General features: G+C 59.5%; 42 protein-coding genes and 5 pseudogenes (1 of these 47 running past the window's edge). 36 read left to right on the top strand and 11 right to left on the bottom strand.

Annotated features, from left to right (window positions below):
• Nucleotides 1-400, top strand: partial view of a phosphomannomutase gene (locus H926_RS0108085; protein WP_022675846.1) — the 3' portion only. The gene continues 1,091 nt to the left of window position 1, outside the view; 400 of the gene's 1,491 nt are visible here — the last part of the coding sequence; the start codon falls outside the window, past its left edge; the stop codon is at nucleotides 398-400.
• Nucleotides 401-618: 218 nt separating this feature from the next.
• A complete protein-coding gene (locus tag H926_RS0108080; protein ID WP_022675845.1) occupies nucleotides 619-1,785 on the top strand; it encodes a nucleotide sugar dehydrogenase in 1,167 nt (388 codons plus the stop codon).
• A 222-nt stretch (nucleotides 1,786-2,007) separates the two neighbouring features.
• Here H926_RS0108080 and H926_RS32330 read toward each other — a convergent pair whose 3' ends face one another.
• Nucleotides 2,008-2,217 carry a hypothetical protein gene (locus H926_RS32330; protein ID WP_148291672.1) on the bottom strand — a complete coding sequence of 70 codons (210 nt, stop codon included), beginning with the start codon at nucleotides 2,215-2,217 and terminating at the stop codon, nucleotides 2,008-2,010.
• A gap of 414 nt (nucleotides 2,218-2,631) precedes the next feature.
• Here H926_RS32330 and H926_RS35480 point away from each other — a divergent pair.
• Together H926_RS35480 and H926_RS35470 are read left to right on the top strand one after the other, a co-directional pair.
• Nucleotides 2,632-2,978 (top strand): annotated as a pseudogene (locus H926_RS35480) (ATP-binding protein).
• 40 nt (nucleotides 2,979-3,018) lie between these two features.
• Nucleotides 3,019-3,096 carry an ATP-binding protein gene (locus tag H926_RS35470; protein WP_305809471.1) on the top strand — a complete coding sequence of 26 codons (78 nt, stop codon included), beginning with the start codon at nucleotides 3,019-3,021 and terminating at the stop codon, nucleotides 3,094-3,096.
• 364 nt (nucleotides 3,097-3,460) lie between these two features.
• On the opposite strand, the gene H926_RS32325 is transcribed toward H926_RS35470, so the two are convergent.
• The gene (locus tag H926_RS32325; RefSeq protein WP_148291671.1) at nucleotides 3,461-4,021 is read right to left on the bottom strand and encodes a hypothetical protein; all 561 of its coding nucleotides are present in this window, start codon (nucleotides 4,019-4,021) and stop codon (nucleotides 3,461-3,463) included.
• A 418-nt stretch (nucleotides 4,022-4,439) separates the two neighbouring features.
• Here H926_RS32325 and H926_RS0108060 point away from each other — a divergent pair, with 418 nt between their 5' ends.
• From H926_RS0108060 to istB, 7 genes and pseudogenes are all read left to right on the top strand, one after another.
• Nucleotides 4,440-4,736 (top strand): DUF6444 domain-containing protein, encoded by a 297-nt coding sequence (locus H926_RS0108060; RefSeq protein ID WP_022675841.1) that lies wholly within the window; start codon nucleotides 4,440-4,442, stop codon nucleotides 4,734-4,736.
• A 207-nt stretch (nucleotides 4,737-4,943) separates the two neighbouring features.
• Nucleotides 4,944-5,195, top strand: coding sequence for a hypothetical protein (locus H926_RS32320; RefSeq protein WP_148291670.1), 252 nt, complete (start codon nucleotides 4,944-4,946; stop codon nucleotides 5,193-5,195).
• A gap of 819 nt (nucleotides 5,196-6,014) precedes the next feature.
• The gene (locus H926_RS0108050) at nucleotides 6,015-6,230 is read left to right on the top strand and encodes a hypothetical protein (protein WP_022675840.1); all 216 of its coding nucleotides are present in this window, start codon (nucleotides 6,015-6,017) and stop codon (nucleotides 6,228-6,230) included.
• Between the two features lie 174 nt (nucleotides 6,231-6,404).
• The gene (locus H926_RS32315) at nucleotides 6,405-6,827 is read left to right on the top strand and encodes a MarR family winged helix-turn-helix transcriptional regulator (RefSeq protein WP_148291669.1); all 423 of its coding nucleotides are present in this window, start codon (nucleotides 6,405-6,407) and stop codon (nucleotides 6,825-6,827) included.
• A gap of 308 nt (nucleotides 6,828-7,135) precedes the next feature.
• Nucleotides 7,136-7,350 (top strand): annotated as a pseudogene (locus tag H926_RS31625) (IS5/IS1182 family transposase); the annotation flags it as partial.
• Between the two features lie 111 nt (nucleotides 7,351-7,461).
• A complete protein-coding gene (gene istA, locus H926_RS0108040; RefSeq protein ID WP_028657747.1) occupies nucleotides 7,462-8,991 on the top strand; it encodes an IS21 family transposase in 1,530 nt (509 codons plus the stop codon).
• Complete coding sequence (gene istB / locus H926_RS0108035; protein ID WP_028657746.1) at nucleotides 8,978-9,706, top strand: IS21-like element helper ATPase IstB; 729 nt, start codon at nucleotides 8,978-8,980, stop codon at nucleotides 9,704-9,706. Before istA ends, istB begins: the two co-directional genes overlap by 14 nt.
• Nucleotides 9,707-9,909: 203 nt before the next feature.
• On the opposite strand, the pseudogene H926_RS0108030 reads toward istB, so the two are convergent.
• The 3 genes and pseudogenes from H926_RS0108030 to H926_RS26300 all read right to left on the bottom strand — a co-directional run.
• Nucleotides 9,910-10,818: pseudogene (locus H926_RS0108030) on the bottom strand (IS3 family transposase); the annotation flags it as partial.
• Complete coding sequence (locus H926_RS0108025; RefSeq protein ID WP_022675838.1) at nucleotides 10,819-12,186, bottom strand: IS110 family transposase; 1,368 nt, start codon at nucleotides 12,184-12,186, stop codon at nucleotides 10,819-10,821.
• A gap of 219 nt (nucleotides 12,187-12,405) precedes the next feature.
• Nucleotides 12,406-12,645 (bottom strand): annotated as a pseudogene (locus tag H926_RS26300) (transposase); the annotation flags it as partial.
• Nucleotides 12,646-12,697: 52 nt separating this feature from the next.
• On the opposite strand from H926_RS26300, the pseudogene H926_RS34550 reads away from it, so the two are divergent.
• Nucleotides 12,698-12,853: pseudogene (locus H926_RS34550) on the top strand (IS110 family transposase); the annotation flags it as partial.
• Between the two features lie 253 nt (nucleotides 12,854-13,106).
• On the opposite strand, the gene H926_RS26290 reads toward H926_RS34550, so the two are convergent.
• Entirely contained in the window at nucleotides 13,107-14,126 is a 1,020-nt protein-coding gene (locus H926_RS26290) for a M48 family metallopeptidase (protein WP_022675835.1), read from the bottom strand.
• Nucleotides 14,127-14,184: 58 nt separating this feature from the next.
• On the opposite strand from H926_RS26290, the gene H926_RS0108005 reads away from it, so the two are divergent.
• From H926_RS0108005 to H926_RS26285, 3 genes are all read left to right on the top strand, one after another.
• On the top strand, nucleotides 14,185-16,824 hold the full coding sequence (locus H926_RS0108005; protein ID WP_022675834.1) for an O-antigen ligase family protein: 2,640 nt from the start codon (nucleotides 14,185-14,187) through the stop codon (nucleotides 16,822-16,824).
• A 180-nt stretch (nucleotides 16,825-17,004) separates the two neighbouring features.
• A complete protein-coding gene (locus H926_RS0108000) occupies nucleotides 17,005-17,661 on the top strand; it encodes a polysaccharide biosynthesis/export family protein (RefSeq protein ID WP_022675833.1) in 657 nt (218 codons plus the stop codon).
• A 23-nt stretch (nucleotides 17,662-17,684) separates the two neighbouring features.
• Nucleotides 17,685-19,862, top strand: coding sequence for a GumC family protein (locus tag H926_RS26285; RefSeq protein ID WP_022675832.1), 2,178 nt, complete (start codon nucleotides 17,685-17,687; stop codon nucleotides 19,860-19,862).
• 231 nt (nucleotides 19,863-20,093) lie between these two features.
• Here H926_RS26285 and H926_RS30760 read toward each other — a convergent pair whose 3' ends face one another.
• Nucleotides 20,094-21,170 carry a cell wall hydrolase gene (locus tag H926_RS30760; protein WP_022675831.1) on the bottom strand — a complete coding sequence of 359 codons (1,077 nt, stop codon included), beginning with the start codon at nucleotides 21,168-21,170 and terminating at the stop codon, nucleotides 20,094-20,096.
• Between the two features lie 117 nt (nucleotides 21,171-21,287).
• Here H926_RS30760 and H926_RS32305 point away from each other — a divergent pair, with 117 nt between their 5' ends.
• From H926_RS32305 to H926_RS0107980, 3 genes are all read left to right on the top strand, one after another.
• Complete coding sequence (locus tag H926_RS32305; RefSeq protein WP_148291668.1) at nucleotides 21,288-21,761, top strand: Rap1a/Tai family immunity protein; 474 nt, start codon at nucleotides 21,288-21,290, stop codon at nucleotides 21,759-21,761.
• 586 nt (nucleotides 21,762-22,347) lie between these two features.
• Nucleotides 22,348-23,439: an acyltransferase gene (locus tag H926_RS0107985; protein WP_022675829.1), complete on the top strand. Its 1,092-nt coding sequence runs from the start codon at nucleotides 22,348-22,350 to the stop codon at nucleotides 23,437-23,439.
• Nucleotides 23,440-23,558: 119 nt separating this feature from the next.
• Nucleotides 23,559-24,800, top strand: coding sequence for an acyltransferase (locus tag H926_RS0107980; protein WP_148291667.1), 1,242 nt, complete (start codon nucleotides 23,559-23,561; stop codon nucleotides 24,798-24,800).
• Nucleotides 24,801-25,055: 255 nt separating this feature from the next.
• Here H926_RS0107980 and H926_RS26275 read toward each other — a convergent pair whose 3' ends face one another.
• The gene (locus H926_RS26275) at nucleotides 25,056-25,310 is read right to left on the bottom strand and encodes a hypothetical protein (protein ID WP_022675827.1); all 255 of its coding nucleotides are present in this window, start codon (nucleotides 25,308-25,310) and stop codon (nucleotides 25,056-25,058) included.
• 638 nt (nucleotides 25,311-25,948) lie between these two features.
• Between H926_RS26275 and H926_RS31615 the strand changes: the two genes are divergently transcribed.
• The 3 genes from H926_RS31615 to H926_RS30755 all read left to right on the top strand — a co-directional run bounded on the left by H926_RS31615 (nucleotide 25,949) and on the right by H926_RS30755 (nucleotide 28,991).
• The gene (locus tag H926_RS31615; protein ID WP_082209064.1) at nucleotides 25,949-26,305 is read left to right on the top strand and encodes a GFA family protein; all 357 of its coding nucleotides are present in this window, start codon (nucleotides 25,949-25,951) and stop codon (nucleotides 26,303-26,305) included.
• A 518-nt stretch (nucleotides 26,306-26,823) separates the two neighbouring features.
• Nucleotides 26,824-26,997: a hypothetical protein gene (locus tag H926_RS34240; RefSeq protein ID WP_202804683.1), complete on the top strand. Its 174-nt coding sequence runs from the start codon at nucleotides 26,824-26,826 to the stop codon at nucleotides 26,995-26,997.
• A 956-nt stretch (nucleotides 26,998-27,953) separates the two neighbouring features.
• Nucleotides 27,954-28,991 carry a Fic family protein gene (locus tag H926_RS30755; protein WP_237740992.1) on the top strand — a complete coding sequence of 346 codons (1,038 nt, stop codon included), beginning with the start codon at nucleotides 27,954-27,956 and terminating at the stop codon, nucleotides 28,989-28,991.
• A gap of 649 nt (nucleotides 28,992-29,640) precedes the next feature.
• On the opposite strand, the gene H926_RS26265 is transcribed toward H926_RS30755, so the two are convergent.
• Nucleotides 29,641-30,417: a metallophosphoesterase family protein gene (locus H926_RS26265; RefSeq protein WP_022675822.1), complete on the bottom strand. Its 777-nt coding sequence runs from the start codon at nucleotides 30,415-30,417 to the stop codon at nucleotides 29,641-29,643.
• Nucleotides 30,418-30,688: 271 nt separating this feature from the next.
• Here H926_RS26265 and H926_RS31610 point away from each other — a divergent pair, with 271 nt between their 5' ends.
• From H926_RS31610 to H926_RS0107925, 4 genes are all read left to right on the top strand, one after another.
• Nucleotides 30,689-31,192 carry a glycosyltransferase gene (locus tag H926_RS31610; protein ID WP_022675821.1) on the top strand — a complete coding sequence of 168 codons (504 nt, stop codon included), beginning with the start codon at nucleotides 30,689-30,691 and terminating at the stop codon, nucleotides 31,190-31,192.
• The gene (locus H926_RS26260) at nucleotides 31,135-31,731 is read left to right on the top strand and encodes a glycosyltransferase (protein WP_371256226.1); all 597 of its coding nucleotides are present in this window, start codon (nucleotides 31,135-31,137) and stop codon (nucleotides 31,729-31,731) included. Before H926_RS31610 ends, H926_RS26260 begins: the two co-directional genes overlap by 58 nt.
• Nucleotides 31,732-31,754: 23 nt before the next feature.
• A complete protein-coding gene (locus H926_RS0107935) occupies nucleotides 31,755-33,332 on the top strand; it encodes a hypothetical protein (protein WP_022675819.1) in 1,578 nt (525 codons plus the stop codon).
• 360 nt (nucleotides 33,333-33,692) lie between these two features.
• Nucleotides 33,693-37,043, top strand: a complete 3,351-nt coding sequence (locus H926_RS0107925; RefSeq protein ID WP_022675817.1) for a DEAD/DEAH box helicase — start codon at nucleotides 33,693-33,695, stop codon at nucleotides 37,041-37,043.
• A gap of 840 nt (nucleotides 37,044-37,883) precedes the next feature.
• On the opposite strand, the gene H926_RS0107920 is transcribed toward H926_RS0107925, so the two are convergent.
• Entirely contained in the window at nucleotides 37,884-39,359 is a 1,476-nt protein-coding gene (locus H926_RS0107920; RefSeq protein WP_022675816.1) for an oligosaccharide flippase family protein, read from the bottom strand.
• A 287-nt stretch (nucleotides 39,360-39,646) separates the two neighbouring features.
• Between H926_RS0107920 and H926_RS0107915 the strand changes: the two genes are divergently transcribed.
• Nucleotides 39,647-40,957 carry an O-antigen ligase gene (locus H926_RS0107915; protein WP_022675815.1) on the top strand — a complete coding sequence of 437 codons (1,311 nt, stop codon included), beginning with the start codon at nucleotides 39,647-39,649 and terminating at the stop codon, nucleotides 40,955-40,957.
• Here H926_RS0107915 and H926_RS26255 read toward each other — a convergent pair.
• Nucleotides 40,954-42,900 carry an acyltransferase family protein gene (locus H926_RS26255; protein ID WP_158441955.1) on the bottom strand — a complete coding sequence of 649 codons (1,947 nt, stop codon included), beginning with the start codon at nucleotides 42,898-42,900 and terminating at the stop codon, nucleotides 40,954-40,956. The genes H926_RS0107915 and H926_RS26255 overlap by 4 nt on opposite strands.
• A gap of 125 nt (nucleotides 42,901-43,025) precedes the next feature.
• On the opposite strand from H926_RS26255, the gene H926_RS26250 reads away from it, so the two are divergent.
• From H926_RS26250 to H926_RS26245, 10 genes are all read left to right on the top strand, one after another.
• Nucleotides 43,026-44,255, top strand: a complete 1,230-nt coding sequence (locus H926_RS26250) for a glycosyltransferase family 4 protein (RefSeq protein WP_022675812.1) — start codon at nucleotides 43,026-43,028, stop codon at nucleotides 44,253-44,255.
• Nucleotides 44,252-45,262 (top strand): glycosyltransferase, encoded by a 1,011-nt coding sequence (locus H926_RS0107895; RefSeq protein ID WP_022675811.1) that lies wholly within the window; start codon nucleotides 44,252-44,254, stop codon nucleotides 45,260-45,262. Before H926_RS26250 ends, H926_RS0107895 begins: the two co-directional genes overlap by 4 nt.
• Entirely contained in the window at nucleotides 45,259-46,458 is a 1,200-nt protein-coding gene (locus tag H926_RS0107890) for a glycosyltransferase family 4 protein (protein ID WP_022675810.1), read from the top strand. The genes H926_RS0107895 and H926_RS0107890 overlap by 4 nt, the downstream gene beginning before the upstream one ends.
• Before the next feature lie 35 nt (nucleotides 46,459-46,493).
• Nucleotides 46,494-47,591 (top strand): glycosyltransferase, encoded by a 1,098-nt coding sequence (locus tag H926_RS0107885; protein WP_028657739.1) that lies wholly within the window; start codon nucleotides 46,494-46,496, stop codon nucleotides 47,589-47,591.
• Between the two features lie 142 nt (nucleotides 47,592-47,733).
• Nucleotides 47,734-49,092, top strand: a complete 1,359-nt coding sequence (locus H926_RS0107880) for an O-antigen ligase (protein WP_022675808.1) — start codon at nucleotides 47,734-47,736, stop codon at nucleotides 49,090-49,092.
• Nucleotides 49,093-49,268: 176 nt separating this feature from the next.
• Complete coding sequence (locus tag H926_RS0107875) at nucleotides 49,269-50,102, top strand: WecB/TagA/CpsF family glycosyltransferase (RefSeq protein WP_022675807.1); 834 nt, start codon at nucleotides 49,269-49,271, stop codon at nucleotides 50,100-50,102.
• A gap of 66 nt (nucleotides 50,103-50,168) precedes the next feature.
• Nucleotides 50,169-52,595: a sialidase family protein gene (locus H926_RS0107870; RefSeq protein ID WP_022675806.1), complete on the top strand. Its 2,427-nt coding sequence runs from the start codon at nucleotides 50,169-50,171 to the stop codon at nucleotides 52,593-52,595.
• Between the two features lie 547 nt (nucleotides 52,596-53,142).
• Nucleotides 53,143-53,682, top strand: coding sequence for a polysaccharide biosynthesis/export family protein (locus tag H926_RS0107865; protein ID WP_237740991.1), 540 nt, complete (start codon nucleotides 53,143-53,145; stop codon nucleotides 53,680-53,682).
• A 224-nt stretch (nucleotides 53,683-53,906) separates the two neighbouring features.
• The gene (locus tag H926_RS31605) at nucleotides 53,907-55,112 is read left to right on the top strand and encodes an outer membrane beta-barrel protein (protein ID WP_158441954.1); all 1,206 of its coding nucleotides are present in this window, start codon (nucleotides 53,907-53,909) and stop codon (nucleotides 55,110-55,112) included.
• 70 nt (nucleotides 55,113-55,182) lie between these two features.
• Complete coding sequence (locus H926_RS26245) at nucleotides 55,183-57,312, top strand: polysaccharide biosynthesis tyrosine autokinase (RefSeq protein ID WP_158441953.1); 2,130 nt, start codon at nucleotides 55,183-55,185, stop codon at nucleotides 57,310-57,312.
• The last annotated feature ends 359 nt before the right edge of the window (nucleotides 57,313-57,671 follow it).

Here is a 57,671-nt window from a genome sequence, read left to right as displayed (position 1 = left end):
CCTACCAATGGTCGCGGTTCTAGCTGCTGCACATGCCAAGGGATTGTCGCTTTCAGCGCTCCAGGCCCAACTGCCCCAACGCTATACCCATAGTGACCGCCTGCAGGGCTATCCGACCGAGCAGAGTCATGCGCTGATCGCGCGCCTCGAAGCTGGTAAAGACGAAGCAGTACTGACGCGGCTAACCGAGCTTCTTGGGAAACTCGCTGGCAAGGCTGTAACTTTCGATAAGACAGACGGCCTGCGGGTGACGTTTGCCGACGGCGATATCATCCACCTGCGCCCGAGCGGTAATGCGCCAGAATTGCGCGTCTATACCGAGAGTGCGACTGCCAGCCGAGCGGCCAGCCTTAATGCTCAGACGCTGGAATTGGTGCGGAATTTGCCTGCGAGTGCATGATGCCCGTGCACGGTATTGGGCAAGTGCAGGGTGCTGCCTTGACGGTGTTGCTCCACTGCGGAATGTCCGGGGAGGCTTCGAGAAATAGCCGGCTATTTTCGAGGAGCGGCATCAACTCCGCGTATCAGGAGGGTGCGGCAGGTGGACCAAGTCGCCAGAATGTATCATCCGGTGATGCAAACCCTTGAAGCTGAATTCCTTTTGGAGAGTATTCTCGCATGAAGATCGCCGTTTTCGGGCTTGGCTATGTCGGGCTGGCTAATGCCGTGCTGCTGGCGCAGCATAACGAAGTGATTGCTGTAGATCTTTCGGCCGATCGAGTGGCCAAGGTGAATGCGCGGCAATCGCCGATCGTGGATGCTGAACTCGAGGATTTCTTCGCCACCCGACCGCTCACGCTTAGCGCAACGCTCGATTCCGTCGCTGCGCTGGAAGGCGCTGAATATGTGGTCGTTGCCACGCCGACCAACTACGACGTTGAAACCAACAAGTTTGACACCTCATCGGTGGAAACGGTCATCCGGCTGGTGAAGGAGCATAACCCGACTGCCACTGTGGTGATCAAGTCCACCATCCCGGTGGGCTTCGTAGCCGACGTGCGCCAGCGCCTGGCTACCGACCAGGTGATCTTCAGTCCAGAGTTCCTACGGGAAGGCCGGGCGCTCTATGACAATCTCCACCCTTCGCGCATCATCGTGGGTGAGGAATCTGAGCGCGCGCGTGTCTTTGCCGAATTGCTGCGCGAAGGCGCCGTGAACAAGGATGTCGAAGTCCTGTTCACTGGGCTCGCCGAGGCAGAGGCGATCAAGCTGTTTGCCAATACCTATCTGGCCATGCGTGTGGCGTTCTTCAACGAACTTGACAGCTACGCCATCGCTGGCGGCATGGACACGCGCCAGATCATTCGCGGCGTTGGCTTGGATCCTCGCATCGGCGCACACTACAACAATCCAAGTTTCGGCTACGGCGGCTACTGCTTGCCGAAGGACACCAAGCAGTTGCTGGCCAATTATTTCGACGTGCCGCAGAACTTGATCCGTGCCATCGTCGATGCCAATCGGACTCGCAAAGATTTTCTAGCAGACCAGATCATCCAGCGTTGTCCCAGCAAGGTTGGCGTGTTTCGCCTGGTGATGAAAGCCGGGTCAGACAACTTCCGCCAATCCTCGATTCAAGGAATCATGAAGCGGATCAAAGCGAAAGGCATCGAAGTGGTTATTTACGAGCCTGCTTTGGACGAAGAACGATTCTTCGGATCGCGCGTGGTGCGCGATCTTGATTCCTTCAAGCGTGAATGCGACGTAATCATTGCCAACCGCGCATCAGATGAACTGGCCGATGCTTACGAAAAAGTATTCACCAGAGATCTTTTCGGATCAGATTGATCTGTTTATAATAAGTTATGGCGAAGTAGCGAATATGCAAATTTAACGGCAAATATGATAGAAATAATGTATATTAAATAATAAAATCACGTAATCTAAATTTTATATTTTTTGAGAATAATAAAACTATATTTTATATTTACTTGAGTATTTTTTAGGAGCTGGTCTGGATAACTCTGATTTTGCCTTTGAATATAGCACCTCGTCCACTTCGTCGCAGGATCAGGCCATCGAGAAGGCGACCGTGGCGGCATTCGCTGCGGCATTGAGACCCCGCCAGCGAGCTTGTTGGCGTAGCCCGGTGATCCGCGGATTGGCGTTCGCATTGTCCATCGCGCGCACGATCGTGTGGGCCTCAATATCGGTGAAGTGCGCGTCATCTTTACGATCGTCGCGTCGATCAGCATGGTGTGCGCTGACCAGCCTTCGCAATCAATGTGAGGATGCGGATGATTGTCCGTGGGTCGGGATCAGCGCCATCCTTGTGATCGCGTTTCTGATCGCGCCGCTTTTAGATTCGCCATTAACTGCCTAGCCGGATGGAGCTGAAACGTGTCGACGCGTTCAGCCGCTGCCATGGTCACGCCCGATCCTGTGGCCATCTATCCCATCGACCGCGCCCAGACCGGGAATGCGGGGACGGTGCGGAGGTTGAGCCGCTACTTCGCCTTTGCGAGGTGGCGGAGAACTTCGATAGCAAACGCAGGTAAAAATGAGGGTGGGAACCGCAAGCTAGTAAAATCGCGGAAAAACGCCAGTTTCCCTGCCATCCAGCCTCAATGAGTGCGGCTAGCATTCGTTCTAACCCACAGGACGTTGCTATGCCTTGGCGCATGAGGTGTATGTATGTATGTATATGTATCTCCGGATTGCCGGTCCGATGCGAAGCATCAACCGCGCGAAAGTTCTCCATTTTCTCGGGCCGCCGGTATAGGCAAATCCCATCTGGCCACCGCCATCGAAGTGGCAGCAGTCAAAGCTGGGCGCAGCGTTTATCGCTGTTCGCTGGCCGGATTGATCGAAGCGCTTACCAAAGCGGAGCGCGAAGGTCGTCTGGTCGAAAAATCCGCTTCTACACCCGCGCGTCGCTGCTGATCGTCGACGAAATCGGCTACCTGCCCATTACCCCAGGCGGGGCTAACCTCTTCTTCCGGCTCGTAAACACCCGCTATGAAAAGGGCGCACTGATCTGAACCTCCAACCGCGGCTTCGCCGAGTGGCGCGAAGTCTTCGGTGACCGTCTTGGCCACCGCGCTACTGGACCGATTGCTTCACCATGCCGTCTTCGTTCAGATCGAAGGCGCAAGTTAACGATTGCGGCAACATGCTGATCTGATCCCCGAGCATACACGCGTCCAAGCCAATCTCACCTCACCGCCCGCCCCGAGGCGCCGAGGCAGGCCGCCTAAAAATGGAGCTGTCGATCATCTCAATGGCGGATTACCAAATCCGCGCTGGGGATTTTTGCACCAGCACTTCTGAGGAATATCGATCAGCATTTACACTAGGCTCAGGGATCTGTAATTTCTGGGCGAAGGTGGGTTGTGCGTAGATGTTTCTAGATGACAATGGCGACCGTCAGCGAACTATGTGTGCGAATATTAAAGTATTGTCACTTTTACGGTGATAATTCGAATTTTGTGTAATTATATTGAAAGCTTAATGTAGTTATGGATTAAATTATGGCTCTGAAATTCAAGCCGACGACTGTCCCTTGTACGGCAATGGAAATGATCTCCATAGAAAGCGTATATTTTAGGCGATCGTCACGTTTAATTCCATGTTTATATGCTGAGTAGTGTATCAATCCTGCGAGAGATTTAATTGCAATAATTTTACCTACTGAAGGATGATTTCCGAAAAGAGGGTTTTTTTCTTGGCATCCAGACTTTTGCATGCATCCAATAGTTTGTATTGCGTCAAGAAAATTAAGTGTTTGATATATTATTTCTAAAGATCTTAAATTTTTACGCATATTTTTGTAATTCTGTTCTTTTTTTTGATCAATATATGGTTCATCCACTTTGCTATCTTCGGGAAGATCAAAGGATCGCGGCACGAGAGATGCATCTGATGCATCTTTTTTGCCTTCAACAAGATCGAATTTTATGTTAGAAACATTATCTATATTATGAGAATATGCAAATTGTTGGCAAAATCCGCTAGGTGCATTGAAAATTACGATATTCAAAATAATGAATATGCATGAAATTCGAACGTTATTTTTCATACCCATGACGATTTCCAGGATTTATAGAAATAAAATAGAATCAGGAATTCGTTACGTTACACGCAGGCATGGGAATGGAAATTTTAGTTGAATCTATATTGGACGATAATATGTTCGAATTTGGATGTGACATTCGCCTAAAAATTTTTGTCGTTTGAAATCAATTTTATAAGATTCATTCGGATTTTATGTTGATCATGATTGGATGAATCATGAACGATTTTGGGCATTGTTGAAAATTTGCCCCGACTGAAGGTCACGAGTGGCAGCTGCTGGAGTTGTGTCCCTGCCGCGGCGCAACGTCCGAAACGGCTGGCGACAGGAAAGTCTCGTTTCATTGGTCTTTCGGGAAGGCTCGAGTAACTGCTCAGGTGGTTGGCAAAAAGGGCTTGCGCGGCCTGGCAGGCGATGATTCAAACTACCCATGGCACCGCCCTCGCTTCATGTCCTGACCGAAGCCGAGAAGAACGATCTGCTGCTTGCGCAGTACGAGATGATTGAGCGGATGGCCGGGCGGATTTCGGAACTCGAGGCGCTGGTGGGCAAGCCGCACAAGACCTCGAAGAATTCGCACATCCCGCCCTCGAAGGATGATTTCGGCAAGGGTAGAGGCAGAAGTGGCAAGACCAAGAGGGGTCAGCGCCCATTTCGCGAAGGCAGTCAGGGGCGAGGTGCGCCTTACCAAACCCGTGTTAACCGTCATCTCGCGCAATGTCGCTAGGCCAGACCTCCTTGGAATATTCCATTCCAATGCATCCATTCTGGCGAAAAATAAGCATGTTTCCCATTCGGGGAGATTAATCGCTATCAGATTTTCGGTAATAAATTTTCAGAAACTGTATCAAAATCAGACATTTCGTAGATTACGTACAATTCCTTATCGGTGATATCCAAAATGAATGTTTAAAGGGAGACGTAGGAGGCGCTCATGAAGATTTCAGCAAAGTTGGCCCTGGCCGCAGTGATGTTAGTTATCTGCTCCCCTGTCACGGCAGATGCGCAGCAGATTTCCTCGTATGATTCCGCCACGAAGAAAATCGAAAAGCCTGTGAAAAATTCAGAAAAAGATATATATAAAGAATTGGTGGCACCTGAAAAATCGCGTAATAAATCGTCCAATGTTGGCTCAAAGAAAAGTCTTTTTGGCCTAGTTTCACTGATATTCGTAAGTATAATATAATTTTATAATTTGATTTTATTTATTGAATTTCAACGTTCGGCGTTGATCGCATGGATGTGATCGGGAGTTTGAGCGATCAAGGGGCCTTGTGGAGTGATAAACCTTTATGGTCCGCCCGAACAACAAGCAAAAGCTGGTAGCCGCTGCCCGATGGTTTGTGCGGCCATGTGATCGTGGGCAATCGGCGAGCTGGCCGCTGCGCTGGTTTTTGCCGAGTTGCGCGGCCGTGTTTGGAAAGTCTTGTTTGAGCTTAACTTTGCCGCAGACCTGTCCAGGAAGGCGGGACCACCTCAGTAAGGTAGAAGCTGTTTGCCAGCGGTGAAGCGTCAGAGCTGATCCGAGGGCGGTGTCCCGCGAGGGAACGCAGGGACGAACGATCTGCGAAGGTTACCGGATGGGCCAATAAGCCCGCTTCGAGTCAATGCAACGTTCGCCTCTGTGAGACCCGATACAGCACGACCAGGCTCCGGTCCGGCCAGTGCGGACAGATCCATGAAACCCTCAAGGGATCGCACCGCCTAGCTCTGCAATTACAGATCTACAGCCTAAAATATTGAAGTGTAACAATATTTTAAAATTTCCAAAGACTCGACCAAATTGGCGATAAAAGTTAAGACATGGTAAATAGCGCGGTGGGAGTTGTGGCCCTCCATTTCCGGCGAAGCTCATAATTGTAACCAAATCGTCACTAATCTGATTGGCTGCATCAGCGATCATCGCATCATACGGATAAGTGAGGGCTAAGCTGAGTGGATTAACGCGATCAAAGGTTGGTCGCTGTGGCCATTTGCCTGACTTGCGAAGCAATGGGGATCGAAGGTGAAATCCGACGAAAATCTGATCAAGGTCTGCGGCGAAATCGACGACACATTGCGAGGCCTTGTGGCCCTTGCCGATCGCTTCCATCTGACTTTGGTGGCCGCGAATTTGGAACTTGCGCGTGACGCTGTCACTCAACAGGTGGCAGAAATTGCTTCGTTAACCTTCCCCGAGCGGGCGAACGCGAATGCCCTCACGAGTACCAAAAAAAATTAAAAGCTTAATCAGCTATTTGGAACTTATCTTCAGGTTTCAGCCAAAAGGGCAATAGACTCTTGCTTGCAGAAAATTAACGTAACATTCACTTGACATTCAAGCCTGGGGATTGGGCTTGAATGGTCGAGGCGAGCATGGTGGGCGTGACCCATCAAGTTAGATAGCGGGGGGGGTATGGGACTGCTGTCGGAAAACGCAGGATTGTCCGCGACGAGAAATCCACCTTGTGCGGCGAACGCAAATGACAACGCCGTCAAGCAATGGATGGAGTTCAAAGACTGCAAAGAGATTGCCAAGGCTTTTTATCGCTTTAGGCGTCGAAGAGATGATATATTCCCTAAAGGAATATTTGCGGATCCAGCTTGGGATATCCTTTTGGATCTGTATATATCCGAAGTTGAGGGAAAAAAGATTAGTATTACTAGCGCATGTGCAGCTGCTTGTGTTCCAGCAACAACTGCTCTGCGATGGCTGAGCGTTCTTGAGGAGCGCGGTTTAATCGTCCGGATCGATGATCCTAATGATAATCGGCGATCATTTGTAAGAATAACCGGCGATGCAGTATACAAGATAACAAATTTAATTTCTAAATTTTGATTTCACCGATTTTGCCACCCCAATACATTTGGGGTGGCAAAATTATTTGTATATATTATGAATGCGGGTTGGCGAGTTTGACTGGAATTCGGTGGTGATGTGAATCGGCGCAAACGGTGTCTGCTTCACATCCTCTGCGAATTTGACCTTTCCGCGCTTTGGGTCGTAAAAGCTAATGGAAAGCTAACGGGGCCCAGTACGGAACTCAGGTCGATGGCCTCGTAAGCATGGGCAGTAGCCTGCAGCTACCCGGTTTGCTGGTTGAAAGCCGGACTGCGGCCGACAGGGTTGTCGAACCTGGGCCGTTTGGCGGCTGCGGGCGCGAGGCGGCGTTGACCATGCTGGAGCGTCTGGACGGTTGCCACCGCATCACGCTGGGCGCTGAAGCGAAGTTCAGCGAAGCTACAAAGCCTACGACACCGCCGATTTCGTCGCCAATCTGCGCGCGTTGAACGTGACGCCCCATGTCGCACAAAACACCGCCAACCGGCGCTCGGCCATCGACGGCCGCACCACCCGGCATGTGGATCGGCGTGCAAAAAGGGCCCGGATAGCGGGGTGATCGGCGTCCAAAAGGGAACCACCATTCCGATGGTTTAGGCAGCGATCTGGTTTTCCAGGTGGCGAGATCGGGATGTTGGTTGTGGAGACAGTTGTGCGGATCAGGCGCGAGCATGCGGGCGGCAAGGGGATCCGTGAGATTGCGCGGGATTTGCGGCTGTCGCGCAAGGTTGTGCGCAAGGCGATCAATGCGCCTGAAGGAGCGTTTGACTATCACCGCACGGTTCAGCCTCGGCCGCGGCTCGGCCCGTTTCAGGAACGGCTCGATATACTGCTGAGCGAGAACGAGGCGCGGCATCGGCGCGACCGCCTTCGGATGACGCGGATCCACGATTTGCTGCGTCGGGAAGGTTTTGAGGGCTCGTATGATGCGGTGCGCCGCTACGCACGGCATTGGGCGGATGCCCGCCGCAAAGATCCTGGCGGTGATATGTCTGCCTTCATTCCGCTGCTGTTCAAGCCCGGCGAGGCGTACCAGTTCGACTGGAGCCACGAGGACGTGGAGATCGCCGGCAAGCCGATGCGTGTGAAGGTGGCGCATATGCGGCTGTGCGCGTCGCGGGCGGTCTATGTCCGGGCCTATCCGCGCGAGACGCAAGAGATGGTGTTCGACGCGCATGCCCGTGCATTTGCGTTCTTTGGCGGGGTGCCGCTGCGGGGCATCTACGACAACATGAAGACCGCGGTGACGACGGTGTTCGTCGGCAAGGAGCGGGTGTTCAACCGCCGGTTTCTGATCATGGCCGATCATTACATGGTCGAGCCCACGGCTTGTTCGCCAGCGGCCGGGTGGGAGAAAGGTCAGGTCGAGAACCAGGTCCAGACGATCCGTGGTCGCTTTTTCCAGCCCCGGCTGAAGTTTGCCAGCGTTGAGGAACTGAACGGGTGGCTCGAGGCCGAGTGCCTGCGCTGGGCGGCGATGCACCCACACCCCGAGCAAAAGGACATGACCGTTGCGCAGGTGCTGGAGGCTGAGCGGCCCGCGCTGCAGCCGATGCTGGCGCCGTTCGACGGCTTCCACGAGACCACCCATGCGGTTACCGGCACCTGCCTGATCAGCTTTGACCGCAACCGCTATTCGGTCATGGCCAAGGCGGCGCGGTGCGCGGTCCAAGTGCGCGCCTATGCTGACCGAATCGTCGTGCGGATGGGGGACGAGGTTGTCGCCGAACACACGCGCCACTTCGGGCGCGACCGCACGATTTACGACCCCTGGCACTATCTGCCGGTGCTGGTGCACAAGCCGGGCGCACTGCGTAATGGCGCGCCATTCCAGGACTGGGTTCTGCCGCCTGCGCTGGCGCGATTGCGACGCAAGCTGGGCAGCAGCGACGAAGCCGATCGCCGGTTTGTGCGGGTTCTGGCCGCCATATCCACCGATGGACTGGACGCGGTAGAGGCCGCGATCAACGAAGCATTCGATACCGGCGCTGCCAGCGACGAAGTGATCCTCAACATCCTGGCGCGCCGCCGCGAACCACCACCGGATCAGCCGCTGAGTGTCGTGGTCGATCTCAAGCTCAAGCATCCGCCCCGCGCCGATTGCGCGATCTATGACACGTTGAAGGGTGAAGCGGTGCGAGGCCACAATGCAGCGGCATGAGATGATCGATGCGATGCGGGCTCTGGGTCTCAAGGGCATGGCGGGGGCCTTCGACGAGGCGGTGACCACCGGCATCCAACGCCAGCGCACCACGCCAGAGATCCTCACCGATCTGTTGCGCGCCGAAGCCGCGCATCGTCATGCCGCCTCGATCCGCTACCGCATGAGCGCCGCCAAGCTGCCGGTGATCAAGGACCTCGATGCCTTCGTGTTCGACGGCACACCGATCAACGAGGACCTGGTCCGCGCGTTGCACGCCGGATCATTCCTGCCCGGCAGGCGCAACATCGTGCTGGTCGGCGGCACCGGAACCGGCAAGACGCACCTCGCCATCGCCATTGCCGCCAACGTGGTTCGCGCCGGCGCGCGTGGCCGCTACTTCAACACCGTCGATCTGGTCACCCGGCTCGAGGATGAAGCGCGCATCGGCAAGGCCGGCGCTCTCGCTGCCCAGTTGAGCCGCATCGAACTCGTCGTACTCGATGAACTGGGTTACCTGCCGTTCGCCCGTTCCGGCGGCCAGCTCTTGTTCCACCTGATGAGCAAGCTTTACGAAACGACCTCGGTGATCATCACCACCAACCTGGCATTCGGCGAGTGGCCCACGGTGTTCGGTGACCCCAAAATGACCACCGCGCTGCTCGACCGCACCACACATCATTGCGATATCATCGAGACCGGCAACGACAGCTGGCGCTTCAAACACCGCAACTGACCCGGCCCCAAACCCCGACAAAAATTTGCTTCGCGCTGGCGCTGCCTCCGGTCGGGCTACGCCCTCCCTACGCCAGCGCCAGCGCGAAATCCGCGCCCCATATCAACGCCACGCCATCGCGACAGGTGGTACCCTTTTGCACGCCGATAGTGGGTCCCGTTTGGACGCCGATTGACACCTTACCCTGAGTAGCCCCTAGTTTTCTAGACGCCTTCCGCTTTCAAAATCTGCTGTCGTTCGAACTCGACGGGGGACAGCATTCCATTCCTGACCTGCTTGCGCACCGGGTTGTAGAACATCTCAAGGTAATCGAACACGTCCTGCCGGGCTTCTTCGCGGGTTTTGTAGGTCCGGCGCCGGATGCGCTCGCGCTTGAGCGAGGAGAAGAAGCTCTCCGCCACGGCGTTGTCGTGACAGTTGCCACGTCGGCTCATCGAGTGCTCAAGATTGTGAGCGCGGATGAAGGCAGCCCAGTCCATGCTGGTGAACTGCGAGCCCTGGTCCGAGTGGATCAGCACCCGGTGCTTCGGCTTACGCCGCCACACCGCCATGTGCAGCGCCTGCAGCACGACATCGGTGGTCTGTCGGCTCTGCATCGACCAGCCCACCACGCGGCGGGAATAGAGGTCGATCACGACAGCCAGATAGGCGAATCCTTCCAGGGTGCGGATATAAGTGATGTCTGTCACCCAGGCCCGGTCTGGCGAAGCCACGTCGAACTGGCGATCCAGCGTGTTGTCGACCGCCAGGGACGGCTTGCCACCATAGCTGCCGGGTCTACGCTTGTAGCCGATCTGTGCCTTGATGCCCGCCAGTCTGGTCAACCGGGCAACGCGGTTCGGGCAGCAGGTCTCGCCATGATCCAGCAGGTCATCGTGCAGCTTGCGATAGCCATAGACCTTGCCGCTGTCGTTCCAGGCTCGCCGGATCAGCTCCGTCTGCCGGGCATCTTCCCGAGCCCGCTGGCTCAGCGGGCTCTTCTGCCAGGCATAGAAGCCGCTGGGCTGCACAGCGAGGCACCGGCACATTGCCCGCACACAGAAACGATCGCGATGCTCGGCAATGAAGGCGTATCTCACTTTGCATCTCGAGCGAAATACGCGGTGGCTTTCCTAAGAAACAGCCATCTCGGGCTCTTCGGGTAATTCCTGCAGCACGAAGCCGAATGCCTTGGCGCGCCGTTGCAGATTGCCGATCACGCGGCTGCGATAGCGCTCTTCGTATTGTGTCGCACCGGGGTCATGGTACGCCATGCCGTGCCGCACCGCGTTGTAAAACAATACGGCGAGTTTGCGTGCAGTGGCGGTTACGGCCTTAGCTTTTCCTGCCCTTGCAGACAGCCGACGGTAAAATGCGCCCAGCGCCGTATCGGTCCGGCCAATCGTAGTTGCGGCAAGGCGCAGAAGCGCAGCAGCGCGGCTCGATGATCGACGCGTCTTCGATGACAGCAGCTTGCCGCCCGATATCTTATTACCCGGTGCCAGGCACAGCCATGATGTGAAGTGCTTCGAGCTTGGCCATGCCGAAAGGTCGGTGCCGCATTCCCCAACCAGCTTGAGGGCCAACGATGGGCCGATGCCGTGGATCTGGGTCAGGTCCACACCCAGCACACGATAGAGCGCCGAGCGAACTTCAAAGTCCGGCGCATTCACTTGTCCGGTCTTGGTCCGAGCCTTGGGAAGGCGCGCTGTGTCGTGTCCATTGCCGTCTTCGAGATCTCGGAGCGCGATCTCCAGCTTGCGGTCACATTCCACGATCTTGCTCTGGTAAAAGTCAAACAGCGCAAGCGATTGGCATAGCGCGAAGATATGCTCTTCACGCCAGTTCCCGGTCAATGCGGAGCAGATTGTCTCTACGGTCGCATGGCAACGAACGTTCCGCATCTCGGCAAGCGTGACGGGGTTCCGCTCGCCGTCCGCGATGGCTCTGATGATCCGCATACCGGTGGCACCGGTTATGTCGGAGACAACGTGGTGCAATTGCACGTTCATCTCCATCAGGGCCTTTTGCATGTGCTGGATATGCGAGGCCGAATATTCGATCAGTCGCTCGCGCTGCCGCATATAGGCGCGCAAGGTGGCGACCTCGGCCTTCGGACGGAAACTGCCGCGCAACAGGCCATAGCTGTGCAGGCGCTGAAGCCAGGCCGCATCATTCACATCGGTTTTGCGACCCGGGACATTCTTGGCGTATCGCGCATTGACGAGGATGACCTGGAAGCCGTGCTCCTCAAGCACCTCGAAAGCCGGGATCCAATAGACGCCGGTCGATTCCATCGCCACGCTGGTCACGCCACATGTTTTGAACCAGCAAGCCATAACGTGCAGATCGCCGGTGAATGTGCCGAATGCGCGCACAGGCCGATCGTCAGCATCGGGATTGACCGCTGCCATGTGCATAGTCGAGCCGATATCGATGGCCGCCGCACCGGGCACAACCATCGGCAGATCACCGGCCTTCGCGGATTTTGATCTACTCATTCCACAGCTCCTCCAAAATGGGAGGGTATGGGCGATGCAAACCGTCATTTTCCTAACCGGGGTCGCCGGAATCCGGCGCCACCACTCTCAAGTGCGCAACTGCCCACGGGCCACGTTTTTTAACGGGGTATCATGCCACCAATAAGCGATCGGCCGCGACCCTCCGTCCGCCAAATACCACGACCCGTTTCTATCGCGCACAGGCGGGCCAAACCCACGACCGTTTTTTAGTATGTCGCGCTCCTCGGTCACCCGGGCCAGCTCGCGCTTCAACTGGCGGATCTCGGCATCCTTGCTGGCGTCGCCCGACACTTGCCGGCCCAGCTGTCGCTTCCACGCATACAACGAGTGCTGACTGACACCGAGCCGCTGCGAGACTTCGGCTACCGGATATCCGCGCTCGGTGATCTGGGCCACCGCATCACGCTTGAACTCATCACTGAAATTGGGCTTTCCCATCATCGCCTCCTGTCCTCAAAATTAGGATCGAAGGCGTCCAGAAATCTAGGGGCTACTCACCCGAAGCCGGGAGACCTTTGCCCTGAAGACATGGGCCATGAAGATCGCCAAGCGTCGCGGCCTGAAAAAGGCCCGCGTCGCGCTCGCACGCCGCCTCGCGGTCATCATGCATGCCATGCTGCGCGATGGTACTTTGTTCCAAGCATGAGGTAAGGTAGAAGCTGTTTGCCAGCGGTGAAGCGTCAGAGCTGATCCGAGGGCGGTGTCCCGCGAGGGAACGCAGGGACGAACGATCTGCGAAGGTTACCGGATGGGCCAATAAGCCCGCTTCGAGTCAATGCAACGTTCGCCTCTGTGAGACCCGATACAGCACGACCAGGCTCCGGTCCGGCCAGTGCGGACAGATCCATGAAACCCTCAAGGGATCGCACCGCCTAGCTCTGCAATTACAGATCTACAGCCTAGTCCGTGCAAATTGTGGACTTTGGCAAGCTTGAGGGTTGCTGAGCGAGGTGGGCCGCCTCCTGAGTCAACGCCGTGATGCGAGCATTATTGGAGGGATGGGTAAGGCCCCAGCGCAGGGATCCGCTCTTGGTGAGGGCATTAAACAGCATGGCGCCCCCCGAAAGGCTATAGCCTGCTGCCTGAGAGAAACGCAGGCCAAGGAGATCTGCCTGGCTCTCTTCCTGGCGAACGTGGCCGGCGCCGATGCCGAAAGCGGCGAGCGGGCGTCCCGCCTCTTTGGCATGACCAAGCGCAACATGAGCGAGTTCGTGTGCCATCGCGAAGGCGAGCGCATCATCTCCAACGAGATCTGTCAGCCCGGCTGTTACCGCGAGATAGCGTCCGTCAGTCCACGCGTCTGGCTTTCGGCCAGGCAGCAATGCGAACGACACATCGCAGCCGGGTTGCTGGGCAAGGATCACGTCACGCTCCTGTCCGGCATGAACGATCCTGAGGTGGGCAGGCCCGTGCGACAGGGTTTTGGATAGCGTTGCAGTGAAGGCTTCAACCCTTGCATAGGTTGCCCCGGCGCTTTCCAGATCGGTCCGCCATTCCGTAAGGGGCGCCCCGTCCAGTCCGATGATCTCGTCCCCTGCGGTTAGTCCTGCCGCCTCGGCCGGGCTGCCGGCGACGACGCCAAGTATGCCAAAGCCGTTTCCGAGACCGGTGAGCGTCCGGCGCGTTTTTTCGCTGTAGGCAGCGCGATCATGCAGCAACAGCCCGGACAACATCGCGTGTGAGGGACAATCGGCCTTATTTGCAACAGCCAGCTGATAGCCGATGGTGGCAACGCGCAAAGCTGGCGAGCCGGCTGGCTTTGCGGTGATGCAAGGCGGTGGCTCTGGCATTGCGGCAGGCTCCAGCAGTCCCGCGCCTGCGGCCAACGCTTGGCTCGCGGCGCATGCCAGCACACAGCCTACGGCGACCAGCAGCGTGTCAGGCTTCAGCAGGCGCCCGGCAATATCAGCGATGATCATCGGCGTTATGCTTCACGCAGTTGTCCCTTCAGAAGGACTTGGCTAGTCCATTGGTGACATGGCGGACTTCATACAAAAAATCGAGCAAGGCAAGGCCACTGCGTATAGCGCTGTCCGCCCCGGTGGCACGAAAGCGATTGGCGAACGATTGTCGCTGACGTTCTTTTGCGCGGCCTTGCTGTTAGGCGGAGCGGGAACCGCCTATCCCCTGATCTGGTGGGGCATTCTGCTCATGGCGATTGCCGTTATCGGGCTCAATCTTGCGCGCCACCCCGGCGCGCGACTTCCAGGCGTGGCGAAAGGGGGATTAGCGCTCGTGGCCGCATATTGGCTGCTCCTGGCAGGGCAGGTCGCGCCGCTTCCGCACGATTTGTGGGCTAGCCTACCTGGCCACCACCTCGCCGCCGAGGTGGCCACCACTGCTGGCGTAGATCCATGGCGCTCGTGGAGCCTGGCGCCAGGGCGTAGTCTGCAAAACCTTCTCGACGTGCTGGCTCCGCTTGCAGCCCTTCTGCTGCTCGCGACTGCCAGTACGCGCCACCGGATCGTGGTGTTGAGGCTGCTCGTGGCGGTCGCGCTGTGCAACGCATTGCTTGGTATTGCCCAATTCGGTGCAGGTGCCGATGCTGCCCCGATTATCTTTCAGACGACCCATCGCGGCGTAGCGGTCGGGCTGTTCGTCAACCGCAACCATACTGCCGTCTTCCTGATGGTTGGCATGCTTTTGTCGGTGTTGCCCGGTGTCGTGCGGCTGGCAGGACATAACGAGGGAGGCGCGGTCCAAGCGGTGCGCGCGGTGATCGTGAGTGTATTGGCACTCAGTGTACTGGCGACGCTGTCGCGGTCGGGGGTGTTTCTGCTGCCCGTCGCCCTCGTAGCGGCTGCTCTGCTCGCCCGCCCGCGCCGACTGCGTCTGCATTGGATGATAATTGCCGGGCTGGGCTGCGTGATCGCTATGGCGCTGATCGTGCAGACCGCGCCTGTGCAGGAGCTGACGGCGCGTTACGCGTCGGCGGCAGATGACGCCCGGTTCGATTACTGGCGTAATACCTGGTTGGCGGTGCGCGATTCGTTTCCGCTGGGGACCGGGTTTGGATCGTTCCAAAAGGTCTATCAAACCTTCGAACCGCTTAATCAGCTGTCGCCGGCGACGGTGAACAAGGCGCACAACGATTTTCTCCAATTGCTCTTGGAGGGCGGAGTCGCCGGCCTGGCCCTACTGGCCATGGCGGTGGGCTTGATCGGTTTCCAAGTGGTCCTGGCGCGCCGCCGCGCCGGCGATCGTTTTGAGCGGCGCCTGCCGGTCGCCGTGGCCGTCAGTCTTGGCATCATTGCCGGTGCGAGCAGCGTTGATTATCCGCTCTACGGCGCGGCGATGAGTACTACTGCCGGCGCGCTGATCGGTTTGCTCGCTCCTTCCCCAAGCAGAAAGCGGCGCAGCGACATCACACCACGGGAGAGATGGGCTCGCATCGCAGGCGGTGGAGCGCTGATCTGCCTAACCATTTGGGCCACTATGGTCTGCTGGTCGCAACATTTGTTGCTGACCGGCAACGCCTCCTTGGCGGCTCGTCTTCAGCCGCTCAACGCAGCGGCCTGGTCAACGCTTGCCAATGAGCGCGAAAATGCCGGTGATGCCGATGGCAGTCTGAGGGCCGCCAGACACGCTTTGGCGCTTGACCTTCTCGATGCTTCGGCCCTGCGTGCGGTGGGTATGGCGCGCCTCCAGCAGGGCGATCAGGCTGGCGGCGCAGCTGTGCTGATGTTGGGGGCGCAGCTTGGCTGGCGGGACGCTTTGACGCAAATCTGGCTGGTGCAGCAGTCGCTCGCGGCCGGCGCCTACGGCTTTGCTGTCCAGCGCATCGATGCCTTGCTGCGCACCCAAACCCTGTTTGAGCAGATGATCGCTCTGCTCCCCCCGCTGATGGCTGAGCCATCCGGGCGGCAAGCCCTTGCAGAGCAGATGGGCTATGATCCTGGCTGGCGCATCTCTTTCTTCAACACGGCAGCCAGATCGCAAGGGTACGCGCTTTCCGACTTGTTCGCCTTACTGGCCGAAATGCGCAAGGGACCCAAGCCCGTGCGCCCCGACGAGACTGCCCTGATCCGCGCTGTCCTGGGGCAGCAGGGGCATTACGGCGCGGCCCGCGAAGTGTGGCTGGCCAGCGGCGGTCACGGCAACCTGGCAGATCCTGGGTTTGAGACGCAGACGAATTTCACGACTTCCACCGGGCCATACGTGTGGCAGGCGACGCAGCTGCCGGGCACCAGTGTCCGTTCCGACCGCGCGGGATCCCCGCTATCGGGGCGCGCGCTTGCGGTTGCTTCGGACGGGGCCGCCGCTGGCGCGGTATTAACCCAGACAGTCGCACTGCAGCCGGGGCGCTACCGCATCGGCCTCACGGTGCTCGCGCGAAACACCGCCGTGGCGAACCGGATCGGGCTGACCCTCGCATGCCTGTCTGACGCAGTGCCCGAGCGTGCCAATCTGCAGGCAGGCGCAGCCCCTGCGGCGTCACCAGCGACCGTTGTGGGTTTGGCCTGGCAGCAGCGGTCCGGCGGCGTCCTAGTGGGCACTGGCATTGCCCAAGTTGATGCGCATTGCGCGGGCCAGCGTCTCGCGCTGACCGTTCCGGTCTGGGATGAAGGGCCGTATTCGGTTTGGGTTGACGATATCATTCTCGCTGCGATGAAATAATCACGAATCCCGCGTAGTTGGAATTTTTGAGAGACATCCTGGGACGCACGCGGCATAGGTGGCTAGCGTTAGGGTGGCGAGCGTTGGCTGCTCGTGCGCAAGTGCGCCGTGCGGGCGGTTGGCAAAGGTCAAGGGGAATTGCAAAGCATGGTTCGACCAATCTGGTGTGTGGCTGCAGGTATGCTTGCTTTGACCGGCTGCACGCCCAGCTACGTCAGCCCCCAGGTTCGCACCGGCAAGGCCGCGAGCGACCTAATCCCTGCGCCGACCGCAAATCAGGTTGGTGAAGAGTATGTGATCGGACCACGCGACACGCTCAACATCTCGGTTTTCAACGAACCGGAAATCTCCGGCCAAGGTGTCCCGGTGGACGCAGTGGGCAACGTGGCGCTGCCATTGATCGGCCCCGTCCATGTGAGCGGCATGACGACAACCCAGGTATCTGCGCAACTCCAGCAGCTGTACGATCGGTTCTACGTCAAACCCCAGATCACTGTGCTAGTCACCAGTTCGGTTTCGCAACGTGTCACCGTTCAGGGCGATGTGATGGAGCCGGGTGTCTACGATTTCCGTGGGACCTACACCCTGCTGGATGCCATCGCGCTGGCCAAGGGCGAGAGCCAGAATGCCAAATTGCGCGAGGTCATTATCATTCGCCAGATTGGCGGGAAGCGCATGGCCGCCGCTTTTGATCTCACTCGCATTAGGAGCGGGATCGATCCGGACCCTGCTGTTTTGGGGCGTGACGTCATCATTGTAGGGCATTCGAACACCAAACAGGCCTGGAATGACCTCCTCAAGGCCGCCCCGCTGCTCAATGTCTTTGCCCAGTTCTGAACCGGATACCCATGATGCGTCCTATGACCCTGCCCAGCGGCCGTCCTTACGAACTCGAACCGGGTGATCTTGCAGACCCGGCAGAGGAGCGGCTGTTTACGGTTGATTCCGGACGCCGGCTGATCGATCCGCGCGTCATTTGGAGTGCGATCTATCGCCATCGCCTGGCAGTTGGCATCATATTGCTCGTTGCTATCCTTGCCGGCATTGCTTCGATCGTCTTCATGCCGCGCGTTTATGAAGCGACGGCCAGCGTTCAGATTGATCAGCAGACCACCAAGGTGCTCGGCACCGAGGATGTCGAGCCCACGGTGAGTGGCTCGGATGCTGACCGTTTCCTCCAGACCCAGATGGATATCCTGGAAAGTCGCGGCATGGCCAAACAGGTCATTGCGCGGCTAGGGCTGGACAATGACTCGTCGTTCTTGGCCGGAATGGGAATCACCAGCGTTGAAAAGCTGTCGCCAGCGGAAAAGGATGAACTTCTGCTCACGACAATGCAGAAGAATCTCACTGCTGAGCTGCCGCTCAATTCGCGCATTCTGAAAATCAGCTTTCGCAGCCGCGATCCCGAATTGTCCGCGAAAATCGCCAATGCTTATGCCGATCAATTCATTCAGGCGAACATCCAGCGCAAATTTTCAACCGGTGAATATTCGCGAACCTTTCTCAAGAACCAGCTCGACAAGGCCAAGGAGCGTTTGGAGAACTCTGAACGCGATTTGATCAGTTACGCCCGCGCGGCGGGACTGATCGATGCCAGTGCCGGCGCTGCGCAAGCGGGCTCGCCAGAAGGTCCGCGTTCGCTCGTCACCGCCAATCTCGTGCAGCTTAACCAAGACTATGCCCAAGCCAATGCCACGCGGCTGGAAGCCGAGCAGCGCTGGAACCAGGCGAAAAGCGTCCCGGCCACGACCTTGCCGGAAGTTCTCGGCAATCTGGCGATGCAGCAGCTGCTGCAAAAGCGGGCGGAACTGAACGCGGATCTCAGCCGCATGCAGCAGCACATGCGACCCGACCATCCCAGCGTCCTGCAGGCTCAAGCGCAGGTCAAGGAATTGGACGGGCGTGCCAACGCGCTGGCCGAAAACATTCGCGCTTCGATTCGCAATCAGTATCTCACTGCGCTCAAGCAAGAGGAAGCGATCGAGCGCCAGCTCGGGTCACTCAAGACAGCAACGTTGTCCGAGCAGGACCGCGGCGTGCACTATACCATCCTCAAGCGCGAAGTTGATACCAACCGCGAGATGTACGAAGGGCTGCTGTCGCGCTTCAAGGAGCTGAGCGCGGAGGCCGGTGTCACGACCAACAATATTACGATCATCGATCGTGCCGATGCGCCGCTCAAGCCCTCCTCGCCAAAGAAGAAGGTGAACCTGGCCCTGGCCATCGGTGCCGGCTTGCTGCTGGCCTTGCTCTATGTCTACGCGCGTGAAAAGCTTGATGACGCCATCCGTGACCCGCGTGACGTCGAAGCCAAGCTGCACCTTCCGCTGATCGGTATCGTTCCGGCCGTTCCTGAAGGAACGATCATCGAAGCCCTGGGCAGCCAGAAGTCCACACTCAGCGAAGCCTACCATTCGATCCGCAGTGCGGTCGAACTCTCCTCGCAAGGCTTGCCGCGGTCGCTGGTTGTCACCAGCAGTGCCATGGGCGAAGGGAAGTCGACCACCTCCTATGCGCTGGCCTGCGACTTTGCGCGGGTTGGGCGTCGCGTGCTGGTCATTGATGCCGACATGCGTCGGCCTTCGCTGGGTAAGTACTTCGGCAGCCCCAAGGATGCGCCGGGACTTTCAAGCGTTCTTGCCCGTCTCACCGATGCCCAGGGCGCGATCATGTCCGCCCCGCAGCCCAATCTCTCCTATATGCCGGCCGGCCCGCTGCCGCCTGATCCGGCTAGCCTGTTCAGCGGCAATGGTCTGGTCAAACTGCTCGAAGTCTTGGCAGACGATTATGATCTCATTGTCCTGGACGCACCGCCCGTGATGGCGCTGGCTGATTCTGTTCAGATCGCCTCGGTCGCCCAGGTCACGGTTTTCGTGGTCGAAGCTGGCAGCGCGCACTTTGGTCAGGCGCGCAATGCTGTGACCCGCCTCTTGCGTGCCAAGGCGAATGTGATCGGTGGGGTCATTACCAAGTACGATCCGCGCACATCGGGCTTCGATCAGACGTACGAAGGCTACACGATGGAATATGGCTGAGCGGGCTTGGTTCCTAGCAGAAGCGGAGCCCAGCGCTGGCGGCGCTCCGCTTGAGCGTTATGGGCCCGAATGGCTTCAACTGACGACCACGGAAACGCCGTAAACCAAAAGTCTTGAGCGATCCGCCCAATGCAAGCGGAACGGATCGGTCGCGTGCAGGGCTAGCGTTATTGCTGGACGTGGATGGCGGCAAAGCGCCCCGGCCGTAGGGCTGCTTTGTCGCGTGGATGCTTATGGTTTGGGTGCAGCGCCAATAATCCAGCGATTGGCAAGCGCTGTGGAAGAGGTGGCGGCTGAGCCGACAGTCGCCCTGGCGGCAGCGGCCGGCGGCAAAGCCGCCTCCGGTGCGGCCACCGATGACAGTTCCTGGATGCGGCGGTCGGTGGCTTGGGCGGCAATGATCGGCCGCTCGCTGGCAGTAACCCGCGCGCCGCCCTCGACGCTGGGGGCTGCGACTAGGGTCTCGCTGGTGGGAGGCGTCAATGGTGAAATATCCGGCTCTTGTGGCAGGGCTCTGCTGGCGAAACTTGCACCGTCTCCAACGGGGCCATTCCAGCGGTAGAAGATGTGTCGTCCGATAGTGACGAGCTTTTGCATGCTTTGCGCCCAATAGGGCACAACGTAGTTGGCGTGGTAGTGCGTTGACCAGCCAACTGGCGCGAATACTGCTCCCTGCAGCGCTGCGGCGGCAACGCCTTCGGCCTCGCGCCATGCCGAGGCGTTTGGTTTGCGCTGCAGCGAGCCATCGCAGGTGAACGAGAACTGGCAACCGGTCTTCCGTTCAGAACCCTGGAACACGACGCCGCACACGCTGTGGGGATACTCCGGGTGCCGGACGCGGTTGAGCACGACCTGAGCGACGGCGCGCTGTCCGTCCAGTGGCTCGTTTCCGGCTTCATAATAGACCGCAGCGGCGAGACATTCGAGCGAGCGAGGAAAAGTCGCGCTTTGCGGAGAAAGCGCCAAAGGCGATGCCGGATGCGAGGCAAACGGATCGCCGGGGACTTTCGCGTTCCACAATTCGGCGTCTTGCGTCGACAGCGCGCGCAGGGACTTGGGCGCGAAAGGCGCATCAATCACCGGCGCCTTGGGGGTGATGAAGGAGGGGGGCGACGTGGCAGTCCCGCGTGAAGGCGGGGTGGCAAAGCGGATATTGTGGAATTGCGGGGCTGCCAGGAGGGTGATGATGACGGCAGCTCGCCCATAGCGCAGCGCGCGTGCCTTGCGCCGCAGCCGTCGCGACGGGCTCAGCCAGGGGAACTCGTCGAGCAGGTGGGGCCGTGCAGCAAACATATTGGGCAGGGGCATGGTCACGGCGCTCTGCTTAGCGGCATCTGGCGGTTGTGACGACCCGAAAGTTTGCTAGGGCTGGACGCCAAGCGTGTCGCGTGCTGACGTGCCCTAGCGGATCTTAAGGAACGTTTGATGCTGCACTTTGCCCTGCTGACCCTCGTTGCGACAGCGATCCCGGGCCCCAAGCTGGTAATGGCTGGTGCTGTAGCGGCCAGCCCGCCCGTCGCACCGTCTGCAGCGCTTCCCGATTCGGTGCCATCTGCGGCACTGCCGCCAGCGCCTGCGGGGCGGATTGCCGCAACGCCGGCCTTCCTGACCGCAGGCGAACTTCAACGCAGATGCCAGGACAAGGCTTTGGCTGCGGTCTCGTACTGTTATGCCTATGTGACAGGCGTTCACGATGCAGTGAAAGCTTATGAAACCTGGCTCAACATGCGTGAGTTTTGTCGTCCGCTGCGCATGTCTCAGTCCGAACTACGGCAGGCCTTTTTGGAATACATGCAGCAGAACCCCCTTGCCGCTTCGGGCGAGGCGGCATCCGTGGTAGTTGTTGCGTTGCGACAGAAATATGCCTGTGATGCACCTACCGCCCCCGCGACCCCCTGACGCGACGTTGGCACGGCCAGCCCGGCCCGCATTGCTGTCAGCAGGCGGGGCTGGGACGGGATGGGGCTTAGCAAGGCTGCAGGCCGATCATCTCCAGCGAGCCATAAGCGCGGGTCTGAGACGAGGTTGCGGCGCGCCGCCTTGCCGGACGAATCGCTGCGGATGATCCCTGCCCGCACGCGTGAGGGCGGCGCTGCTCGTTGCTGACCAATGCCGCAAGTGCAGCATCGGGCGGTGAGCGCGAAAGCACCTAGGCAGAAATGCGATTTCCACGTATCGTTGATGCCAGCTGTCGCTCAAGGCTAGTGAGGCAACGGGCTGTCGGGCAGGTCCGTATTCGGGCCATGCGTTGGCAGGCAGTTGCCATTGGATAGTTTTGGTTCCAGCGGCGGCGCTTCCTCCTCGCAGGCAGGTTTGAAAATGTGCTTCGGATCGAGGCCAGGGCGCAAAAGCCCGCCGCGACGACGCTAGTGGTTCAAACGTCGCCCGATGGCCTGGCAATGGCCAGTGTGGTTGACGGATGCGCGTGGAGCGTCTTCCTGGGGTGGCTTTGGGGCACGACGACGATGACGGTGAAGGGGGTTAGATGAACCAGAAGCGGGAACTGATCGGTATCCAATTCCTGCGCGGTTTTTGCGCTCTGGGCGTGGTGATCGGCCATGCTGCGGGCATGCTGGCAAAGCCGAAATATGGCGGGCTGGAAATCCTGGGCGGGATGCTCGAGATTGGTACCCTCGGTGTCGATATCTTCTTTATCATCAGTGGTTTCATCATCGCTGTCGTTGTGCTCAACGGACCCGACCTTGCTCCGCGCATGTCTATCGGTGCGTTCCTGCGCCGCCGCTTCATTCGGATCGTCCCGATGATGTGGTTGGCGATAGTGTCCTATGCGCTGCTGCAGCGAGTGTTCGCGCGCGAAGGCATCGATCTTGGTGCGTACTTGCGTGCGATTTTTCTGGTTCCGTACTCGGTGGTCAAGCCTGACATCATCTGGACCCTGCGACAGGAGCTGATCTTCTATATCGTGTTTGCGCTGTGCTTTTTCTGGCCGCGATGGGGGCGCTGGGTCCTTGTCCTGTGGCTCGTATCGCCAATTGCCTTCCTGCTCTCGCTGGGCTCGATCTGGCACACCACGGCGTATATTGACACGTTCTGGTCGGTGCTGTGCAGCACCGTCAACCTCGAGTTCGGCATGGGCCTTGCCCTAGGAATCCTGTGGGTCCGCCACGCACCGGTGCCCTCGCTGCGGGTTCCTGTTCACCCGTTCTGGCTGCTGGCCGTGGCATCCTGTGCGATCGTGGGCGCGTCATGGGCGCTGGGCTTGGCCAGCCAGACATTGCCGAGCGTTCTCTTCATTGGCTCGGTCGGCACGCTTGTTGTCGGACTGGCCGCGCGCGCCGATTGCCCCGACGGGTGGTTGACCGCGCTAGGCCGTCTGCTCGGTGATGCGTCGTATTCCATCTATCTTTTCCATCTGCATGTCTTGGCCGGATTTCTCGCGATCCGCATGAAACTGGGCGTATTCAACAATGCCCCTGTAGCTCTCGTGGTGACGGTGGTGGCGGCCGTTGCGGTCAGTGTCGCCATCCATCTCTGGATCGAACGGCCATTGACGCAACGTTTGCGGGCCAAATTTGCCGGCCGTGCAGCGCGCGGTCCACTCCCGGTGGCGGCCTGAGATCGGGTGATGGTGCACGCGCCGCCTCCAGCCCATGTTGAGATGCATCGGACTTTTAGGCAGATTGGGCTAATTTCCGGGTTGCGCCATTTTGGGAGGTTTATTGCAGGTTGCCTCGTGTGCGCGAAGCCGTCGTTGAAACGAGGAGGCTGCTTGCCGGCAGGAACGAAGCGTCAATGGGCAAGCGATCGGTTTCCCCAAGCGAGAGCCCCGCAGTGGTGATTGCGACGTCGCAGACTGTCCAGGGCCAAACGCGCTATGAGCAGTTGACCGCCTTGCGGTTTTTCGCCGCCATGCTGGTCATGGTCTCGCATGCTGCGATGCTGCCCCGCACAGATAATGCGTTGTCGTGGTTTGGGCGCCATGTGATCGATTATGGCCATGGCCGCGTTGGCTTTTTCTTCATGCTGTCAGGTTTTGTGTTGTGTCATGCGTATGAAGGCAAGCTGCTGCGGGGCCAGCTTTCGTACCGGGCCTTTGTGACACGTCGCTTCCTGCGCATCTGGCCCTTACACATTCTGGTAGCCGTGCCACTCGCAGCATGGCTGCTGTGGCGGACCGGGGCTGCCAGCTTGCCGATCGTGCTGGTCAACTTCGCGTTGCTGCAGAGCTGGATCCCGGTCTACGACTACTATGCATCGTTGAATGCGCCGTCGTGGAGCCTTTCTGCCGAGTTGTTCCTCTACACCGTGTTTCCGCTACTCGTCCTGATGTCGCCACGCCATTTGCGTATCTTTGCGGCGATGCTGGTGGTGTGGAGCGTTCTGGCGCCTGCGGTATTGGCGCTGTGTGGCTATGGGCATGTCATGAATGCGGATGGCACGGTCGGCTTCGGATACTGGTTCACGGGGATCAACCCGCTGATGCGGCTCACGGAGTTCGTCATCGGTATGGTGCTGTGCCGGTTTGTGCGCAGCAGCGAGCGTTATAGCTTGCCGGCTTGGGCGGATGGCGTTGCGCTTCTTGCCTTTGTCGGATCGATGGTGCTGTTTTCTTCTCTGCGCAGCGTCTTGCCCGATGTGTTCTTGAACCAGGCGTTCTATCTTCCGGGTCTGACGTTTCTGGTCTTGGCGCTAGCCGAAGGCAGGGGGCGCGCATCCCACTGGCTGGCTCGCCAGCGGACGCTGCGTTTTCTCGGAGAATCGTCGTTCGCGCTCTACATCATTCATGGCCCCGTACTACGCCGCGGGTTCGATCTCTATTATCGTTTCCATGAGCCCATGCCGTTGCTGTCGTTCACAGTCCTTTTGCTGGCCGGCTGCGTCGCTGCGGGGTGCGTCATGCATCTGTACGTAGAAATGCCTCTGCAGCGTGCGGTTCGCGTCTGGCTGGATCGGCCCGGACGCAGGGTTGCTGCCTAAGCAGGAAGCGTTCTGGGCAGCCAAGCCTGGCGCCCAGACAACGTTTGTGGGCCGACTAACTTGGGCAGCCAGTATACTTGGCGATGGTCGACGCGGAGACTGTGAACCGGCCGACGCCATCGCGCGATACAAAAAACCCCGCCGGAACGTCCCGGCGGGGTTCTTTAAAATTCTGACCTCTGCGGCGCAGCGCATCAAAGCTGGCAACCGTACGGGCTACTCAAGCCCGCAAAGATCGAAAGCGTCCCGACCCGATTACTGCGGGCTGGCGTTGTTGTCGCTGCCGCTGCTCGCGAGGACACCGATGCCAACGCCCACCGCTGCAACAGCGCCGACGGCCAGAAGCGTGGAGGAGGCGGTCAGGCCCTTGCGCTTGGCGACTGCGGGGGTAGCCGGTGCAGTCTGGGGGGCAGAGATGAACGGCGCCGGGGCGGGGCGCTGATTGGCCGCGAAAGCGGTGGTGGAGAGGAGGGAGGCACCTAGGGCCATCGAAACTGCAAAAGTCTTCATGAGCTCAGCTCCTTTGTCGCGGCCGACACGATTCGACGGATTCGGCGCATAAAACTACGCCTCTTGCTTTGCCGCATCGCACAAGGCGGGGATTAAGTCAATCTACTAGGGTTTGTCTGGCGCTTCAGCGCTTTTAGCTGGTCACCGAGATGAGCCTAGGCCGTAGATCTTTAATTGCAGAGCTAGGCGGCGCGATCCCTTGAGGATTTTGGGATCTGTCCGCACTGGCCGGACCGGAGTCTGGACGTGCTGTATCGGATTTCACAGAGGCCGAACGTTGCATTCACTCGAAGCGGGCTTGTAGGCTCATCCGGTAACCTTCGCAGATCGCTAGTCCCTGCGTTCCCTCGCGGGACACCGTCTTCGGATCATCCCTGGTAGGGGCAATCGCAAACACACTATTCGCTATGATCAGGAGCGCTACCGCGAGCTCCATCTCATTGAAAACGCCTTTTGCAGAATCTAGGACTTCCGCCGCGTAGCCACCCGCTACGACAAGCTCGCCGTAAACTTTCTATCAGGCGTCGCCCTCCCAACCGCGCTTGCCTTCTGGCTGTAGCAGCCCAGATTTGTTGCGCTGCGCAGCCTATGTCGGCATGGTCAGCAGATGCGATAGAAATGGCCCAATCGCGATAGGGATGGGGATTTTGGTGGCGGCATATCGGGGCGCATGCCATTGCGGCGCGGTGCAGTTTTCGATTGTGACCGATCCAGACTATTCGGTGCGCTGCGACTGTTCGCTGTGCAGGCGACATGTCTCGGTCATGCTGCGCTGTGATGAGAAAGACTTGGAGATCACCTCTGGGCATGACGCATTGGCCACCTATCAGTTCAACACTCGGGTGGCCGTCCACTATTTCTGCCGTCATTGCGGTGTCTACACATTCCACAAAATGCGGAAATTGTCTGATAAATATGGGGTCAATGCAGGTTGCATCGAAGGAATTGATTTGTTCACTCTCCGACCGGCTCTGATCGAAGGATCAAAGGTGTGAGGTCGAGGGATACCTTTGTCCCCGGACTGTGATTGAGTCTCAACCGTAGATCTGCCCATCCATAGACAGCCACATCAGCCGTTGGAGCAGAAGACTATGGTCCATCGGCATGATCCTGTGCGAAGGTTGCATCACGCCCAGGCGTCACAGAGAGGGCCTTCTTCCGCAGCACATCAAGCCTGTGCTGCGGACATCGGGCGCCGCTAGCACACTCATTTCAGCGGCTCCAGTGCGCGCATGACCGCTGCGCGCGTGGCACAATACCCCAAATGGATGGTTGTTAACTTTCGTAATTTTTGTTAGGGAAATGACGAGAAAGTCACAACAAATTCTGCGCACTCGCTTGCCTTCGCCGGCTGCGCGGACCTTCCTTGTCGCCAGCTTTCGAGGAAATGATGGACAGAAATTGGAGTGAGTTGGCGTGGTTGGAATGGAAGCCGTCGGAAGAAGGGCTTTCTCCCCAAGGGCGCGGGTTTCAGCGTATAGGCAGCGTTCGGCCAGAGGCTCTGGCTAAGGTCATGTTGTTGCTGCTGCGCTGGGAAACGCAGGATCGGAACATTTTCCGGGTGGTTACGGAGAGTGGCCTGATCATCGCCGGTGACGACGTGGAAGCCGAAGCGAGTGAGGCCGGTTTCCCGTTTCGTCTGCCGCAGCGTCAGCTTGATTCCGCTGTAATCCCAATTAAAGCCTGAAGGCAGCGCTGAGAAGCTGTAGGATAATGGTATTTTCTGTGAGTTGTTGATATATTTTCCAATTAATGCGATAAGCATCAGAAATTTTGAACTATTCTTCCCGATATTGACTGCCAAGATCCGGTATATATTAGGATTTAGGTCTGTAATTTCAGAGATAGGCGGCGTGCTCAAATTCTAATCACCGAATTTTACCATAAATTAGAGATCACATCATGCCGCCAATGATCACGGCCAAAATGATATAGAGGAAAATAGGCAGCAAGTCCACGTAGAGGCTGCCTGTCAGCAAGTACCATCGCGGTAAGGTATAGCGCATTTCTGATCAGCCATACTCGGACGGCATGCGGCCGGTCGCAAGGCCCACGTAGAGTCGCCATCGACGATTTGCGGGATGAACAGAAATGCCGTGCCACCTGCTAAGGCACGCCAGTCTTGCGAAGCCCAGCCCATGATAAGCCTAGGAGCTGCAGCAATGGTACCAGCCCCGCCAGAAGCGCCAAACGTTGCCTGGGTCTCCAGTTCCACCAAATCATGACGATAATATCGTATCGTGATAGGGCGAACGCAACATCATGCCGAAGCGGCATCTAGCGATAGACCTCACACGGAAGCGCTGATTTGGGGTAAGTTTGAGCGAGGTCGATTCCACTGACGCGGAATCTGGCCGGGCGGTGTCAGCCAGCGGGGACGAAAGGGGCTGGGACAGCTAGTAAACCTTTGAAGGCTGCCATTTTGGCCTTCTTGTTGAAGGTTTTTCAAAAAACCTTTAATATGGGTCTGCGTCGCTAGTCATATTAAAGGATTTGATGAAACGGGACGATCTCATACCCTCGGTGAGGGCACGCCTACGGCGCCTGCCTGAACCCCATGACTCACATTACGGAGTGGTGCCGTTTCCGCCACCCGAAGTGAGCATTGTGCTGCCCGGCGCTCAGGTCTTGCACAGGCATGCAATGGAGATGATCGCCCGGGTCGATGCTCTAGCAGCCGAACTGCACGATCCCTATCTCGTCAGCCGGCTATTGAGCCGGCGGGAAGCGATCACGAGCTCATCGATCGAAGGGACCAACAGCACGCTGGATGAGCTACTGACCATTGAGGAGGAGAACGAGGTTGCCCGGGATGAAGCCAAGCAGGTCCGTGACTATGCGCTGACACTCGACAATTTCGTGCCTCAGGCCCGTGCCCAGGGGCCGTCTCTGTTCACGGCCGAACTGATCAGCGCCCTGCATACCGAGGCAATGCGCCATGAACCGTCCTATGCCGATGCGCCAGGTCATATCCGCACGACGGTGGTATGGATCGGCGGAGCGGGGCAGATCGCCTATTCGACGTTCAATCCCCCTCCTCCGGCTGACGTAGCAGCATGCCTCGCGGAGAACGTCCGGTATATGCGGTGCGAGGGAATGCAGATCGTCACGCAGAGCCTGGTCATGCGTATGGCCCTCGCCCATGCCCATTTTGAGGCTATTCATCCTTTCCGCGATGGCAATGGCCGTGTGGGGCGCCTCTTGCTGCCCCTGATGATGGCCGCAGAGGGGCACGTCCCGCTCTATCTATCGCCCTACATCGAGGCACACAAACCCGGTTATTACGCGGGGCTCCAGGCCGCTCAGCAGCGTCTCGATTGGGAGCCGCTCGTAGGATTTTTTTCTCGTGCGATCATCGCCACTGGCCGTGAACTGTTCGCGACCCGGACAGCGCTGCGCACGCTAGCGGCGCAATGGCAAACTCGCCGGCGCTTCCGATCGCGTTCGGCCGCCTTGCGGATGCTGGCCATCCTGCCCGATTACCCGGTTACGACAGCCAAGAGAATGGCTGCGCACTTGCAACTATCCATCCCTGCAACGCTCACTGGCATATGGCAGTTGGTCGATGCCGGCATTCTGACCGAGCGCACGGGCTATCGCCGCAACCGTATCTTTTTCGCGAGCGAGGTCTTGTCCATTATAAATCGGCCTTTTGGAAGCGATGTCGCTGATCCCGATTAGGAGGCGTCCCATGAAAACCCTAGTGGTTGAATTCTAACGGATGGTTCCGTAAGAAATGGCAGAATTGTGCGGTTTTTCAGGTCAATCCGTGGGTCTCATTTGTCGCGTTCATACCGCTAGGTTAGAGCCGTGCTTATCACCCTGTCCAGAAGACGCTGCCCCTTTAAACGTCCACCTTGCCAATCCGGCCTTCCCGGGGGCAACTGGGAGCGAGAAGATGCTGCAGACGTAGAAATGAGGTGCGCTGCGAACGACGACCTTTATTTTGCGTTCCAAAATCTGAAGTCCGACACCACCGATCTGTGCGGCCGCGCTCCGGCTCCCGACATCGTAAATCTCGGCCGGGGGCAGCAGGCGACGCGCCTGATCCGCATGCTTCCTTGTTCGCGAGAATCGGCGCATTGACGCCCCCAAAAAATCGTCCCGCAAACAAACGCTTTCCGCATGGCGCCGATCTCCAATGTGCCGGTGCCATTGGGTCAGATTTCCGCGGCCTTGGGAACGCCTTGTGAGTCAGTCACCGCTCAGGTTGGTGTGAGAGTCTCGTGTGAGAAGCGCGAACCTTTTTCACAAAAGGATGTTAAAACAGGTACCTGGACCATCCTGCCCGATCCCGAAATCAGGCAGGATGGTCTAGATACGTTTGCGTTCAAGATGCCGTTCGTGGGTGCGTCCTTCGCGCCTCAGCGTTCTTGGCCACCCGACCCGATGCGTCGACGCTGATCACCTCACGGCGGTCGTCCTCGAGATAGAGCGCGGTCAGCAGTCCGGTGGTGTAAGCGCCGGTGTCGATGCCTATCCGGTTCGGGCGATCGACGACGGCGCGCGAAATGGTGTGACCATGCACGATCACTGCTCCAAAATCGTCATCGGCATCGAGAAAATCCGAGCGGATCCACAGCAGATCCTCGCGGGCCTGGCGATGGAGCGGTACGCCTGGTCGCACACCGGCATGGCAGAAAAAGTAATCTCCTGATCGTGCGGTCAACGGCATCGTCCGTAGCCAGCGGGTGTGCCGCCGCGGCATGTGGCGGCGGAGTTGCCGCGCATAGCGCCGCAGATCCGTGCTGGATTCCGGCAGATCCAGGCCATAGCTGCGGATCGTTTCAGCGCCGCCCACCTCGAGCCACTTCTGCAGGACCATGATGTCACCATCGAGCGCTCTGAGCATCGCTTCTTCGTGATTGCCCATAAGCGCGATCACCTGGTCCGTGTCACTCTCGAGCCCGGCGACGAGATCGACCACGCGGGCACTGTCCGGGCCGCGGTCAACCAGGTCTCCCAGAAAGACGATGTGCAAGCTTTCCGGTGTCCCCTGCGCACTCGAATGGGCGCCGACGGCGTCGAGCAGCAGTTTCAGCAGGTCGTAGCGGCCGTGAACATCGCCAATGGCGTAGATGCGTTCACCCGGATCAGTTCTCGGCAACGATATCTCTTTTCCATTTGGGGCGCCCGCGAGCGGCGCACATGCCATGTCTCTGCTACGGCCTGCAGAGTCGCGGACAAAATTGGCTTTCGCTATGTCGGGAATTTGCGCGGGTTTGTCCAGAGTGCGACCAATGTCTCGCTCGTTATGGCGCGTGGGCGCCATCACTGCCTTGCGCGAAGATCATAGCATGGTATTCGGGTCAAAGCAGGTGCCCGGAGCCAGCTACTGCCGCATGCGATCTCATTCACAAGGAAACGTGCCGAAGGTTATGCAGCAAGCCCTCGAACTGGCCCTTGACAACACCGTCATACCTTTTCGAGCTAGGCGGCGCGTTCTGCTCGTCGCCTCGGGCGGAGGGCATTGGATCGAACTCACGCGATTGGCGCAGGCGTTTCAGCACTGCGATTGTGATTTTGTTAGCACCGTGCCCAATCTCACAGCGCCGATCGGGGAACGGCCGGTGCAAACCATCATCGACAGTTCGCGGCATACCAGAATGAACTTGCTGCATTCGGTCCGTCAGATTTGGAAAATCATTCGCGAGGTGCGTCCTGATCTGGTCGTCTCGACCGGTGCGGCTCCTGGCGCTGTCGCCGTCATTCTGGCGCGTATGAGGGGTATTCAGACCATCTGGATCGATAGCATCGCCAACAGCGAGGAACTGTCGCTGTCCTGCAAGGCCGTTCGTCCTTTCGCCAGCCTGCGGTTGACCCAGTGGCCGCACCTTGCGCAGACGAATTCCGCTGTGCGCTATTTCGGACGCATTTTGTGATCCTCGTCTCGGTAGGCACCCAACTGCCCTTTGACCGCTTGATCCAGGCCGTTGACAGCTGGGCAGAAGCCAATGCGCGCACCGACGTGGTCGGCCAGATCGGGCCGTCGCGCTACACGCCCCGCGCGATGCGGTGTTTTCCGTTTATAGAGCATCGCCAGTTTTACGAACTGCAGAAGCAATGTACGCTGATGGTTAGTCATGCGGGCATGGGCTCGCTGATCGGCGCCATGGAACTGGGCAAACCGATCATCATCCTGGCCCGGGATCATCGGCGCGGCGAGCATCGCAATGGTCACCAGTTGGCGACACTGGGCCAGTTCCGCAACTTTCCTGGCGTCTATGCGGCCAACGACGAGCAGCATGTCAAGGAATTGCTGGACCGCAGTCACGAACTGACCGCAGCGCCATCGCTTGATCCTCAGGCGTCCACGGAGTTCATCGAGCGGCTGGCCGCCTATGTCGAAGACACGGCGCCGGCGCGGCTGCGCCTGGCCGACCGCTGGCGCAAGCGCCGCGGCGCTGGGGGGGCGGTGTGAGCGCAGCAGGCATGTTAGGTCGCGTGCCAACTGCCATCGCCAGAGTTCTTGCCAACCCTGTCTGGCTGCTGGCGGCGGCGGCGGCGGTGCCGATCGTCGCGTTTCAACACCCGCCGATCATGGACGCGCCCAACCATCTTGCGCGGATCTGGCTCGAAACCCAGAACCCGTTGCCTGGTGTGCTCGGCAAAGCCTACATCGTCGACTGGTCGCGCGCATCATCCAATATTCTCGTTGATCTGCTCGGTGCGCCGCTGTTGCGTTTGATCGGATTGAACGCCTTCTGGGTCGTCGTGACGGCGCTGATGGTGCTGGGCCCATCGCTTGCCGCGATCTTTATCGCGCGGCAGCTACACGGCCGGGACAACCCCTGGCAGGCGCTGGCGCTGAGCACTGCCTGGGGGCAGTCAACCATTTCGGGTTTCATCAGCTACACCCTGGCCATCGGGCTAGCCCTGGGCTTCTGCCTGCTCAATCTCAAGCTCGCGCGGTTTCTCGATGGCAGGGTCCGTTGCTTGATCTGCTCGCTCGAAGTCCTCGCGATCTACCTGACGCATCCTTTCGGGGTGGCGCTGTTCTTCGCATTCGCGTTTGCGATGCTGTTGGGGCCTGATCTTCGCGCCATGCGCCAGCTAACGCGGGGCAGGGTACTTGCCGCGTTCGGCGGCTATGCGGTGATGATCCTCCCGACGATCGCGTACATTGCCTTGCACCGCGGCAACAGCCCGCTCGAGCTCAGCCCCATCGATTATCGCGGCGTGGTGTCCCATCTGGTGTCGCTGGTCTCGCCGTTCTTTGCCTATGACGAAAGCGTAGAACTGGCGCTGTTCGCGGTAATGGCGTCGTGCTGTCTGGTGGCCGTGTGGCGCGGTCGCCTGGCGTTTCATGCCGGCCTCCTCGTCTCGGTACTCCTGCTAGGCGTGCTGGCGATGCTGATCCCCGACGGCGTGGGCAATGCCTCGTTGCTGACCAGGCGTTTCCCGCTGATGGCCGCGTTGCTGCTGTGCATCGCGGCGCGTCGCAAAGATCCCGACGCTGCGCCTCGCACCAACTGGCTCGCGCTGGCATGTGCGCTGGTGATCCTGGCGCATAACGCTTTGATTTTCGGCGTGTGGCGGCAGCGCGAGGCCGATTATGCCGCGCTTGTCGACGTTTCCAAACGCATTCCGGCCGGGAGCAAGGTGCTCGTTGCGGTTGCCGATGTCCCTCCTGGAAGCGCCTTGCCTCCTGGACAATATGTCCACAGCTTCTTCATCCGCGCGCATCTGCCGGCTTTGCTGGTGCCGCTATCGGCCAGCTACATTCCCAATCTCTTTGCCGTTCCAGGTCAGCAGCCGCTTGCTTTTTCCGCTTCGTTTGCGCGGTTGCAGGCGCAGATGGCGACTATTCCCACTGACGCGGAAATTCGTGCGCGCACGCCGCCGTTCGCGCAGGATCGCTATCTGGAGGCGTGGGAATGCGATTTCGATTTTGTGGTGATGATGAAGCCGGATCCGACCCGCGCGCCGTTGCCAATACCCTACGCGCAACGCGTCGCGCGCACACCGTTTATCGATCTTGACCAGATCGACAGACCTGCGACCTGCGGGAAGGCTCACTGAGCCGTAGCACCGGCCCGGGTACTGGCAATTTTCCGTGCAAAGCCCGCGCAATGTTCTACCCCCAAGCTTCGTCGGTCAGGCCGACACCGTTTCAGGGCGAGCGGGCGCGCGGGAATTCCAAAAGGGCCGACGCGCACTGGGGTAACGCAACGCCAGGCACACGGTGCACAATCGCAAACAAAGCGTGATCCGCGCCGCCTTGCCATAAGGCGGGCTGCGTGGCCGCTATGCTGGCCGCCTGGGGCAGCGATGCGTCGGGTAGCAAGTACCAGGCCTTGCGCAAATGGCGCTGCCCTTGCTTGCAGCCATCGCCCATGCTGAATATCCCGCGCCAGCCAGCGCCCACGAAAGTCATACGCCATGCCCAAGGCGCTTCCCGCCATTACTGACGATCTGATCGCCGACCTGGCTCAGACACCGGGAATGGTGCGCTCGGGGCAGGACTATGCACGGCAGGGGCGGGTTGCGGACATCGAGATCGACGCGGATCTGGGCATGGTTTCGGCAGCGGTGCGCGGCAGCGGCCGCAACGTCTACATCGCTACACTATTCTGGACAGAAGCCGATCTGGGATTGGACAGCGAATGCACGTGTCCGGTTGGATTTGGCTGCAAGCACGCGGTGGCGCTGGCCTGTGTCCTGCGTGATAGGGCCCCGGAAACACCGCGCCTGATCATTGCTGCGGCACCGCCAGAGCAGGCCATGGCGGCAGAGGTGGGCCAGTGGTTGGCACAAATCGAAGCCGAGCGCATGGCCGACAGCCGGCTGGTTCAACCAGTTTGCTTCGTGATCGAGCCCAAGCGCGTCAACAAGGCGCCCAAGCGTGCGAAGGGGGCAAAGAGCCAGCCAGACCCGACCCGCCACCGCATTCTCGCCACCTTGCGCGCGTTCCGCCAGCGTGCGCCGGACGATTGGGTGCCGCTCCATACCTGGGAAATCGCGCAATCCCGCCTCAACCTCGCCCCCGAAGCGCTGCGCCTGCTTGCGCGAATGACGCCGGTTGCGGCGGGCGGCGATTTCAGCACCGACAAAGTTCCCCAGGGCCGCTATGGCTGGCAATGGCTGGCCGAGGCGGCAGGGCTGGGCCTGCTGCATTGGAAATCGCCTGCCGGGCCGGCGTTGACCGTAGCGCCTGACAACCTGTCCGTGCGGTTCGCGTGGCGCTGGCTTGATGATGGCAGCCAATTTCTGGACCTGGAAGGACTGCCGATCGGCACCCATGTCGCCGTGGGTGACCCGCCATTGGCCATCGACGAGACTGCTGCCACGATTACCCTTATCGACACTGGGCTGCCTTTACCGCAGGCAGGGCGGCTCCTGGCGATGCCGCCGATCGCGCCCGCCGACATCGCGGCAATCGCGGCCCGCTGGGGTGTTATCGCCGGGGATGCCATCCCTGCACCCATGCCTCCAACCCGGGTCGAGATTGCGCAGCGTCCCCGCCCGGTGCTGCGTTTTCTGGTCGAGAAGCTCGACATGCGCGAACGGTCGCGCAATTGGTATGCCAACAGTTGGCGGACAACGCCGTGCAAGCTCATGCGCCTGGCTTTCGATTATGGCGAGCATCGCCTGACTGCGCCCGTGTCCGCAGGCGAAGTGATAGTGCGCGGTGCCGACGGCCCGGTCTGCCTGATCCGTGCTCTGGACGCAGAACAGGCAGCGGCCGACCGCTTGGCCGATCTCGGGCTGGTGGCGCTCACTCTGGTGGATGATGTGCGCCTGAAACCAGCACAAGCCTGGGATCATGGGCTGACAAAGACGGGGGGCAGTTATCCGGCCTTCCTTGCCAATGCCGCCGCCACACTCGAGGCCGAGGGCTGGCGCATCGAATATGCCGATGATTGGCCGCATCGTCTGGCGCCCCGCGAGGAGACAGCGCTGGGGCTGACCCTGGGGCCGGCTGACGGTGCAGCGGCCCGTGGTCAAACCGGCGATGCGATCGATTGGTTCGATCTGGAACTGCCCGCCCTGGTGGCCGGCGCGCGCATCGACATCTTGCCCGCTTTGCGCGCGATGCTGGCCGACGCGGGCGAGGCCATGCTTGCGCTCGGCGACGATTACCTGATTGCCGTGCCGATCGATGCGACGCGGTTCACCACCGTGCCGCTGGGCACGGTGCGCCCCTTGCTGGCGGCGCTGCTGCGGCTTGCTCTGGCCGAGCGCAATGCCGCTACGCTGCGGGTCAATCGCTATGACCTTGGCGCCATCCATGAACTGGGCGGCGACGGCGTCAACTGGACCAGTGGCGATGCGCTACGCCGCCTGGCCAGCGCGTTGCACGATCCAGCACAGGCGGATTTTGTTCCACCCATGGGGCTGACTGCTGATCTCCGGGCGTATCAACGCACCGGTGTGGCGTGGCTGCACGCCCTGCATCTTGCCGGCCTGGGTGGCATTCTGGCCGACGACATGGGTCTGGGTAAGACCTTGCAGGCCATCACCCACCTCATCGGCAAGGCTCCGGCGCTGGTAGTGGCACCAACCTCGGTGCTGCCCAACTGGCAGGCCGAACTGGCGCGCTTTGCCCCTGGCCTGCGTTGTCATGTCTGGCACGGACAGGCCCGGCGCGAGGGCGCGGCAGCAATGGTGGAAGCCGGTGTGGTGCTGACCAGCTATCCGTTGCTGGCCCGCGACAAGGATATTCTGGCGGACCGCGCCTGGGCGCTGGTCGTGCTGGACGAGGCGCACGTGCTAAAAAATCCTGCCACGGTCGGGTTCAAGGCTGCAGCCGCACTGCGTTCGGCGCAAACTATCGCGCTGACTGGTACGCCGGTGGAAAACCGCCTCAATGACATCTGGGCCTTAGCCAGCCTGACCAACCCCGGCCTGCTTGGCAGTTTCGATACGTTCCGCAAGGCCTATCGCACACCGATCGAGAAGCACGGCGATGCCACCGCGCGCCAGGCGCTGGCTCGCCGCCTGCGTCCGTTCCTGTTGCGCCGAACCAAGGATGAGGTGGCCAGCGAGCTGCCGCGCAAGACGCTGATTTCCGAGCGGATCGCGCTGACCGACGGGCAACTGCGGCTTTACGAGAGTCAGCGTTTGCTGATGCAGACGCGCGTGCGCGAGGAGATCGCCCGTGTCGGCTTGATGCGGGCGCAGATCATCGTGCTCGATGCCATGCTCAAGCTGCGCCAGATCTGCTGCGATCCCGGTCTGTTGCCCGGTGGCGCCGGCGAAGGGGTGGCCTCGGCCAAGCGGGAGCGTCTGCTGGAAATGGTGACCGAGCTGGCCGGTGAGGGCCGGCGGGTGATCGTGTTCAGCCAGTTTACCGCGATGCTCGATCGCATTTCCGCCGACCTGAGCGTCGCTGGCCTGCTCCATGCGCAACTGCGCGGCACCACCCGCGACCGCGCCGCGCCAGTGCGCCAGTTTCAAAGCGGCGAAGTGCCGGTGATTCTGGTCAGCTTGAAAGCCGGTGGGGCCGGCGTCAATCTCACGGCTGCCGATACGGTGATCCTCTACGATCCGTGGTGGAACCCGGCGGTGGAGGCCCAGGCGATCGACCGCGCGCATCGCATCGGCCAGACCAAGCCGGTGTTCGTCCACCGCCTGATCGCAATGAACACGATCGAGGACAAGATCCTGGCCTTGCAAGCACGCAAGCAGGATCTGGCCGATCTGCTGTGGCGCGAGGGTGGCGACGCTGGCGCTAGCGGCCGCGCACTCGATGACGCCGATATCGCATTTCTGCTGGGGGGGCCCGGCTAAAGGGTATTGTCGACTTATGACTGCAAACCGCATCGAGGGTTTGCATGCAACCATGAGCTGCGTCTGATCTTTTTCGACGCGGCATGTTCGCTGATCGTGCCCACTATCTGACGTCGCAAGGTGATGGCACCAGCCAACGCGAACACACTTCGTCGGCAGTACAGAATGTCGGGCAACCTGCGTGACCACAGGCGCACTGGCCGTGTCACAGGCTGCGCCTGTTTCGCGGCAGCTTCGCGGGTTTAGCATTGTCCCGCATCATGAGGACGCAGAACGGCGCGCGTGGTCTATAACCGCTTCCAGCCCTTATCTGGATACGCATAACCCATCTGGCCGTTGGCAGGCGGAAGAAACCAATTTGACTGTTTCTATTGCCGGGAATGACGAGAGGAATTACAGGAAAGCCGGACCCGTAAGATAGCGGGCCTGCACGAACTTTGCGCGCCGGCATCCACCCCAAAGAACCAGGATGCTGGCGTGCTGTTTTCTGTGCTATAACAGCAGATATGCTTAGCCAGCAGGTGGCGGGCACTGTGCCCCTCGCTGTCTGATCTGCGCCCGGGGCATGCACTTGCGGCGCAGACAAACCGGTAGTCTACGCTGTGCTTCCTGCGGTCAGGCGCGGGCCTGAGCAGTCGGCCATTTGCTATCCTGTCGGCAAAGCCGGGCGGCTGGTGCACGCCCAGTCCGCGCCTATTCGGCAGTGGGGCGGAACACGATGGGAACAGTCATCCGGGTGGCCTCTTATAGATCGCCGGCTCGCGGCGTGGTCGCCGGGGTAGCATCTTGCGTGCAAGGTCCTAGGCGAATGCAAAGCGCCAGATCACCAGAGGGCAGGCATTAGTGTTCGTGCGAGGTCATGATGCTCTGTGCCCTCTTCAGCAGGCTGGCTGTGAGGGTGCGGATCGTGTCATCGAGAAGGAAGCCCAGACCGAGTGCACCTATGCACCCTGCGGCAGCGACAAGGATCGCCAGTGGTAGCGAGAGAGGAACGAACCGGGCAAATACGATCGTCGCGAGCAAGGTCGCCGCCATCGGCAGAAGTCGGAGCAGGGCGCCGGCTGCATGCCGGCTGACAAAGAAGAACAGCAGGCTGTCGATCGCCATCCGGATCGCCATTGCTATCGCCGTACCGGTCAGCCCGAATGTGGTGGTTAGATACCACAGCAGGCCAAAGAATGGCGCTAGTTCCAGCGTGAACACCAACGCCGGGAGATAGGGGCGCCCTTGCGCCTGAACCAGCTCGAAGGGTATGAACGAGAGGCCATTGAACCACGCTCCGAGGAACATGATCTGGGCCAGGGGGGCAGCCACGTCGGCAAACGTGGGACCCATCCAGATTGTGATGAACGGCCGCATCATCACGATTGCGCCGACACATATTGCTCCATACCCGTAGCCGAGGCCGCCAACCGTGGCCTGAGCGAGATGGTTTGCTTCTTCTGCGCTGACGCGCGACATGCGCGGAAACAGCGTGCGCGAGGCTGCGGCCGCAAAAATCTGGCTTTTCATGATGAGGCTGAAGGGAATGGCGTAGTAGGTTACCGAAGCAACCCCCAGCGCTGCGCCCAGTACCATCTGGTCCATCGAAGTCAGCAGCGGGTTGAGGGTATTGCCGATGCTGACCCAACTGCCATAGCGCAACAAGGCCTTAGCCGTTGCGAAATCCAGTTGAGGCAGTGACCCGCTTCGCTCCGACCACCAGGCAAACGCCACCACCAGGATGACCGCTGCGCCACGCGCGCAGACCGCTGCCGGTACGACGATCTCGAGACGCGGAGCGATCAGCAGGGCGCACAGTAGGGGCACGATCTGAATGGCCAGCGTTCCGATCAATTGCAGGAGATTGGCTGCAAGGAAGCGGTCTCGTGACTCCAGGCTGCCGATTCCCGCGCCGTTCATCAGGGCGAGCGGCAGCAGGCCTGCGACCCACGGTATCGCTCGACCCACTTCGGGGGCAATTTGCGGTGGGACCGAAATGACATGTGCAAACAAGGCTATGCCGCCCGCGGCCAAGAATGCACCGCCGATGCATCCCATCAAGCCGTTGATAGCCAGGGCGGTAATGAAGATACGCTCGCGTTCGCTCTTTTGTACCGGATCGATCTTGGCCAGTGCGTTGGTGGCGGCGCGCGAGAGCCCGAGATCGAGGAAACCCATTGTCCCCAACAGAATCCAGATGATCGACATGACGCCATACCGGGCCTCGCCGATGTGACCGACGAAAAGCGGGACGGTCACCAGCATCAGAAGGAGCGTCGCGACCGCTCCACCCACGTTGACGATGAAGTTCGCCCGAAATCCCTTACTCTGCATGGGTGCACCCTTACTCGACCAGGCACCTGGTTCAATCCAACAAATGCACGCCGGCTAAGAGGTCGCGGGCCACGGTGTGCCATCGGTAGCTATTTCGGTGCAGCGCCGAAGCGCTGCCGGACCGCTCGTCTCGCAATGGGGCGGTCTCCTCGGCATGCCGGCGGTGATGGGGGTGGGGCGAGTCCGGCGCCGAACGGCCAGGGCCGTCAGGAAAATTTCGTATCTTTGGCAGTTCGCAATCGCTTCAACGGCTGGCGGCTCTCGCAGATTAATCTATACAGGCGGTCATGGCATCTTCTTCCGGCACCCTGACCTCCCGCATCCTGATCTTCTCGGGGCTGGCTTTTTTCCTTTTGGTCCTGATCGGTCCGGTCATTACCAACATGGACGGCCAGAACGGGACGGACAGTGGCAGTTTGTTGCGTCAGGTCGGCTATATCCTGACCTTCGGCCTGCTGGTCTTTGCTGTGTTGCGCGAGGGGCATGGCACCTGGGCGCTTAAGGTGCCACTTCCCATTGGTATTGCGCTCGCATGGTGCTGGATCAGCTTGGCCTGGGCAATCAATTTTGACGTCGCGCTGCAGCGTGTCGTTCTGACCACGATTTCGGTGTGGTTTGCGTTCATCCTGGTGCGCGGCGGCGGTTACGAACGCTCGCTCGAGGTTCTGCGGCTCGTGCTCGTGATCGCACTGGTGGCCAACTACCTGACCGTTTGGCTCGATCCGTCTTTCGGTATCCACCTGTCCTATGATGTGACAGCCCTGTACGGGAACTGGCGCGGGATGATGGGCCACAAGAACTTTGCCGGAGCCGTGGCGGCGATCACGATCCTGCTGTTCGTGTTCGGTCCGGGCCGGCTCCACCTAGCTGTTCGTCTCACGATTATCGCGGCTGCAACCTACTTCCTCTACAAGACCCAGTCGAAGACGTCCGGCGGCATGGTTGTCATCGCGCTGATCGCGGGCTGGATCTTCCTGCGTTTCGATCGCACTATCCGGCGCTTTGCCATTCCCTTGCTCATGGTCCTGTCGGCAGCGATGCTCTTCCTCGACAGCATCTTCTTCAGCGCGACATCGTACGACCAAATCCTCAATCCGAAGGCATTTACCGGGCGTGGCCTCATCTGGGGCACGCTGCTGCGCTACGCCCAAGACAACTGGCTGCTCGGCACGGGCTTCGGGTCGTTCTGGAACGTCGGGTTCGAAAGCCCCGTCTACACTTACGGGACTGGCTTCGTGCGCGAGATTTCGGTGGGGCACAACGGATACCTCGACCTCCTCGTCACCATCGGTGCGCCCGGTTTGGCGCTCGCACTGATCGCGACCGTCATTGTACCCACCGTGAGGTTGCTCACCAGCGCCGTGTCGGCGCGCCGCGGCGCGCTCGCGGTTGCCCTGCTGGTCTTCTGCGTCGGGCATAACTGCACCGAGAGCAGCCTTTTCGAGCGAGACAGCTTCGTCGGCGTCATGATGATGATTGCCGTGGCTTATGCCTATGGCTGGTACGCGCGCGACGAGCGAAAGGGGCAATCATCAGCGGGTGGTCAGGATGTCTTTGCGGCGCTGCGCAAGCGGACCAAGACCGTTACCCAGATTTAGCGATTACCGGCCTGGGTTGCGATGCTTGCGGCCATCTCGGCTGCAAGTTCCGGGGTCACGTGTGTGCGATCCATGTGCAGGGGACCTCCTGTCGCGCTGAAGCGGCGGCAGCGCCCATTTGGGCATTCAAGGGCAAACCACGAGACGTAGTGTGCACCGGTCGACGGGATCAGCTGACGCATGCGCGCGTCAAGGGGCATACGGTCGACGATCCTGAGCGTTTCAAGATGCGAAAGATCATTGTTCAGCATGGCGCGCGCAAGGGCGTCCGGCACGTCCGCATCGTACTCAACCACCGGTCCCACGACCACTACGCGAGATCCGCGCGCGCGCAGATATGCGATCGTCTTGACCAGGGCCGGCATGTCTTCGCTGTACCAGCGGCCAGCCAGCACTACCGTCTCGATCTTGCGGAGATCCACCTTGTGATAGGCCGCGTTCACGATGGCGCGACAACCGGGGAGCCCCGGTCCCTCCAGTAGCGGCCGGCAGCCTGCAGCCGTTGCCTGAACCAGATGCGCGCCTGGCATCGCCTGGCGCAGGGCGAGTGACAGCTGCCCGGCATGACTATCGCCAACCAGCATGATGTTGGGGCGGTCCGTGGCAGGAACCAGGCAGGTAGGATCGTAGGCGCGTCCGGTGGGGATTACGAAGCAGTGATCCAGATCGAACTGCGCACGCCCCGCAGGCGTGCTGTCAAAACTCTGGTAGGCAGCAACTTTGGCTACTGCAGGAGGCAACGCGACGATCTGCCAGGCAGCACCAGCAATGACGAGGCCGGCTACGGCAAAACACGCAATCCCGGCAAATGCGGTGGCGACGAAGCGGATCGGCGAGCCGGAAGGCACGCCTGGATCGCGAACACCGCGCCACCGCCGCAGGGCCGGGCGCTCGACGAGCCAGTAGGACAGGGTCGCCGCTGTGAAGGACATCGTCAGCAGAATCGCGCTGTCGGTAAAGCTCAGCGTCGCAGGCCGATCGATCATGTAGAAGGCGATGATCGGGCGATGCCACAAATAGAGCGAGTAGGAGAGACGGCCGATTGCGCGCAGCGGCCGGGTCTCGAGCAGGCGCGCGGCAGCCGTGCCGGGCAGATAGGCCAGCAACACGGCGGCGCCGATCACGGGGGGCAGCGCAAAGGGAACAGGGAACGGCCATGTCGCGCCAATCCGTACCGCGCATACCACGATCGCGACCAGGGCGAACATGCACAGCATTGATCGCCACCGGGCGGATTCGATACGCGGGTAGCAACGCAGCGCGACCAGCGCGCCGAGCATGAGTTCCCATGCGCGCGAGGGCAGCAGAAAGTACCCGCCGTTCGGGTCGCGTGCAGCAAACCATCCGCCGATCAGGAACGAAGCGATCGCTATCGCTCCGAGTGTCCGGATCAGAACCCTGCGTTCTGCGCTGCGCAGTGCCAGGAGGAGAAGCGGGTAGAATAGATAGAATTGCTCTTCCACCGCCAGCGACCATGTGTGGATCAAGGGTTGGACTTCAGCCTTTTGCGCGAAGTAGCCGCTGGTCAGGTAGAAATAGATGTTGGAGCCAAACAGGCTGGTAGCAGCCGCACTCTTGCCAAGGTCCTGGAGAGAAATCGGCAGCAGCAGCCAGCATCCCGCCACTAGCGTTGCGGCGATCATGAGGCCCAAAGCGGGAAGGATTCTCACCGCGCGGCGCTGATAGAACCCTAACAGCGAGAAGTGCCCCTGCGCAATTTCGCGCGTGATGATCTCGGTGATCAGATACCCCGAAATCACGAAAAAGACGTCGACGCCAACAAAGCCGCCTTTGATGAATGTCAGCCCGCAGTGCAGCAGGAGAATCGGCAGGATGGCGACAGCGCGCAATCCATCGATATCCGGGCGATACCTCAATGGTTCACGGCTGAAGTGCGGTCCGCCAGCGAGATCGTTACGCTGAGCGCTGGCAGTAGTCGGCAAGTTCGCCCCCATGAATGTGCCAAGACCCGTGGAACCTGCTCGACGCCAAGAGGTCATCCTGATAGACGCTTGGCAGCGCCAATGGGGGGCCGTCAAGCAGCGCGGCGGGAATAGCATTCGGATCCATGATTTCAATCGCAACGCCAAATAGTGCTACGGGTTGGGTCGCGGAGGGCAGGCAGGTCCGCCCGCGGGTTCTCCAGATCATTACCAAGCTCGACATGGGCGGGGCTGAAGTCATCGCGCTTGATCTGGTGAGCGCATTGCAGCGATCGACCGATTTCGCGGTGGCTACCGTGCTCGACGTGGAGCCGACCCCTGTCGGGCGCGCCATGCGCGCGCAACTTGCCGATCTCGATATTCCCATCTTCCTGGGCGCGCGTGGCCACTACAAGAAAGGCGGCGCGATCGTTGCCGCCTGGCGTCTTGCACGCGCGGTCTCGCATTTCCAGCCGGACGTGGTGCACTTGCACACCGAAATGCCCGAGCTCACCTGGGCGATCGCCCGGATGTTGTTCCCGTGGACGCGGCGCGTCGCCATGGTGCGCACCGTGCACAACAGTGAATTGTGGATTGCTTGGGGCGGGATCGGGCGTTGGGTTACGGATCGACTGGCGACAGCACGCGCTGTCTCGGTGTCGCAGGCCGCCGCAGAAGCCGATGCGGCGATCGGCACGCGGCGCCCGCGACCACAAGCTGAGGTCATCTACAATGGCGCGCGGGTGCCTCCGCCGGCACTTGGCGGGGGCGAGGCTTCTGGCAGTGAGGTTGGCGATGGAGGCGGTGTGGGGCCGGCAAGGGCTGCGGTTAGCGTGCTCTTCGCGGGCCGGTTAATCGCTCAAAAAGGCCCCGACCTGCTCCCGGCGATCCTGGCATCGGCCCATGCCGCTTGCCCTCGAGCGGACGTCAAGGTCCAGATCGCAGGAACCGGACCGCTCGAGGAAGCCCTGCGCGCTGAGTTGGCCGGGATTGCGCCTCGCTGGGTGATTGAGATGACCCCGCCCATCGGCGGGTTGTCGCTGCGCCTTCGCGAGTTTGACGCTGTGTTGATGCCATCGCGTTTCGAGGGATTCAGCGTGCTTGCCATCGAGACGCTCCTCTCCGGGGTGCCGCTTGTTGCGACACGCGCCCCCGGGCTCGTTGAGGCCTTGCCCGCTGATTATCCGTTCTGCGCGGCCGTGGACGACGCGCAGATGCTGGGATTGACGCTCGCGAGGATCCTGGAGGCGCCGCAAGCCGCCCAGCAACAGGCTGCTGCGTTCGTTCCCGAACTGACCTCGCGGTTTGCGCCCGAGGCGATGATCGCGCGCTACGGCGACATCTATCACGAAGAGCATCGCAGGACGGCTCCATGAGCGCGTCGCCTCTGGTCTCTATCGGCATCAAGGCCTTGAACGAGGAGGGCCATATCGCCGCGGCGGTGACCAGCGCGCTGGCCTCCCTTTCGGATATCGACGGCGAAGTCGTGCTCGCGGACAGTGGTTCGCATGACCGCACTGCGGCCATCGCTCTGGAGTTCGCCGCCCGCGGCGCCCCGGTTCGTGTCTGGCAGCTCAGCAATCCGGCCGAGCGGTGCTGCGGGATCGGTGCCCAACTCGCTTACCAGCAGGCGCAGGGCGAGTTTTTCTACCTGCTTGACGGTGACATGGTGCTCGATCCGGCTTTCATCAGCGCTGGCCTCGCCTTTCTGCGCGACAACCCGGACTATGCCGCGGTTGGGGGGCGCGTCATCGAGGCGCAGACGCAAAGCATCGAGTTTGAGTTGCGGGCGCGTTCCGATCTGGAAAAAGGTTCCGCTCTTGCTGGGGATGTCGATCGCCTGGACTGCGGCGGGCTCTATCGTTGTGCTGCGATTCGCTCGGTGGGATACTTCGCTGATCGCAATCTGCATGCATTCGAGGAATTCGAACTGGGCGCGCGATTGCGGGCGCAAGGTTGGAAGTTGGCCCGGATCGATCAGCTGGCAGTCCACCACTATGGCCATGCGGTCGGTGGCTACCGCCTGATGCTCAAGCGCCTGCGCAGCGGCTATGCTGGCGGCCCAGGGGAGGTGGTTCGCGCGGGATTGCGCCGCCGACATCAAAGTCAGATCGTGCGCAATTTCTCGCAATTGCGCAACGGCATCGCGGTCTGGGCGTGGTGGATATGCCTTCTTGCCAGCATGCTGTGCGGGCAATGGGGGCTATTCGCTGGGCTGCTTGCGGTACCTATTGCCTTTCTCTCTTGGCGACGCGGTGGCTTGCGTCTCGGACTCTATTCTTTGGCGACGTGGAACGTGAATGCGATCGGATTGATCCAAGGCATGGTCCGTGCGCGTACAGCTCCAACGCAGCCGATAGCGGCAAAGGCGCTGCACCCATGACAGCGGCCCGCACTGGCAAGCGTTTGCTCATCGTCCATTCTGCTGGTGATTTTCGCGAAGCATGGCGGTTGCGAGCGCGATCCGGAAGCGAGGTGTATTACGGTCACGGCTATATCCTCGATCAGCTTGCGCACATGGCGGAGCGCTTCGAGGATGTCGGCTATCTGTGCTGCGCGGCGCCGCTCTACGATGAGCGCCTGCCTAATGGCGCGCGCGTGCTCGGCGCTGGTGCGGATCCCTACCGCGACCTCAAACCGGCATTGGCGGTGATGGCACGGTTCGATCCAACCCATGTCGTCATCCATGGCCCCCTACCAGCCTTACTGCGCTGGGGGCTGGGCCGGCGTATCACGGTTGGTTGCTTGCTGGCCGATTCGTTTCACCTCGATCCGATCCGGCGCTGGTGGCGCTATCGCCAGTTGCCTCGATTGCTGAATATGCCGGGTGTCAGCCTCGTTGCCAATCACGGCGTAAATGCTGCACGTGGCCTGGTTGATCTCGGCGTCTCGGCGCGTAAGGTACTGGCGTGGGATTTTCCGCATGAGCGCTCACCGCGAGACAGCCTTCCCAAACAGCTCGCACCCGGGCGCACGCGGCGCTTGCTCTATGCCGGATCCATTGTGCGGTCCAAAGGCATTGGCGAGCTGATTCGGGCAGTGGCTCGACTGACCCCGGCGCACGACATTCGCCTTGAAATCGCTGGTGCCGGGAAGGTGGAGGCGTACCGCCAGCTAGCGCGGCGCCTCGGTGTTGCCGATCGCGTCACATTTCTTGGCCTTATCCCCAATACGGCGGTGCGAGAGCATATGCGGGCTGCCGATGCTGTGGTCGTGCCCAGTCGTCATGCCTTTCCCGAGGGATTACCTCTGACATTGTATGAAGCGCTGACGTCGCGGACACCGCTCATCGCCTCGGATCATCCGATGTTTGCTGGACATTTGCGGGACGGAGAAAGCGCACTAATTTTCCCGGCGGGGAGCGTCGCGGGCCTGGCCGATGCAATCGGGCGGCTGTTCGGCGACACAACGCTTTACGCAATCCTCTCGCGACAATCGCACTTGGCCTGGGAGAGGATGCAGTGCCCGGTGAAATGGGGAACACTGATCGAACGGTGGGTCAACGATGATGTCGAGGATCGCGCTTGGTTGCGTGGGCATACTTTGGCCGCCGATTCACCCGGGGAGTTGGTGACGTGAGCGCGAGGTTGCCGCGCGGCGGTTGGTACTTTGCCATGACGCACAGTGCGCCGGGAGGACTGCGCGAGATATGGAACGATGTGGCAGACGGCCTGGCGCAGCGCGGCCACGTGGTTGGCCGCTTCGTCCTCTATCCTGACGGTCGGGGCGGCGACGGCCGGGACGCGCAGCGAGAAGGGTGGCACCACGTGTTGCAACGTCGGCCGGCGGGGCCAGTCGGTCTGTTTCGGCTGATGGTTGCGCTTATCCGCTGGTTGCGCTCTGCGCGGCCCGATGTGGTCGTGACCGCCATGCCGTTCGCCAATGTTGTCGTGCCAGTGGCTGCTACCCTTGCCAGAACCGGCACGCGTGTCGTCGTCACCCACCACTCTCCGCAAGCAACCCACCATCGGATCACCGCTCGGCTGGACGCGCTCTCGGGCCGCCTTCCCGCAGTGAAGCGGATCGTCTGCGTGTCAGCCGCTGTTGCCAATTCGTTTGCGGCAGTTTCGCGGCGGTACCGAAACAAGCTGGAGGTCATTCACAATGCTCTCCCTCAGCACATTGAGGGATTTGCTGATGAGCTTTATGCCACCCTCAAGCATACGGCACCGATCCCAGGTCGCTGCATTGCTGTCGGGCGTCTCAGCCACCAGAAAAACTACCCGCAACTGCTCCATGCTCTGGCAGCGATGACGAGCGGAACGCTGGATATCGTCGGCGGCGGCGAGGATGAAGAGACCTTGCGCGCCTTGGCAGGTGATCTCGGGATCGCGCATCGGGTCAATTTCCTCGGACAGATGAGCCGCCTTGACGCGCTACGCCAGTGCGCGAGGGCGCAGGTGTTTGTGCAGGTAAGCCATTACGAGGGGCATAGTCTGGCTTTGATCGAGGCCGCGCGCTTGGGTCTGCCGCTTGTTGTGTCGAGCGTACCCGTGCAATGCGAAGGCATCACCGACAAGGCAGGTAACCTATGTGGCCAAGCCGTTGCGCTTGGCGATCCAGCAGCGTTGGCAGCCGTACTGCAAACATTGCTGGCCGACGATAGCGCGCGCGGTGTCTGGGCAGAGCGTGCGCGGCGCCTCGGCCTGGAAATTAGCAGCGCGGCGATGGTCAACAAGTATGAAACGCTGCTCAGCAGAATCGCGGCGTGATTATGCCTCGACACATGCGCAGCCAGTGGGCAGGGTCGGCGGCGATGACGCGTAGACCATTGTCTTTTTGCCGAGCGCTTCCGACTCGCGTGATGCCGGGCGTTGCGCCATGGTAAGGCTCTCCACTGGCGCAAGGCGCCTGATGCTGGAAGACCGCCGCAATGTGGAGATGGCGAGGCGTCGCCTGCTGTCCGTCGGCGCGTTCGTCCTGTTGATGATGACGGCAGTGGGAACCAGCTTGTTCTTCGCTACGTCGGCCAGCGGTGACAGTGCCGGTGGCGATGCCTTTCGCCAGCTGGGCATGCTGGGGGCCTGTGCGCTTCTGCTCATTGCGCAGATCGATTTCGAAGGCACCCGGCCGCCGATGGCCATGCCGCTGACCCTGTGGTTACTCCTTGGCTATTGTCTGCTTTCGATCAGTTGGTCTCTCGTTCCGCTGATCTCACTTCGCCGGTTGATCTCGTTCGGCCTCACCACGTGGGTGGTGGTTCGGGTAGTCGGTGATCTTGGTGCTGTCCGCACGCTCAGCTTGTTGCGTTGGATTCTCGTCGGGCTCGTGCTTGCCAGTTTTCTGGCTGTCTTTTTCAGCCCTCTGGCAGTACACACCGCCGTGCTGGGCGATACCGATACGACCGCGGGCGACTGGCGCGGGGTCTTCAGTCACAAGAACGCTGCAGGTCCGGTCATGGCAATGACGATCCTGCTCTTCCTGTTCGATCGCCGCCGCCTGTCATGGCTCATCTGCATTCCGGTGATCCTGCTGTCCGGCTTTTTCCTGTACAAGACCAACTCCAAGACCTCGATGCTGGTGCTGCCGCCTGCGATCTTGGTTGGATATCTCATGCTCTATTATAACCCGCGTCAGCGCTTTTTCGTGTGGGCCGGAGCGCTCACGGCGCTATGCGTGGGTATCGCGTTCTTGGTGTCTTCACCGAGCGTCGCGCGGATGCTCGACGATCCGCGCGCGTTTACGGGGCGCGGACGAATCTGGCATATTCTTTTTGAATATGCGCGCGAGAATCCTTGGTTTGGAACCGGCTACGCGGCGTTCTGGCAAATTGGGCCAGCCAGTCCGGTCTACAAGCTCGATAGCGGCTGGGTCGCAAAGTTTGTTGGCCATGGTCATAATGGATATCTGGACATGCTGGTGACAATCGGTCTGCCAGGTATGACGCTTGCCATCTTCGCAATGCTCGTCTGGCCGGTATTCAAGCTGCTGTCCGCTTGGCAGATCAGCCGTTCACGTCGCGCGATTCTGGCTGCGACCATCTTTTATTGTGCGATGCACAATTTGAGCGAGTCGTCGTTGCTGGGTAGCACGCCGGTGCAGATCATGCTGCTGGTGGCTGTCGTCCTGACTCATCATCTGGCGGCGCAGAGTGAGGGCCAGCATCAGGTTTTGCAGCGGCGGCTGCAGCAACGCTTTTCCTTTCGTGGTATTCCGAGCCTTGGTGTGGGAGCAGGCCGATTTGGCCCCCAGGACGTACGCCGCCAACGTTAGCCGGTCGGGAGACAAGGCGTTCGCTATTTGACAATCACCGTCTATAAGTATTGCGGTTCCGAGGATACCGCGTCCGGTGAGGCGATACCGCGGCTGTCTTATTCTGTTGCATTGCGGCAAAATCGTTGCAAAGAGGTCATTAACTGAACCCCGCTCAGGGCTCCCGAGGTGCACGCTTGATCGATAAATCCGACGATCTGGAATTGAGCGCCGAAGTGATCCGCGTGTTGGATTCTGCCGACTGGTTCTCCCATCCCGAGACTGTCACGGTCGCCGGACTGCCAATCGTGCGTTTGACGCGCGAACAGATGTGCCGCATCATGGTGCGCGATACCGCCAGAGCGCGATCGGGCGACCTGCAACGGCCACGCGTCATTACGTCTGCCAACGGCAATACGATCGCAATGTACCACTCGCAGCCAGCCTTCCGCGCTCTGATCGATCAGATGGACCTGATCAACGCTGACGGCATGCCGTTGGTCTATGCGAGCCGGATGTTTTGCACCCATCCACTGCCCGAACGCTTGGCGACGACAGATTTTATTCTTGATGCCTCGGCGGAGGCGGCGCGCGCTGGTACTCGCTTTTACTTCCTCGGGGCGCGTGCCGGGGTGGCTGAACGCGCAGCCGCGTATTTGCAGGCGCGATACCCCGGCCTTGAAGTTGTTGGCGCTCGCAATGGGTACTTCGAACATCGTGAGCTTGCTGGTATCTGCGCCGACATTCGCCGTTCCGGTGCCGATGTTCTATGGCTGGGGCTTGGCTGTGGACTTCAGGAAGCCATTGCCCTGGAGTGTCGCGATCAACTCGAAGGCGTTGCCTGGATCCACACGTGCGGCGGCTTGTTTGATTACTATGGGGCAGGGGTCTCGCGTGCGCCGATCTGGATGCGTCGGGCTGCGCTCGAATGGGCATACCGCGGAGCGCGCGAGCCGATCCGCTTGGGATGGCGCTATCTCACGACCAATCCCAGGGCCTTCTGGCACCTTGCTACCAAGACTCATGACTGAAGTCGCGACAACCTCGTGCGCCGGCTTTTCTGACGCCATTTGCCCGGGACAACCAAGGAAGCAGCAGTGCCCCGCGATCGCCAGAACATTCGTTTCGAACAGTTCGTTCAGCCCAAGCGCCGGGGGCGCAAAGTAATGGCCTGGAGCGGGGCGGCTCTGGCCTTGGCCGCCATCGCGGCAGGCGCGGCTGCCTATCTGCATCGCAACGATCCTGAACCTCTGGCCACGACGCCCCCGCCGGCTCTTTCACAGGCCGGCGGCCCGGTTGCCAACGAGGCCTATCGCTGGTCGGCCGTGGCTGTCGGCGGTGGTGGCTTCATCACGGGCCTGTCCATGGATCCGGCTGGCAAAACGTTTGTCGCGCGAGCCGACGTTTACGGTGCCTATTTGTGGGACAGTGCAGCAAATCGCTGGGTGCAGCTCGCTACATCTGCGACTATGCCTGCGATGAATCGGGTCCAGGACGGCGTTGCTACCGGCGCTTTCGAAGTTGCTGTCGCTCCGTCCCGCCCGGACCGCATTTACCTGGCAATCAAGGGTCAGGTCTATCGCTCGGATGACCGTGGTCAGTCCTGGGTTGTTGCAAGCGAAGGCAATCCTTTCCCGCTGACGTGGGATGCCAATAGCGATTGGCGCCTCTACGGACCGTTTCTCGCTGTCGACCCAGGCAATCCGGACATCGTTCTGCTCGGTTCGCCAGCCGATGGGATGTGGCGCAGCAGCGATGCGGGCCGGTCCTGGCGTCGCGTCACCTCACTTCCTCCGAGCGTCGATCGCAACCCGCAGGCCGAGGGCATGCAGGCGCCGGGCTCCCAGGTCTGGTTCGACGCGGCGAACAGAGCGTCTGGCGCACGCGTCTTTGCCTTCGTTTCGGGACGTGGAATGTACGTCTCGCGCGATCAGGGTGCTACTTTCGCGCCTTTGCCCAGTGCCGGCATCGCTCCGACGTCGCTTAACCGTGGTGCTTTCGATCACAAGGGCGGATTCATTGCAGCAGACGGGACCGGCAAGACGATCTGGCAATACAGAGATGGCATCTGGCACGATCTGGTGAAGGAAAAGAACCTGCGTGCAGCGCCCTATGCTGCTGTTGCAGTCGATCCCCGGAGCGATCGGATCGTAGTCTCCGATATTTCTGGCAGCGGCTATGTCAGCGAGGACGCGGGCGCGAACTGGGCAACGCTCTCGGCGTCAGCAAAGGTGGGGCAAGGCGATCCGCCTTGGCTCAAGATCGCCAATGGCTCCTTTTTCTCAACCGGCGACCTGCTTTTTGATCCGGTACGCCCCAACCGAATCTGGGTGGCAGAAGGTATGGGCGTTTTTTACGCTGACCTTCAGCCAGGTGCGACCAATCTCGAGTGGGTCAGCCAGACGCGCGGCATCGAAGAACTCGTCGCCAATGACATAACCCAGGCGCCGGGACACGCGCCGCTGTTTTCCGGCTGGGATTTCGGCACGCACATCAAATCGGATCTTGCCGCCTTTTCTACGCGGTTCGTCCCGCGTCGGTCATTCATTGCGGTACAACAGATAGACTGGACGCCGGCAGACCCGAGTTTCCTGGTCACCAACGCTTCCGACACCCGGCAATGCTGCTCGGACGACGGCAATGCGGTCATGGCTGGCTACAGCACGGACGGCGGCAATAGCTGGACGAAGTTTGCAACATTGCCAACGCCGCCCGGAACCAAGCCGGACGATCCGTGGCGTATGTCTTACGGAACCATCGCCGTAGCCTCAGACAACCGCGACAACATTGTCTGGGCGCCAGGGCGCAACCGCACGCCATTCTATACGACCGACCGCGGCGCCACCTGGCATCCGGTGCGGCTTGAGGGCGCGATAGGTGACAATACCGGTTCGTTCTTCGGAACATGGAACCAGCGGAAGACTCTGGCTGCAGACAAGGCCAAGCCGGCGACGTTCTATCTAGTGCATAGCGGCGAGGCTCCGAACGAGGGCCTCGCCGGGCTGTGGCGGACCACCAATGGCGGTGTCTCGTGGACGCAGGTATACCATGGCGAGATCGCCCCTAGCAGTGGCTTTGCAGCCAAGCTGCGTGCGGTGCCAGGCAAGACAGGGCATCTCTTCTTCACTTCCGCCTTTCCTTATACCACCGATACTCGGCTGCGCCGCAGCACGGATGGCGGGGCGCATTGGGAGGTGGTGAACGACGTCTCGCGCGTCGATGATATCGCCTTGGGCAAAGCGGCGAAAGGCGCGGACTATCCCGCAATTTACATCTCCGGCCGTGTGGTCGGTCAGTATGGAATCTGGCGGTCCATCGACAATACCAGGACATGGCAGAGGCTCGTCGAATTTCCTGTGGGTTCACTGGATATGGTGACTGTCCTCGGCGCTGATCCCGATGTCTTTGGGCGGGTCTATATTGGCTACAAAGGGTCAGGCTGGATTTGGGGCGAGCCTGCGCCATGCCATCCGTCGGCGTTGAAAGCTTTTGCAGTGCAGCAATGCAGTCGAGTAGGCGGGTAATGCCGTGGCAGCATTTTTTGACTCGTTTGGACAGCGCTTCCCCACAAGCCAAAGCTTGCGCTGCCGAGCAAGACCTGACGGAGGCGAAGGTTGCGTCTGTGCACCCAAAGTTGGACCGACGGTACGAGTGGAATTGATCGCTTGGGTAAGACTCATATTGCGTGTGCGAAGAAGTGCGCTTGAGCCACCGCGTTCGGCGCTGATTGTGAGATGAAAGTAGGAATTATTCTGCAAAGTGCAGAATAATGGGATAAAATAAAAAATCTCTGTAAGGGATAAAATCAGTAAATCCTGAAGTGAGAATTCAAAAAGCGCCCGGAGAAATGATTGTTTTAATAATAAATCTACTAGAAATTCGGAAAATTTTTTCGATATTTTCATTTTGGGGCGTCTATTTTCATTCGCGATGTGTCATAGGGACCGGTTTCTAGCGAAATTTCGGGGCTTGAACATTTTGGATTAGGTGCTTACACCCTTAGCGGTAGGCCAAAATCGGAAGGGCGTTAATTTCGTGGGATTGTGTAGGTATCTGACATTCCTGGCGCTCGTGGCCCTTGCCGGCTGTGCGGGGCCGAGCGGTTTGCGCGTTTCGTCGGGTGAGCGATATCAGCTCTCGGCCGACGTGAATGAAACCTATCTGCTTGGCGCAGGTGATAAGGTCAGGGTGACCGTATTCAACGAGCCTAACCTTTCTGGCGAGTTCGCCGTGGGATCTGATGGGACGATCTCGCTGCCTCTGGTCGGTGATCTGGTCGCTCAAGGGAAGACGACCAAGCTGGTCGCGGACGAGTTCGCGGCTAAGCTGGCTGATGGCTATCTTCTCAAGCCCAGCGTAGCGATGGAGGTTTCGGTCTACCGACCGTTCTTCATCCTCGGTGAAGTCGAGAAACCCGGTCAGTATCCCTACGCGAATGGCATGACTGCACTCAATGCGATTGCTACGGCCGGTGGGTACACCCCGCGTGCCAAGCGGACCGTGGTCTTTATTCGCAAGTTTGGTGAGGTGGCGGAAACTGAATATGACCTGACCTCCTCGCTTCGGATCTTGCCGGGCGATACTATCCGCCTCGGCGAGCGTTATTTCTGAGCTGGTCCGTGTCTGGGGGGGGGCAGCGATGCGGAGGCATCGTCCTGCGGCAGGAAGCTGATCGGCGCGTGGTGCGATCGGCCGCCCGGCGAGCCTTCCACTGTGCATGTGGATTTTGGCCATCAGTTTTGCCGAAAACCTACAGTGCTCTTGGGTTCATCGCAATTGTTGCATGTCCTGCGGTAGTGCGTGCCCAATCGGTTACGACTATACTTGACCCTTTCGTGCCGACCGAATTCGATCGGGGGCGGAATAAGAGCGTTGTCGAGGATGTCGATCCGCACTTCCTGCCAGTCGGCGTACGAGCGGGCAATTTCGAGCTCTTCCCTGCAATTTCATTTGCCTCAGGCGCAACCGATAACGTCTATATCAACAATGCTGGCAGGGTTGCCGATGCACTGTTCACGCTCAAGCCGCAGTTGCAGGCCTATTCTGATTGGTCGCGTCACAAGTTTTCTTTGAATGCCAGCACTGATATTGTTCGTTATGCACATCAGGGTTTGCGCAATAGGCAGGAATATACGATATTAAGTGCAGGGGATTTCGATATTTCGCGAGAACTTAAGCTTCGCGCCAAGCTTGATCTCGATCGTCGCGCCGAAACGCCGTATCTCAGTGAGCTGACTGTTAATGCATTTGTGCTTTCGCAATTCACTCGCTTCAATCCTGCGCTATCCGTTGTCCACGAGGCCGGCCAGACTCGTTTGACTGGAACGGTTGAGTATTATGCCTTCCGTTTCAATAACCTATCTTTTACGGATGGATCCGTACTGAGCCAAGCTGAGCGCAACAGGGACATCTATCGATATGCGCTCCAAGGTGATTACGCGGTTACGCCTAGCGTTGCGGCTTACTTGCAGATCAATACTGACCGCACCCGCTACCTTGCGCTGCGTTCGGATGGTTCGGCCAACCGCGGTGGGAATACCTATCGAGTGATTGGAGGTCTTGCATTAGATCTTTCAGGGTTGCTAAGAGGGAAAGTTGGAATTGGTTATACTCGTCGTCATTACGATGCTGCGCGGTATGGCAGCGTAGCTGGTTTGACGTTCGATTCCAATTTGCAGTTGTTTGTCTCTCCGCTCACTACAGTCACGATCGCGGTCCGCAGCACGTTCCAGGACATCAACTACAACGTCAACACTGGCGCTTACCGCGATGTTACCTGGTCTACTGGCGTAGATCATGCTCTACTGAGAAACCTCCTGCTGTCAGCCAGTGCACTGTGGATTCAGCGCAGTCCCGTCGAGAAGAACGACCGTCTTGGTCAGTCCATCGCACAGGTTCGCTTCCAGGGCGCTTATCAGGCAGATCGCTATACCAGTTTGGTCATTGGTCTGAGCTATGGGCGTGGGCGACCCACGAACAACTCGGGAAGCGTATCCTTCAATGAGTTGAGTGGACAAGCCTCAATCCAGTTGAGACTATGATAGTGAAAAACAATTTTTTCGAACTCACGTGCAGTGTGTCACGGCAAGGGGCGACGCAACAATGAAAGTCATGAACGACACGGCAGGTTACGAGGCACGTCTGGCCGATGTCATTCGCACGGCCCGCGACGTCGTGAAACGGCGGATCCTGACGTTAGGATTGGTCGCTGCTGGTGTCACAGTCCTTGGTGTGGCAGGAACGCTGTCGTTGAAGCCCGTCTATGAAGGCGTGGTTCGACTGCAGATCGATCCGTCGCGCAATCCGCTGGCACGCAGTGCGTCCGATGCCCAGGCCCAACTCGCAAGCGAGGCGATCGAGACGGAAGTTTCGGTGATCAACTCACTTGATTTGGGGCGGACAGTCGTCAAGCGGCTTAATCTGATCAGGGATCCTGAATTCAGCGAAGGAATCGCTCAGGCCGAGAAAAAAAGCGGCCCACTCAGTGAGTCCGACAAGCTCGATCGGGTTACCCGTCAGGTGATGGGAAATCTCGGGGTGAGCCGTGAAAAGCTCACCTATATCATTGGCATTCGCTATCGCGATCGCAACGCTGCCAAGTCGGCGACCATCGCAAACGCCTTTGCGACGGCTTACCTAGATACTCGCGTCGACACCAACATCGGCACTGCCGCCAGACAGTTCCAGTTCTTCGAGCAGCGGCTGCAAGAGCTTGCCAACGAAGCCCGTGCGGCCGACGACAAGGTTGCAGCGTTCCAGGCTGAACACAGCATCGTTAAGAGTGGAAACAATTCTCAGACAACGATTCTCGACCAACAGGTCGGTCCTCTTGCGACGCAGCTGAGTGTCGCCCAAGCGTCCGCAGAAGCTGCCCGAGCCCAGGTCGCTATGGCCAAGGCGCAGGTACGAGCAGGCCGTATCGACACCGTAGCAGACGTTCTCGACTCGCAGACCATCATTGATCTGCGGCGTCAGCGCGCAGAAGTGACTCGCGATCTCAGTCAAATTGAAAACCGCTATGGTCCGCGTCACCCCGAAGCGATTCGGGTTAAGGATCAGCTTGCGCAAATTGACGGACAGATCCGTGATGAAGCTAGTCGCATCATTCGTGCGCTCGAGGCAAAAGCGGCTGCTGGCGATGCCCAAGTCCGAGGGCTACGCCAGGAAATGGCAGGGCTAGAAAGCCAACAAGCCCAGGATGTGCGTGCACGGGTGACGGCCGATAGTCTGCAGCGCGACGCCGACTCCAAGCATGCTGCTTATGACAAAGCAGCGTCGCTCGCCATGGAAAGCCGTCAAGCATCGCAGAACTCGATTGCGCAGGCGCGAATCATTGATGCTGCTGAGACGCCAGCCGCCCCAGCATTTCCAAACAAGCCGCTTCTATTCCTCGTTTCGCTGCTCGTCGGCCTTGGCGCTGGTGTCGCCGTGATCACCGCACAGGAACTCATGGTTTCTGGCGTACGCAGTGTCGAGGATATTGAAGGCACACTTGGTATTCCGCTGATTGGCGCTATCCCGGCGCTGAAAAAAACGGAGCGCCCAGCTGATAATTTGCTGGACAAGCCAACGTCACAATTTGCCGAGGCATTGCGTAATATTCGCGCGTCGATCGTGGGCGTCAAAGCTGGGCTTGCGCGTCCCAAGCTTATTGCGCTGACGTCGGCAATGCCGTCTGAAGGTAAGACCACGACGGCTTTGGCACTTGCGCGGACCATGGCTTTGAATGGTAGCAAGACCATCCTGCTCGATGTCGACGTGCGCCGTGCACAATTACGTCAGATTGCTAGTAACGTCAAAGATATTGCAGGAACGGTGGAGCTCTTGCAGGGCTCAATTACGCTGGAGGAAGCTATCCAGCCTTCCGGTCTGGATGGCATGGATCAGATTCTGGTTCGTGCTCCATATTTCAGTTCCGAAAATCTGTTTGGCAACCAGGCGATGAATGACTTGTTGAGCAAGCTCTCGGAGATGTACGATGCAGTCATCCTCGATTTGCCGCCTCTTCTTGGTCTCGCAGACGGACGTTTTATCGCTGCACTTTCTGATGCGGTCGTGCTGATTGTAAAATGGGACGACACACCGCAGCACGTGGTTGAGTCAGCCGTCAATGCACTCAAGAGTGATGGCTCGAACCTTGTTGGTGCTGTGCTTTCGATGGTGGATCCTGGGGCGCGATCCGTTGGGAGCTACTATTATGATGAGAAGTACTCTCACTATTATACCCCTAAGAATATCTAGGCGGCGTGGAAAGGTTTTGTAGTGCCGCGGTTGGGAACGGAAAACTGCCAGTTCGAGGATACGAGGAGGCGCAATATTGGAAGTATTGCGCAACTAGTCTATGCGGAATTGGTGGTTTTTTGTCCAGGTTCACCGGGGAACTATAAAATGCCTTTGTGGCGTTGCCAGTGAACGGCATTGCTTGGAGCGAATTTCGATCAGTCAGGTCCTAACCGCATGAGCTGAATTAATTGGCGTATTCGGCAGGCCCGAAGAGATCGACGAACTAGCCGATGAGGTCCCAAAGGCCGGAGACGGTGCGCTCGCCGGCTTTTCTGAGGATGGCCTTGAGGTGTGAGAAGGGTAAGCGACGTTCTCAG

It is taken from the genome of Novosphingobium sp. B-7 (assembly GCF_000410615.1).
In the GTDB taxonomy this organism is placed as follows: Bacteria; Pseudomonadota; Alphaproteobacteria; order Sphingomonadales; family Sphingomonadaceae; genus Novosphingobium; species Novosphingobium capsulatum.
This window is presented reverse-complemented; position numbering and strand designations above follow the sequence as displayed.

Bases quoted from the DNA above. Each gene is read 5' to 3' on its own strand.
- H926_RS0108080 (WP_022675845.1), top strand. From the start codon at position 619: ATGAAGATCGCCGTTTTCGGGCTTGGCTATGTCGGGCTGGCTAATGCC.
- H926_RS32325 (WP_148291671.1), bottom strand. From the start codon at position 4,021: ATGGGTATGAAAAATAACGTTCGAATTTCATGCATATTCATTATTTTG.
- H926_RS0108060 (WP_022675841.1), top strand. From the start codon at position 4,440: ATGGCACCGCCCTCGCTTCATGTCCTGACCGAAGCCGAGAAGAACGAT.
- H926_RS32320 (WP_148291670.1), top strand. From the start codon at position 4,944: ATGAAGATTTCAGCAAAGTTGGCCCTGGCCGCAGTGATGTTAGTTATC.
- H926_RS32315 (WP_148291669.1), top strand. From the start codon at position 6,405: ATGGGACTGCTGTCGGAAAACGCAGGATTGTCCGCGACGAGAAATCCA.
- istA (WP_028657747.1), top strand. From the start codon at position 7,462: ATGTTGGTTGTGGAGACAGTTGTGCGGATCAGGCGCGAGCATGCGGGC.
- istB (WP_028657746.1), top strand. From the start codon at position 8,978: ATGCAGCGGCATGAGATGATCGATGCGATGCGGGCTCTGGGTCTCAAG.
- H926_RS0108025 (WP_022675838.1), bottom strand. From the start codon at position 12,186: ATGAGTAGATCAAAATCCGCGAAGGCCGGTGATCTGCCGATGGTTGTG.
- H926_RS26290 (WP_022675835.1), bottom strand. From the start codon at position 14,126: ATGATCATCGCTGATATTGCCGGGCGCCTGCTGAAGCCTGACACGCTG.
- H926_RS0108005 (WP_022675834.1), top strand. From the start codon at position 14,185: ATGGCGGACTTCATACAAAAAATCGAGCAAGGCAAGGCCACTGCGTAT.
- H926_RS0108000 (WP_022675833.1), top strand. From the start codon at position 17,005: ATGCTTGCTTTGACCGGCTGCACGCCCAGCTACGTCAGCCCCCAGGTT.
- H926_RS26285 (WP_022675832.1), top strand. From the start codon at position 17,685: ATGACCCTGCCCAGCGGCCGTCCTTACGAACTCGAACCGGGTGATCTT.
- H926_RS30760 (WP_022675831.1), bottom strand. From the start codon at position 21,170: ATGCCCCTGCCCAATATGTTTGCTGCACGGCCCCACCTGCTCGACGAG.
- H926_RS32305 (WP_148291668.1), top strand. From the start codon at position 21,288: ATGCTGCACTTTGCCCTGCTGACCCTCGTTGCGACAGCGATCCCGGGC.
- H926_RS0107985 (WP_022675829.1), top strand. From the start codon at position 22,348: ATGAACCAGAAGCGGGAACTGATCGGTATCCAATTCCTGCGCGGTTTT.
- H926_RS26275 (WP_022675827.1), bottom strand. From the start codon at position 25,310: ATGAAGACTTTTGCAGTTTCGATGGCCCTAGGTGCCTCCCTCCTCTCC.
- H926_RS31615 (WP_082209064.1), top strand. From the start codon at position 25,949: ATGGGGATTTTGGTGGCGGCATATCGGGGCGCATGCCATTGCGGCGCG.
- H926_RS34240 (WP_202804683.1), top strand. From the start codon at position 26,824: ATGTTGTTGCTGCTGCGCTGGGAAACGCAGGATCGGAACATTTTCCGG.
- H926_RS30755 (WP_237740992.1), top strand. From the start codon at position 27,954: ATGGAGATGATCGCCCGGGTCGATGCTCTAGCAGCCGAACTGCACGAT.
- H926_RS31610 (WP_022675821.1), top strand. From the start codon at position 30,689: ATGCAGCAAGCCCTCGAACTGGCCCTTGACAACACCGTCATACCTTTT.
- H926_RS0107925 (WP_022675817.1), top strand. From the start codon at position 33,693: ATGCCCAAGGCGCTTCCCGCCATTACTGACGATCTGATCGCCGACCTG.
- H926_RS0107920 (WP_022675816.1), bottom strand. From the start codon at position 39,359: ATGCAGAGTAAGGGATTTCGGGCGAACTTCATCGTCAACGTGGGTGGA.
- H926_RS0107915 (WP_022675815.1), top strand. From the start codon at position 39,647: ATGGCATCTTCTTCCGGCACCCTGACCTCCCGCATCCTGATCTTCTCG.
- H926_RS26250 (WP_022675812.1), top strand. From the start codon at position 43,026: ATGATTTCAATCGCAACGCCAAATAGTGCTACGGGTTGGGTCGCGGAG.
- H926_RS0107895 (WP_022675811.1), top strand. From the start codon at position 44,252: ATGAGCGCGTCGCCTCTGGTCTCTATCGGCATCAAGGCCTTGAACGAG.
- H926_RS0107890 (WP_022675810.1), top strand. From the start codon at position 45,259: ATGACAGCGGCCCGCACTGGCAAGCGTTTGCTCATCGTCCATTCTGCT.
- H926_RS0107885 (WP_028657739.1), top strand. From the start codon at position 46,494: ATGACGCACAGTGCGCCGGGAGGACTGCGCGAGATATGGAACGATGTG.
- H926_RS0107880 (WP_022675808.1), top strand. From the start codon at position 47,734: ATGCTGGAAGACCGCCGCAATGTGGAGATGGCGAGGCGTCGCCTGCTG.
- H926_RS26245 (WP_158441953.1), top strand. From the start codon at position 55,183: ATGAACGACACGGCAGGTTACGAGGCACGTCTGGCCGATGTCATTCGC.